Source organism: Enterobacter sp. MALB-1, from assembly GCF_041021625.1.
Classification (GTDB): Bacteria; Pseudomonadota; Gammaproteobacteria; order Enterobacterales; family Enterobacteriaceae; genus Enterobacter; species Enterobacter oligotrophicus.
In genome coordinates, this window is sequence record NZ_JBDPJL010000001.1 from 2236170 (window position 1) to 2293840 (window position 57671).

At 54.6% G+C, this 57671-nt stretch carries 57 protein-coding genes and 1 pseudogene (2 of these 58 cut by a window edge); 20 read left to right on the forward strand and 38 right to left on the reverse strand.

The window, feature by feature from the left end:
- Positions 1-1123, reverse strand: the 5' portion of a protein-coding gene (locus ABGB15_RS10655) for a glycoside hydrolase family 28 protein (RefSeq protein WP_215722068.1). It extends 170 nt beyond the left edge of the window; only the first 1123 of its 1293 coding nucleotides appear in the window; its start codon is at positions 1121-1123; its stop codon lies beyond the left edge, outside the window.
- A gap of 177 nt (positions 1124-1300) precedes the next feature.
- On the opposite strand from ABGB15_RS10655, the gene tam reads away from it, so the two are divergent.
- Complete coding sequence (gene tam, locus ABGB15_RS10660; protein WP_369064176.1) at positions 1301-2059, forward strand: trans-aconitate 2-methyltransferase; 759 nt, start codon at positions 1301-1303, stop codon at positions 2057-2059.
- Positions 2060-2067: 8 nt separating this feature from the next.
- Here tam and ABGB15_RS10665 read toward each other — a convergent pair whose 3' ends face one another.
- The 5 genes from ABGB15_RS10665 to ABGB15_RS10685 form a co-directional block, all read right to left on the reverse strand.
- Positions 2068-3258, reverse strand: coding sequence for a cytochrome c biogenesis protein/redoxin (locus ABGB15_RS10665; RefSeq protein WP_215722066.1), 1191 nt, complete (start codon positions 3256-3258; stop codon positions 2068-2070).
- Positions 3259-3394: 136 nt separating this feature from the next.
- Positions 3395-4693 (reverse strand): ATP-binding protein, encoded by a 1299-nt coding sequence (locus ABGB15_RS10670; RefSeq protein ID WP_215722065.1) that lies wholly within the window; start codon positions 4691-4693, stop codon positions 3395-3397.
- The gene (locus ABGB15_RS10675; protein WP_215722064.1) at positions 4690-5430 is read right to left on the reverse strand and encodes a response regulator; all 741 of its coding nucleotides are present in this window, start codon (positions 5428-5430) and stop codon (positions 4690-4692) included. The genes ABGB15_RS10670 and ABGB15_RS10675 overlap by 4 nt, the downstream gene beginning before the upstream one ends.
- Positions 5431-5474: 44 nt before the next feature.
- Positions 5475-6470, reverse strand: coding sequence for an alpha/beta fold hydrolase (locus tag ABGB15_RS10680; RefSeq protein WP_215722063.1), 996 nt, complete (start codon positions 6468-6470; stop codon positions 5475-5477).
- Between the two features lie 145 nt (positions 6471-6615).
- Positions 6616-7056 carry a GNAT family N-acetyltransferase gene (locus ABGB15_RS10685; RefSeq protein WP_215722062.1) on the reverse strand — a complete coding sequence of 147 codons (441 nt, stop codon included), beginning with the start codon at positions 7054-7056 and terminating at the stop codon, positions 6616-6618.
- A 116-nt stretch (positions 7057-7172) separates the two neighbouring features.
- Between ABGB15_RS10685 and ABGB15_RS10690 the strand changes: the two genes are divergently transcribed.
- Positions 7173-7721, forward strand: a complete 549-nt coding sequence (locus ABGB15_RS10690) for a GNAT family N-acetyltransferase (RefSeq protein ID WP_215722061.1) — start codon at positions 7173-7175, stop codon at positions 7719-7721.
- Here the strand turns inward: ABGB15_RS10690 and ABGB15_RS10695 are convergent.
- From ABGB15_RS10695 to sad, 10 genes and pseudogenes are all read right to left on the reverse strand, one after another.
- Entirely contained in the window at positions 7709-8623 is a 915-nt protein-coding gene (locus tag ABGB15_RS10695; RefSeq protein WP_152081106.1) for a bestrophin family protein, read from the reverse strand. The two genes, ABGB15_RS10690 and ABGB15_RS10695, sit on opposite strands and share 13 nt — an antisense overlap.
- A 200-nt stretch (positions 8624-8823) precedes the next feature.
- A complete protein-coding gene (locus ABGB15_RS10700) occupies positions 8824-10275 on the reverse strand; it encodes a tagaturonate reductase (protein ID WP_215722060.1) in 1452 nt (483 codons plus the stop codon).
- A 117-nt stretch (positions 10276-10392) separates the two neighbouring features.
- A pseudogene (locus tag ABGB15_RS10705) lies at positions 10393-10921 on the reverse strand (GNAT family N-acetyltransferase).
- 81 nt (positions 10922-11002) lie between these two features.
- Complete coding sequence (locus ABGB15_RS10710) at positions 11003-11968, reverse strand: sensor domain-containing diguanylate cyclase (RefSeq protein WP_215722059.1); 966 nt, start codon at positions 11966-11968, stop codon at positions 11003-11005.
- Positions 11969-12020: 52 nt separating this feature from the next.
- Positions 12021-13013 carry a sensor domain-containing diguanylate cyclase gene (locus tag ABGB15_RS10715; protein ID WP_152084377.1) on the reverse strand — a complete coding sequence of 331 codons (993 nt, stop codon included), beginning with the start codon at positions 13011-13013 and terminating at the stop codon, positions 12021-12023.
- 190 nt (positions 13014-13203) lie between these two features.
- A complete protein-coding gene (locus ABGB15_RS10720; protein ID WP_215722058.1) occupies positions 13204-14643 on the reverse strand; it encodes a GGDEF domain-containing protein in 1440 nt (479 codons plus the stop codon).
- A gap of 114 nt (positions 14644-14757) precedes the next feature.
- On the reverse strand, positions 14758-15114 hold the full coding sequence (locus ABGB15_RS10725) for a DUF4186 domain-containing protein (protein ID WP_152081101.1): 357 nt from the start codon (positions 15112-15114) through the stop codon (positions 14758-14760).
- Positions 15114-16040 (reverse strand): glutaminase B, encoded by a 927-nt coding sequence (gene glsB, locus ABGB15_RS10730; RefSeq protein ID WP_152081100.1) that lies wholly within the window; start codon positions 16038-16040, stop codon positions 15114-15116. The genes ABGB15_RS10725 and glsB overlap by 1 nt, the downstream gene beginning before the upstream one ends.
- 62 nt (positions 16041-16102) lie before the next feature.
- Positions 16103-17692 carry a methyl-accepting chemotaxis protein gene (locus ABGB15_RS10735; RefSeq protein ID WP_215722057.1) on the reverse strand — a complete coding sequence of 530 codons (1590 nt, stop codon included), beginning with the start codon at positions 17690-17692 and terminating at the stop codon, positions 16103-16105.
- A 108-nt stretch (positions 17693-17800) separates the two neighbouring features.
- Positions 17801-19180, reverse strand: a complete 1380-nt coding sequence (sad, locus tag ABGB15_RS10740; RefSeq protein WP_152081098.1) for a succinate-semialdehyde dehydrogenase — start codon at positions 19178-19180, stop codon at positions 17801-17803.
- 99 nt (positions 19181-19279) lie between these two features.
- Here sad and ABGB15_RS10745 point away from each other — a divergent pair, with 99 nt between their 5' ends.
- A complete protein-coding gene (locus tag ABGB15_RS10745) occupies positions 19280-20158 on the forward strand; it encodes a LysR family transcriptional regulator (protein WP_215722056.1) in 879 nt (292 codons plus the stop codon).
- Positions 20159-20167: 9 nt separating this feature from the next.
- Here ABGB15_RS10745 and ABGB15_RS10750 read toward each other — a convergent pair whose 3' ends face one another.
- The 3 genes from ABGB15_RS10750 to ABGB15_RS10760 are packed head-to-tail and all read right to left on the reverse strand — an operon-like array spanning position 20168 to position 23127.
- Positions 20168-20929 carry a DeoR/GlpR family DNA-binding transcription regulator gene (locus ABGB15_RS10750; protein ID WP_215722055.1) on the reverse strand — a complete coding sequence of 254 codons (762 nt, stop codon included), beginning with the start codon at positions 20927-20929 and terminating at the stop codon, positions 20168-20170.
- Position 20930: 1 nt separating this feature from the next.
- Positions 20931-21917 carry a D-threonate 4-phosphate dehydrogenase gene (locus ABGB15_RS10755; protein ID WP_215722054.1) on the reverse strand — a complete coding sequence of 329 codons (987 nt, stop codon included), beginning with the start codon at positions 21915-21917 and terminating at the stop codon, positions 20931-20933.
- Positions 21910-23127: a four-carbon acid sugar kinase family protein gene (locus ABGB15_RS10760; protein WP_215722053.1), complete on the reverse strand. Its 1218-nt coding sequence runs from the start codon at positions 23125-23127 to the stop codon at positions 21910-21912. Before ABGB15_RS10760 ends, ABGB15_RS10755 begins: the two co-directional genes overlap by 8 nt.
- A gap of 173 nt (positions 23128-23300) precedes the next feature.
- Between ABGB15_RS10760 and ABGB15_RS10765 the strand changes: the two genes are divergently transcribed.
- From ABGB15_RS10765 to ABGB15_RS10790, 6 genes are all read left to right on the forward strand, one after another.
- Positions 23301-24446: an iron-containing alcohol dehydrogenase gene (locus ABGB15_RS10765; RefSeq protein ID WP_215722052.1), complete on the forward strand. Its 1146-nt coding sequence runs from the start codon at positions 23301-23303 to the stop codon at positions 24444-24446.
- Positions 24447-24463: 17 nt separating this feature from the next.
- A complete protein-coding gene (locus tag ABGB15_RS10770) occupies positions 24464-25357 on the forward strand; it encodes a dihydrodipicolinate synthase family protein (RefSeq protein ID WP_215722051.1) in 894 nt (297 codons plus the stop codon).
- A 67-nt stretch (positions 25358-25424) separates the two neighbouring features.
- Positions 25425-26837: a sodium:solute symporter family protein gene (locus tag ABGB15_RS10775; RefSeq protein WP_215722050.1), complete on the forward strand. Its 1413-nt coding sequence runs from the start codon at positions 25425-25427 to the stop codon at positions 26835-26837.
- Position 26838: 1 nt separating this feature from the next.
- Complete coding sequence (locus tag ABGB15_RS10780) at positions 26839-28005, forward strand: exo-alpha-sialidase (protein WP_215722049.1); 1167 nt, start codon at positions 26839-26841, stop codon at positions 28003-28005.
- Entirely contained in the window at positions 28002-28472 is a 471-nt protein-coding gene (locus tag ABGB15_RS10785; RefSeq protein WP_276855101.1) for a YhcH/YjgK/YiaL family protein, read from the forward strand. The genes ABGB15_RS10780 and ABGB15_RS10785 overlap by 4 nt, the downstream gene beginning before the upstream one ends.
- 1 nt (position 28473) lies before the next feature.
- Positions 28474-29151, forward strand: a complete 678-nt coding sequence (locus ABGB15_RS10790) for an SDR family NAD(P)-dependent oxidoreductase (protein ID WP_215722047.1) — start codon at positions 28474-28476, stop codon at positions 29149-29151.
- Here the strand turns inward: ABGB15_RS10790 and ABGB15_RS10795 are convergent.
- Positions 29148-29939, reverse strand: coding sequence for a PhzF family phenazine biosynthesis protein (locus ABGB15_RS10795; protein WP_215722046.1), 792 nt, complete (start codon positions 29937-29939; stop codon positions 29148-29150). The genes ABGB15_RS10790 and ABGB15_RS10795 overlap by 4 nt on opposite strands.
- Positions 29940-30115: 176 nt before the next feature.
- Between ABGB15_RS10795 and ABGB15_RS10800 the strand changes: the two genes are divergently transcribed.
- A complete protein-coding gene (locus ABGB15_RS10800) occupies positions 30116-31312 on the forward strand; it encodes a sugar transporter (protein WP_215722045.1) in 1197 nt (398 codons plus the stop codon).
- Between the two features lie 40 nt (positions 31313-31352).
- On the opposite strand, the gene ABGB15_RS10805 is transcribed toward ABGB15_RS10800, so the two are convergent.
- Positions 31353-32018: a MarC family NAAT transporter gene (locus tag ABGB15_RS10805; protein WP_152081094.1), complete on the reverse strand. Its 666-nt coding sequence runs from the start codon at positions 32016-32018 to the stop codon at positions 31353-31355.
- Positions 32019-32274: 256 nt separating this feature from the next.
- Between ABGB15_RS10805 and marR the strand changes: the two genes are divergently transcribed.
- Genes marR through marB form a run of 3 tightly spaced genes read left to right on the forward strand, consistent with a single transcriptional unit; the run spans position 32275 to position 33361 of the window.
- Positions 32275-32709, forward strand: coding sequence for a multiple antibiotic resistance transcriptional regulator MarR (gene marR, locus ABGB15_RS10810; RefSeq protein WP_020884159.1), 435 nt, complete (start codon positions 32275-32277; stop codon positions 32707-32709).
- Between the two features lie 20 nt (positions 32710-32729).
- On the forward strand, positions 32730-33110 hold the full coding sequence (marA, locus tag ABGB15_RS10815) for an MDR efflux pump AcrAB transcriptional activator MarA (protein WP_001303241.1): 381 nt from the start codon (positions 32730-32732) through the stop codon (positions 33108-33110).
- Between the two features lie 32 nt (positions 33111-33142).
- A complete protein-coding gene (gene marB / locus ABGB15_RS10820; RefSeq protein WP_215722044.1) occupies positions 33143-33361 on the forward strand; it encodes a multiple antibiotic resistance protein MarB in 219 nt (72 codons plus the stop codon).
- Between the two features lie 38 nt (positions 33362-33399).
- On the opposite strand, the gene eamA is transcribed toward marB, so the two are convergent.
- Entirely contained in the window at positions 33400-34299 is a 900-nt protein-coding gene (gene eamA / locus ABGB15_RS10825) for an O-acetylserine/cysteine exporter (RefSeq protein WP_215722043.1), read from the reverse strand.
- A gap of 189 nt (positions 34300-34488) precedes the next feature.
- Here eamA and ydeE point away from each other — a divergent pair, with 189 nt between their 5' ends.
- Entirely contained in the window at positions 34489-35682 is a 1194-nt protein-coding gene (ydeE, locus tag ABGB15_RS10830) for an efflux MFS transporter YdeE (protein WP_215722042.1), read from the forward strand.
- 85 nt (positions 35683-35767) lie between these two features.
- Here ydeE and zinT read toward each other — a convergent pair whose 3' ends face one another.
- The 8 genes from zinT to ABGB15_RS10870 form a co-directional block, all read right to left on the reverse strand.
- Positions 35768-36409: a metal-binding protein ZinT gene (gene zinT, locus ABGB15_RS10835; protein ID WP_215722041.1), complete on the reverse strand. Its 642-nt coding sequence runs from the start codon at positions 36407-36409 to the stop codon at positions 35768-35770.
- A gap of 52 nt (positions 36410-36461) precedes the next feature.
- Complete coding sequence (gene urtE, locus ABGB15_RS10840; RefSeq protein WP_152081089.1) at positions 36462-37160, reverse strand: urea ABC transporter ATP-binding subunit UrtE; 699 nt, start codon at positions 37158-37160, stop codon at positions 36462-36464.
- 9 nt (positions 37161-37169) lie between these two features.
- Positions 37170-37967 carry an urea ABC transporter ATP-binding protein UrtD gene (gene urtD / locus ABGB15_RS10845; protein WP_152081088.1) on the reverse strand — a complete coding sequence of 266 codons (798 nt, stop codon included), beginning with the start codon at positions 37965-37967 and terminating at the stop codon, positions 37170-37172.
- Positions 37967-39040, reverse strand: coding sequence for an urea ABC transporter permease subunit UrtC (urtC, locus tag ABGB15_RS10850; RefSeq protein WP_215722040.1), 1074 nt, complete (start codon positions 39038-39040; stop codon positions 37967-37969). The genes urtD and urtC overlap by 1 nt, the downstream gene beginning before the upstream one ends.
- The gene (gene urtB, locus ABGB15_RS10855) at positions 39040-40614 is read right to left on the reverse strand and encodes an urea ABC transporter permease subunit UrtB (RefSeq protein WP_152081086.1); all 1575 of its coding nucleotides are present in this window, start codon (positions 40612-40614) and stop codon (positions 39040-39042) included. Before urtB ends, urtC begins: the two co-directional genes overlap by 1 nt.
- 24 nt (positions 40615-40638) lie before the next feature.
- The gene (urtA, locus tag ABGB15_RS10860) at positions 40639-41910 is read right to left on the reverse strand and encodes an urea ABC transporter substrate-binding protein (RefSeq protein WP_152081085.1); all 1272 of its coding nucleotides are present in this window, start codon (positions 41908-41910) and stop codon (positions 40639-40641) included.
- A gap of 203 nt (positions 41911-42113) precedes the next feature.
- Positions 42114-43217: a cobalamin-independent methionine synthase II family protein gene (locus ABGB15_RS10865; protein ID WP_215722039.1), complete on the reverse strand. Its 1104-nt coding sequence runs from the start codon at positions 43215-43217 to the stop codon at positions 42114-42116.
- 156 nt (positions 43218-43373) lie between these two features.
- Entirely contained in the window at positions 43374-43787 is a 414-nt protein-coding gene (locus ABGB15_RS10870) for a rhodanese-like domain-containing protein (RefSeq protein WP_215722038.1), read from the reverse strand.
- A 73-nt stretch (positions 43788-43860) separates the two neighbouring features.
- Between ABGB15_RS10870 and ftrA the strand changes: the two genes are divergently transcribed.
- Entirely contained in the window at positions 43861-44862 is a 1002-nt protein-coding gene (gene ftrA, locus ABGB15_RS10875) for a transcriptional regulator FtrA (RefSeq protein WP_152081082.1), read from the forward strand.
- A gap of 149 nt (positions 44863-45011) precedes the next feature.
- Here ftrA and ABGB15_RS10880 read toward each other — a convergent pair whose 3' ends face one another.
- Entirely contained in the window at positions 45012-45374 is a 363-nt protein-coding gene (locus ABGB15_RS10880; protein WP_152081081.1) for a hypothetical protein, read from the reverse strand.
- Positions 45375-45620: 246 nt separating this feature from the next.
- Here ABGB15_RS10880 and ABGB15_RS10885 point away from each other — a divergent pair, with 246 nt between their 5' ends.
- Positions 45621-45851: a DUF2554 family protein gene (locus ABGB15_RS10885; protein ID WP_152081080.1), complete on the forward strand. Its 231-nt coding sequence runs from the start codon at positions 45621-45623 to the stop codon at positions 45849-45851.
- On the opposite strand, the gene ABGB15_RS10890 is transcribed toward ABGB15_RS10885, so the two are convergent.
- Positions 45852-47816, reverse strand: coding sequence for a U32 family peptidase (locus tag ABGB15_RS10890; RefSeq protein ID WP_215722037.1), 1965 nt, complete (start codon positions 47814-47816; stop codon positions 45852-45854).
- 80 nt (positions 47817-47896) lie between these two features.
- Complete coding sequence (locus ABGB15_RS10895) at positions 47897-48424, reverse strand: helix-turn-helix domain-containing protein (protein ID WP_215722036.1); 528 nt, start codon at positions 48422-48424, stop codon at positions 47897-47899.
- Here ABGB15_RS10895 and ABGB15_RS10900 point away from each other — a divergent pair.
- On the forward strand, positions 48423-49682 hold the full coding sequence (locus tag ABGB15_RS10900) for a benzoate/H(+) symporter BenE family transporter (protein WP_369064274.1): 1260 nt from the start codon (positions 48423-48425) through the stop codon (positions 49680-49682). The genes ABGB15_RS10895 and ABGB15_RS10900 overlap by 2 nt on opposite strands.
- Here ABGB15_RS10900 and ABGB15_RS10905 read toward each other — a convergent pair.
- Entirely contained in the window at positions 49662-50534 is an 873-nt protein-coding gene (locus ABGB15_RS10905; RefSeq protein WP_215722035.1) for a helix-turn-helix domain-containing protein, read from the reverse strand. The genes ABGB15_RS10900 and ABGB15_RS10905 overlap by 21 nt on opposite strands.
- Before the next feature lie 173 nt (positions 50535-50707).
- Between ABGB15_RS10905 and ABGB15_RS10910 the strand changes: the two genes are divergently transcribed.
- Positions 50708-51604 (forward strand): DMT family transporter, encoded by an 897-nt coding sequence (locus ABGB15_RS10910; protein WP_152081075.1) that lies wholly within the window; start codon positions 50708-50710, stop codon positions 51602-51604.
- Positions 51605-51637: 33 nt separating this feature from the next.
- On the opposite strand, the gene ABGB15_RS10915 is transcribed toward ABGB15_RS10910, so the two are convergent.
- On the reverse strand, positions 51638-52312 hold the full coding sequence (locus ABGB15_RS10915) for a DUF3313 domain-containing protein (protein ID WP_152081074.1): 675 nt from the start codon (positions 52310-52312) through the stop codon (positions 51638-51640).
- Positions 52313-52450: 138 nt separating this feature from the next.
- Positions 52451-54043 carry an ABC transporter substrate-binding protein gene (locus tag ABGB15_RS10920; protein ID WP_152081073.1) on the reverse strand — a complete coding sequence of 531 codons (1593 nt, stop codon included), beginning with the start codon at positions 54041-54043 and terminating at the stop codon, positions 52451-52453.
- 111 nt (positions 54044-54154) lie between these two features.
- On the opposite strand from ABGB15_RS10920, the gene pepT reads away from it, so the two are divergent.
- Complete coding sequence (gene pepT, locus ABGB15_RS10925; RefSeq protein ID WP_215722034.1) at positions 54155-55384, forward strand: peptidase T; 1230 nt, start codon at positions 54155-54157, stop codon at positions 55382-55384.
- Here the strand turns inward: pepT and tehB are convergent.
- Positions 55381-55974: a tellurite resistance methyltransferase TehB gene (gene tehB, locus ABGB15_RS10930; protein WP_215722033.1), complete on the reverse strand. Its 594-nt coding sequence runs from the start codon at positions 55972-55974 to the stop codon at positions 55381-55383. The two genes, pepT and tehB, sit on opposite strands and share 4 nt — an antisense overlap.
- The gene (gene tehA / locus ABGB15_RS10935; RefSeq protein ID WP_215722032.1) at positions 55974-56975 is read right to left on the reverse strand and encodes a dicarboxylate transporter/tellurite-resistance protein TehA; all 1002 of its coding nucleotides are present in this window, start codon (positions 56973-56975) and stop codon (positions 55974-55976) included. The genes tehB and tehA overlap by 1 nt, the downstream gene beginning before the upstream one ends.
- 122 nt (positions 56976-57097) lie before the next feature.
- On the opposite strand from tehA, the gene ydcK reads away from it, so the two are divergent.
- On the forward strand, positions 57098-57671 hold the 5' portion of the coding sequence (gene ydcK / locus ABGB15_RS10940; protein ID WP_215722031.1) for a YdcK family protein. The gene runs 407 nt beyond the window's last position; the window shows 574 of its 981 coding nt (coding positions 1-574); the start codon lies at positions 57098-57100; its stop codon lies off the right edge, out of view.

Consider the following 57671-nt stretch of genomic DNA (forward strand, 5'->3'; position numbering starts at 1 on the left):
AAAACGCGCGGGAAAATGGTTTTTCAGTCGAACGACGCGCAGTAATGTTTTCTATTGTCAGACGACTGACATGCGTCAGACCCGCGCTGCCTTCCACACCTTCGGCGAGCTTGCGCCAGTGCTCAGGTTTATCCGCCAGGTTGCTTTTATCGCCATAGCTGTACTGCGGGAACCAGTTTAGCTGAATCAGTACGGGAAAACGTACGTCCAGGAGCTGTAAATCTCTGACCGTAATATCACGAATAAACCCTCCCCGATTACGGGCCGATTTGATACGGAACCCTACACCCGTGCCGTTAAAACGGTTATGTTCAATCAGCACATTTTCAATCCCCCCGGACGTTTCGCTGCCCAGCGTAATACCGGAACCTTTGTTCAGCGTGCAGCCGCGAATAACAATATTTCTGGCAGTACGCGCTTTTTGTGCCGCCTCAAGCCCACGGCCTGCTTTAATGCAAATATTGTCGTCATTGCAGGAAACCACACAACGTTCAACCTGTACCTGCTCGCAGGAGTCGATATCAATTCCGTCCGTGCTTGGTCCCGCTGAGTTACTGATCTTAACGCCTTCAACCGTAACATTATGCGAATAACAGAGATGCAGATTCCAGAAACCAGACTCACGGCTGGTGAAATCCTGTAGCATAATATTCTGGCTTTCATAAACAAGAATATTGCGTGGTCGCTGGCAGTCATAGTCTACGACCCAGCGCAGTCCTCTGGCGCTGTAATCGCCTGCCATGCCGCTCTGTTCATCCTCACCCCAGAACCGCTGCCACCAGAATTTCCCCTGCCCGTCTAGCGCTCCCGTTCCGGTGATGCTGACATCGTCACAGTTAATGATGTTTATTATCCCTGCGGGCCAGCGCATATCGATGCCCGCGACACGGGTATCAATGAGCGGATAATCATCCAGGTTTTGACTGCCAATAAGCTCTGCACCGGCTTCAAGGTGCAATGTGATGCCGCTTTTCAGGAAAAATGCGCCAGTAAGGAAACGCCCGGCGGGTATCACAACCGTATCATTGTGCTGCGCTTCAGCGATAGCCTGCTGAATAGCAACGGTTGAAACGCGTTTACCGGTTGGATCTGCGCCTGCCGCAAGGATTGAAATGCTTTTCATGAGTTGTCCTTATCCTGATGAAAAATATCAGTATAAGAATCTGCAACAAAGATAACCTTTGTCTCAAAGCCAACCACACCGTTACGCTGGCAAAATTACGGTCATTCCACTGACGGCTCCAGTACCGATGTCTGCCTGTGCTATCCTTGCTGAATAATGCAAAACGGAGATGCAAATATGGCCGACTGGAATCCCTCGCTTTATCTGCAATACAGCGCAGAGCGTACACGCCCTGCCGCAGAGTTACTTGCTCGGGTCACACTTGATGACGTCACGTCCATCGTTGATCTGGGTTGTGGACCAGGAAACAGCACCGCGTTGCTGAAACATCGCTGGCCATCAGCACAGATTACCGGCGTGGATAATTCGCCGGCCATGCTGGAAGAAGCGCGCAGAGCCTTGCCAGATTGCCAGTTTGTGGAAGCGGATATCCGTCATTACAAGCCAAATCAACCGCTCAGCCTGATCTACGCAAACGCCTCGCTGCAGTGGATACCGGACCATTACGATCTCCTGCCGCATCTTGTTTCGTTGCTGCAGTTGAACGGCGTGCTGGCAATTCAAATGCCTGATAACTGGCTTGAACCGACGCATGTATCAATGCGTGAAGTGGCATACGAACAAGGTTACCCGGATCGTAGCCGTGAACCGCTGCCTGGCGTTCATGCCTGCTACGATATTCTGACGGAGGCAGGTTGCGATGTTGATATCTGGCGGACAACCTACTACCACAAGATGAGTTCGCATCAGGCGATAATCGACTGGGTTAGCGCGACCGGCTTGCGCCCATGGTTACAGGAGTTAAATGAGAGTGAGCAAAAATGTTTTCTGGAACGGTATCGCGAACTGCTGGAAGAGCAGTATCCGCTCCAGGAGAACGGGCAGATACTGCTGGCATTTCCTCGACTGTTTATCGTCGCAAAACGTGAGCCGTGAGACGCTGATCAGGAACGCGCGTCTTTAAGTAATTGCCGGATAACCTGCTCCTGTTTGTCGTAGTTTCCTTCGCCTGCCGAGATGTATCGCAGCTCTCCACTGGCATCAAAAATGTAATGTGCAGGCCAGTACTGGTTTCCAAATCTGTTCCAGATTTGATAGTTGTTATCCGTGACGACTCGGTACGGGAGTTGCCATTTGTTTACTGCATTTTTTACAGACGTTATTGGTTTTTCCCACGGGTATTCTGGCGTGTGAACGCCTATTACCACCAGGCCCTGCCCCTGGTATTTATTCGCCCAGTCGCGAACATACGGGAGCGTATGCTGGCAATTGATGCAGTCCCACGTCCAGAAATCAACAAGAACGACGTTACCCCTTAAGGACTCAGGCGTGACAGGGTCACCATTGATCCACCCTGTTCCACCGCTGAACGAAGGGAGTTTGTTACTTGAAACGGGTTCAATGACCGGTTGTCGTTTCATCGGTGTGGTGGCGGGTTTCGCCAGCGTCAGCAGTATCGTTTCCAGGCGGTCAGTCACGCCGTTAGCCCCTTTTAATCGTGGGTTCACCCCCACGGCATTGAATACAACCGCCGTCAACATCACCACTCCTGCTCCTGTGCGTACTCTTTCCATCAGCGCCGATCGTGCGCGTAGCGGTGCCAGCAATTTGCGCCCTCCTGCAACCAGAATACCCAGCATGAAAGCACAACCACCGCCGTACGCAGCCAGCAGTGCACCGGTTGTAATGGCTGAATGTCCGGTAATATTGATGCTGAAGATAGCGCCGAGAATAGGCCCGGCGCACGGTGACCAGAGCAATCCAACCGCCAGCCCGGCCAGAAAAGCGGACAGCATGCCCCGCGTCTGGCGGCTTCGGTCATTAAGGATGTTACCGGCACCGACCGCAGGCCCGGCAAGGCGTTGTGCAAACTGAGGAAAAATCAGGGCCAGAGCCGCGACCGCAAGTATGGAAAGCGCAATCCAGCGGCCTGTAAGGGTCGCGTTTACGATCCATTCGCTGGAAGCAGTGACAACCAGAGCCACAAAGGTAAACATGACAATCATGCCAGCCAGGAGTGCCAGAATATGACGCCGTTGTCCGTGGAAACCTGCAAAAAGCAGTGGGATAACGGGGAGTGTGCATGGGCTAAGCAGGCTAATCATCCCCCCTAAAAAAGCAATTATCAGAAACATAATGACCTCACATGACAGATTTTCTGCGAAGCTGCAGTGAGGTTATTTCAGCGTGCGGATATGTTCAGGATATGTGCAAACAGGCTGGTTTTGTCTGCTTAGGTATCCTCGCGGCGCAGGATACAAAACCGTACAATTACTGGCGTGGCAGCGTGATGCTAACATCCAGGCCGCCTGTCGTGCGGTTCGTCAGGCGCAGCGTGCCGTTGAGCTGCGCCGTCAGCTGTGCGGCAATCGCCAGGCCTAATCCGGTTCCTCCGGTCTCCCGGTTACGTGAGGTTTCTATCCGGTAAAATGGCTGTAATACCGCGTCACGTTCCGCGTCAGGGATACCGGGCCCACCATCCATAATATGAATGACAATCTCTCCGGCATGGGTATCATCAATCTCAACAAGGGCGTACTCACCAAACTTAAGGGCATTATCCAGCAGATTTGTCATTACCCGGCGCAACGCCTGCGGCCGCGTGACAATCGGCAAGCGCGTATCCGCCGCATGAAATTGCACGTTTTTACCGATGTCCTGGTAATCACTGACCATACTGTTGATCCAGGCGTTCAGCTCCATTTTTAGTGCGGTCTCTTCCAGCGATTCTGCCGATCGGGCATACGCAATTCCCTCGCGGACCAGACGCGACATGTTATCCAGATCGTTTAGCAATTTGTCACGCAGTTCAGGCTGCTCCGCCATTTCAACGCGAAGTTTCATGCGCGTGATCGGGGTCTGGAGATCGTGAGAAATCGATGCGAGTATCCGGGCGCGTTCCCGCAAATAGGACTGAATACGCGACTGCATCGCATTGAATGCGTGCGCGGCTCTGCGCACTTCTACGGGACCTTGCTCGGCCATCGGTGTGTTTGCCGCCGGGTCGAGAGCATCCACCGCACGGGTAAACTGCGAGAACGGCCGCACCACCTGGCGCACGGCGATCCATGAACAGAGTGCGACCAGTAATAATTGCAATACCAGCACGACAGGCAGCCAGCGGGCAACTGGCGGCATACGCGGGATCAGATCGATGGTGAGTGGTGCACCGTCGCTCAGCGTAAGATGCGCCTGAATGTGGGACGTCGGCCCAGGAATGGCCGTAAAACTGAGCGGATATTTCGCTGAGAGCGTCTCCTTTAAGGTACGGATAGCATCTTGCGAGCGCCTGTCCTGGGGCGCGCCACCCGATGCTCCAGGACCAAGAATATAACGATAATTGCCCCGATCAAGCCGCCAGATCCACCCTGCCCGCTCGCTGGCCGGAAGCCTGTCGAGAATAGCGACGCTTGTGGCAACATCATATTCCAGATTGCCCAGCATGACGGTGCGCGCGCTGCGCATTCGCTCATACATTACCAGCGTCAGGCTGAGTGAATTGGCCAGCAAAAGCCCGAGAAGTACGATGATCAGCAGCCGGGCCAGAAGCGATCGCGGCCAAAGCGTCATTCATTCGCCTCTTTGATGGTCACCGGCATGGTAAAGACATAACCTTCGCTGCGCACGGTTTTGATATAAACAGGCGTCCGGGCATCTTCATTCAGGCGCTGGCGCACCCGGCTTACCAGCAGGTCTATCGAACGTTCGAAAAGTTCGGCATCCCGCCCCTGAGTCAGGTTCAGCAACTGGTCGCGCGTCAGAACGCGCTGCGGGTGATTCAGAAACACGCGCAGCAGGCGGTATTCTGCGCCACTCAGGGCCACAATCATGCCTTCGCTGTCAATCAACTGACGCGCAACGGTATCCAGTTGCCATTCCCCAAATTCAACCAGTCGCCCTGCCTCGGTCACCTGCAGATTGGGCGGCATAGTGCGAAACCGGCGCAAAATGGCTTTGATGCGTGCCAGCAACTCGCGAGCCACAAATGGCTTCACGACGTAGTCATCCGCCCCCATCTCCAGCCCCAGAACCCGATCGGTATCGTCGTTACGCGCCGTCAACATCAGGATCGGCAGATCTTTATGTTTGCTACTGCGCAGCTGGCGGCACAGCGTCAGCCCGTCATCACCGGGCATCATTACGTCAAGCACCACCAGGTCGATATGCTGTTTATCAAGCACCACGCGCATCTCTTTGCCGTTAGCCGCACCGGAGGCGTAGTAACCAGATTTCACAAGATAATCAACAATCAGTTCACGAATATCCCTGTCGTCGTCGACGACAAGGATGTGATCAATATGCTCCACCACAGGCTCCTGAATGAAGGGTAACGGATTGAAAATAGCACATTTCAGAGCTTATCCGCGTCGACTACCGCTTTAACAAAGTCCAGGGGATCTTCCTGCGGTGGATTGTGTCCTATCGTTGGCCCGAAGGTACGGTGTTCATATTTTCCTGTAAATTTACTGGCGTAGGACTGCGGTGCCGGATGTGGAGCACCATTGTTACCCCCTTCAATGGTGATGGCTGGAACAGTGATATCGGGTAATGTCGCCAGTTTCTGCTCATAGATATCGTATTTGCGCTCCCCTTTTTCCAGCCCTAAACGCCAGCGGTAATTGCTGAGTGTTACCGCTACATGATCCGGGTTATCAAGGGATTTGGCGCTGGCGTTGAAGGTCGCATCGCTAAATTTCCAGTCAGGTGATGCCTGTGACCAGATTAAGCGGGCGAAGTCATGCGTATTTTGGGCATAACCCTGAGCGCCGCGTTCCGTGGCAAAATAGAACTGATACCACCATTGCAGTTCCGCCTTCGGCGGCAACGGCTGTTTACCAATCGCCTGGCTACCGATCAGATAGCCGCTGACCGATACCAGCGATTTCACACGCTCCGGCCACAGCACCGCGATGATATCAGCTGTGCGAGCCCCCCAGTCATAACCCGCAAACACCGCGCGTTTGATGTTGAGAGCATCCATCAGGTTCACGATGTCTTTCGCCAGGGCTGAAGGCTGGCCATTACGCGGCGTGTTGTCGGAAATAAACCGTGTGGTGCCGTACCCGCGCAGTGAAGGCACAATGACGCGGTAGCCTTTAGCGGCCAGTGCTGGTGCGACCTCGGCGTAACTGTGAATATCGTAAGGCCAGCCATGCAACAGGATTACGGGTTGACCCTCTTTCGGGCCGATATCGACGTAACCGACGTTCAGATCCCCCGCATTAATCTGGTGTACCTGGTTAAACGCAGCAGAATAATCTTTACCCGTTACTTCTGCCTGGCAGGACAAGACGGTGCCAAGAGATGCGGTTAACGCCAGGGTTGAACAAATGAGTTTGCTAAACATGTTGGTATCTCCGGTTGAGTACAATTCACGGGGATATAACAACACCTTTTTGTATAGCGGATATGTGCGAAAGACGGTTATTTGCAAGCCTGTGTATGTATCTCAGGCACGGATACAGTGTGATACAAACACAGGCGATTAAGCATTACAGGGAAATGCGGTAGCGAACGTAATCGTCAGCTTCGCTAAACTGGTCATACAGTTTACGCGCCGGATTATTTTGCCGGGTGACCCAATAAAGTTTTGACCACCCTTCGCGTTTCCCTTCGGTCAAGAGGGCATTAATCAACGCCTTTCCGGCCCCGATGCCACGGACAGAGGCATCCACAAAGAGGTCTTCCAGATAACAGATCGGCGCTGTTGACCAGGTCCCTTCATGCAAAATACAGAGCGCAAAACCAATAACGTGACCGTCCATTTCTGCGACCCGACAAAACATTGGCGAGCCCGGATTGAGCGCCCTTTCCCAGGTAAATGCCGTGACGGATTCATCCAGTTCACAGTCATAAAACTGCGTATAGCCATCCCAGAGGGGTCGCCACCGGGAATAATCGTCTTCGTGTAAGGCTCTAACCGTTACCGCCATTGTGTCCTCGGAAAATTTCAGTAGTAAATGATTTACAGCAAGCCGGAATAGATTGTGATAATCATGAAAATAGCAGAAGGCAAACAAAAGCATAACGCTTAAAAAAGGAGATCCAGATGTCGATGCCCACACTTTTAACGGAACGCTTAGTGTTAAAACCGCTGGTTGCCGAAGATGCTGTCCAGATCCAGCAACGCTTTCCGCGCTGGGAGGTTGTGCGCTATATGGTGGCTTCCGTCCCCTGGCCCTATCCGGATAACGGCGCAGAATATTATGTTAACAAGGTTGCGCTGCCGGATATGGCAAAGGGCATCGCCTGGTTCTGGAGTATTCGCCGCCAGGCGGCACCGGAGGAATTAATGGGGATCATCTGCCTGTATGACATCGAAGATAATAACCGCGGATTTTGGCTGGCTCCGGAGTTTCAGGGGCAAGGTTATATGCGCGAAGCCAGCATGGCGGCAACGGACTACTGGTTTAATACGCTGAACAAAACGGTACTGCGCGCCCCGAAAGCGGCAGCCAACAGCCGCTCTCAACGGATTTCAGAAAGTAGCGGCATGCGGCTTATCAGAACGGAAAAGAAAGAGTATGTCAGTGGACTACTGGATTCCGGGCTGTGGGAGATCACCCGCGATGAGTGGAATGCCCGTTACGTCAGTTGATAATGCTTGTCCGGCATAATGCGTTCGGGTATCGCGTCTTCATCGTTCATCTGCAACAGATCGCGTTCCATCATGTTGCAGATGGCGTCCAGCGGCAGGTCGTTATCTTCCGTACCAAACGGATCTTCCAGCTCTTCTGCCAGCGTATCCAGCGAGATAAAGGTGTATGAAATCAGCGCCGAGACGAACGGAGTCATATAGTGCAGATCCACAACCAGCGCGAACGGCAGCATGATACAGAACAGATATACGGTGCGATGCAAAATCAGCGTATAAGCAAACGGAACCGGTGTATTGGCGATACGCTCACAGCCGGCCAGAACAATGGACATATCGTTCAGGCGGTTATTCAGGCTGTGGAACAGGATATCGGACAACTGCCCTTCCCGACGTCTTACCGCCAGCCATTCTCCCATAATCAGCAAGATACGATTGGCCGGTGAGTTCGCATTCATCACATCGCGCAAATGTGTTGCTGACAGATAACCTGAAAGCTGCTCTGCCTGTGGCTGACGGCGGAGCGTCATTCGCAGGCAATGTGCGAAAGCAATTTGCAAGCGAACAAATTCCCCAAGCTGCGGATCGTCAGGCAAGGTGTTTTTTACCTCGCGAAACAGCGAGCGTGCCGCTATCATCAGTTGCCCCCACAGCTGGCGAGCTTCAACGTAGCGTGAATAGCAGGCGTTGTTTCGAAACCCCAGGAAGATGGCGATGGCTACCCCCAGAATACTGAACGGTGCTACGGTAAACCTGACGCCCAGCGAGGTATACCACGGCAGCATCAGGATGACGGCAATTGAAAGCAGGAAGTTAAGCAGCAATCGGGTATAGATTTTTGGCAGTACAGAGCCGTGCCAGACAAAAATCAGTTGTAGCCAGTGCTGTTGAGGACGAACAATCATAGTCAGCTTCAGGAAAGGAAAGTGCGCGGCTATTAAACGTGATCGTGCTCACGGTTGCAAGCATGTTAAAGGAACATTGCATTTTCTACCCTGAACAGACAAAAACCGCACGGTGCTGCATTTTTTAAAAACAGAGAAAGTAGTATGTTGTAACTAATTAATGTGCCATTAAAACCCGGCTGACGCCGGGCGTTAAACGTTTAGCAAAGGGGTTTGACCGCCGCTCGCATTCCCTGGTGCAGAATTGCATCCAGATCCCGCGTAACATGTTCTACCAATCCGCTAACCTGAGTGAGATCATGCTCCCAATGCTCGCTGACGCTCAGAACCGCGTTAACCAGTTCGCTCGTGCTGATCTGCTTATCATTGTGCTGTGTCCAGAGCTGCTGGTAGCGCTCCAGCCAGTGTGCATCGTCCTGTACCGGGTAGCTTTCACCGTTACGTTCCGCACGGTAGAAGGCGATCAGCGCCGCCAGTGCAAAGGTCAGGCGTGGAGGCAGTTTGCCGGTGGTCTTCTGCCCTGCCAGCAGTTGCGGCAGGATACGCGTGCGGTATTTGGTCATCCCGTTCAGCGCAATCGACAGTAACTGATGCTTGATGTACGGGTTACGGAAACGCCCGGTCACCGCGCGGGCAAAGGATTCCAGTTCATCACGTGGCAGATCCAGCACCGGAATAATTTCCTCATAGATCGCCTTTTCAACGAATGCGCAAACATCCGCATCGTTCATCGCCTCACCTACCGTATCCAGCCCGGCCTGGAATGCCACAGGCACCAGTGCCGTATGCGCACCGTTCAGGATCGCGACTTTACGCTCTTTGTACGGTTTAATGTCATCAACAATCAGCACGTTCAGCGGTAATTTATCCAGGCGCAGTTCACTGGCGAGCGTTTTGGGCCCCTGAATCACAAACAGGTAGAAGTGTTCAGCGGTATCCAGGAAACCATCGTGATAACCGAGTTCCGCTTCCAGCGCGGACACTTCATCGCGCGGATAGCCAGTTACGATACGGTCAACCAGCGTGGAACAGAAGCTGTTGGCATCATCCAGCCACTGAATAAATGCCGCCGGTAACGCCCACTCCTGCGCATAACGCAGCACCAGCTCGCGCAGCGCATCACCGTTATAATCAATCAGTTCACATGGAATGATGATCCAGCCTTTATCCGTAGCGCCATTGAAATGGCTGAATCGCTCAAACAGCAGCCGCGTCAGTTTCGCCGGATAGCTAACCGCAGGCGCATCATCAAACTTATCACCCGCGTGGTAGCTGATCCCCGCTTCTGTCGTGTTTGAAAAGACAAAACGCATATCCGGATTATGAGCCAGCTTCAGAAACTCATCGTACTGGCTGTAGACGCTGATCTCACGGTTAACCGAGCGGATAACACGAGCATCGCTGACGGCCTCGCCCTTCTCATTCAGACCACGAATAATAGTTGTGTACAGCCCGTCCTGAGTGCTCAGTGACGGGGGGAAGTCGCTCTGAATCGGGCGCACAATGACCACGCCAGCGTTGAGATCGGTATGTTCGTTTAACAGGTCGATTTGCCAGTCAACGAACGCACGTAAAAAGTTGCCTTCACCAAACTGAATGATACGTTCAGGGTAGATCGCACCGGGGAAATCACGACGGTTGAGTGTGTTCACGTTGGGGTCCTTTTATGATTAGTCATACAGCCTGATAAGATTGGTGTGATAACTTACCAAAACTTTACGACCGGGAACCCTGTTTTGATCAATTCATGACGCAATTGTGAAAAATAATCACAAGAATTTATAAAAGACCGATGTCCCATTCATCTCGCCGTCTGGCATTAGAGCGTAACGCGGGATCTCTCCCACTTTTTGCCAGCCTGCACGCTGGTAAAAGGTTTCCGCTCCGCTCCCGGTGGAGGTATCCAGTACCAGCACTGTGCGCCCTTTTTCGCGAGCCACGGCTTCAAGTGCCTCCATCAGGGCCATCGCAGCCCCTTTACGACGGGCTTTTTCGTGAACCAGCAGCTTTGCCACATCTGCGCGGTGGGGCTGATTTTCCGGCTGATCCGTTATCAACTGTACCGTACCGATAACCCCCTGCTGATTATCGATACAGGAGCAGTACGGTACGTTCGTTTCGCCCGACGCTTTCAGCAACACCGAGCCAGAATGAGCGGGCTTTTTCATGGCTGAAAGGCAGCATAAAGCTGACGGATGCACCGCCATTCACACAGTTAAAGAGAATGTCGGTCAGAGCAGAAAGATGGGAGAGTATCTCTTCCCGCGAGAGGGTTTTGATGTGCAGTGGGGAGGTCATTATTGCTCCTTCTGATGAATTCCCCACTTTGCTATTAACATTCTCGTAACGCAATAGCGTCGGACATAGGTTTTTGTTATGTCAGCGTCTGGCCTGGCGCTGCTGTTTCATGGCATACATTTTCTCATCAGCCGTTTTCAACCACCGCTGCATATCATTGCTGGTGTGATCGAATTCACTCAGCCCCCACGAAAAGTGTAAAGACCACGGGTGCTGCTTACCGGCGTTATAATTTTCTACCTGCTCGGCAAGATACTGCATTGCTATCCAGGCCCCCTGCTCATCCGTATCGGCAAACAGCACCGCGAACTCATCCCCGCCAAAGCGGGCTAAAAGGTCGGCCTCACGGAAGGAGGTACGCATCAGGGTTGCCATCGCCTTCAGTGCGTTGTCGCCTTCATCATGCCCATAGCGGTCGTTAATCTGTTTAAAGCGATCCAGATCCAGCCAGCCCAGAGTTAATGGCTCTGCCCGTCGTCTGGCCACAGAAAGCACAAACGGAACAAACTGATTAAAACCGCGACGATTGTACAGGCCCGTCAGTTCGTCTGTCGTCGCCGCACTCACTGCCGCGAATTCGCCCTCCACCAGAGCACTCAGATCGCTTAACACGGCGAGATCGGCCGCTGAAAATTCACGGGGAGCGTAATCAATAAGGCAGAGCGAACCAACATTTACCCCGCCACGCAAGCGCAGCGGAAACCCTGCGTAAAAGCGAACGCCGGGCTCACCGGCCACCAGCGGATTATCCGTGAAGCGAACATCCCGAAGCATATCCGGCACCACCAGCGGCGCGTCGTTCAGAATGGTATGACTGCAAAATGAGATATCGCGGGGAATGCTTGCAGGAGCCTCTCCGTCAGCCGATTTGACGATAAGCGAATGTTCATCGATCAGGTTAACCATCGCCAGGGGCACGTTAAAAAAGCGTTTAGCCAGCCGCGTCAGCCGGTCAAACGCCGGAGAGGTGTCGAGTTCCAGCAGGCCGGATTCACGCAAAGCGTTCAGACGATCCGTTTCATTAACAGGGATGGCGGGTATTTTCATAACGTCTCCTGACGCTTTTACGTTATTAAAAGCGTAGCTTACAGCGACATTATCAGTGGGCGAAAATTCTGTTCTTACCCTCACGCTTGGCCTGGTAAAGGGCATTATCGGCTGCCTGCAGCCAGTCGGTCACGCTGTCCATGTCGCGCGTGGCGCAGGCTATACCGATACTGAGCGTACAATGCACGGCCTCCTGAGCGACATCTTTCATCACCGCAGCGGCATCCATAATACGGGTAGCCACAATATGGGCTTCATCAAGGGTGGTATTCGGCAGCAGGATCACGAACTCATCGCCGCCCAGACGCGCTGGCGTATCCGTAGGCCGTGTCGCCAGATGCAGGATCTGCGATACCGTAGCCAGCAACGCATCCCCTACCTTATGGCCAAAACGGTCGTTAACCTCTTTAAAATTGTCGATATCAATAAACATCAACGCGGACTCACGGCAGGACTGGCGAAGTTTATTCAGCTCGTGATCGATACGCTTTTCAAGCAGGCGTCGATTGGCAATATCGAGCAACGGGTCCATCATGGCGATCCGCTCAAGCTCCCGGCTCTTGATCCGAAGACGCCGCGCAATACTGTCCGTGAGCACGCTAAGGGCAATCATGTAGATCGCAATCAGGGGCAACGTGGCAAACAGCGTTCGCGGCGAGACGATCAGGTCTACAGCCATCCCCTGTGTTAGCCAGCTCACCAGAAAAACCGCCAGCATCAGAACCGCCGCCTTCCTCATCAGCGGAAGTCCTCCCGCTGAGAGTCTGTCTGCGAGCAGGATCGTGGCAATCACCACAGATGGCAGCGGATTCACCGCCATCATGGCGATCCAGAATCCCCCGGCTCCGGCATCAAGGAGCAGGTTTTGCTGTTCTGTGACCAGAGGAACCGGTGATTGACGCGCGCGATACCAGGCAACAGTGGGCCAGATAAAAGCATTCATCCCCAGCAATACCATAAGCCAGACTGAACGTTGGTGCTCGGCCAGCACGGACAGGACGGGGAAAAAACAGAGCAGCGTACCGAGAATACGCATCAGATACATACGTTTGACAAACCGACTGCCGGGTACGCGGGGCGTGGAGCTGAGTTTGTCAGTGGCATTCATGCTAAGATTTTTCCGATATATTTCTTGCGGTAATCTTATTGAGCTTAAAAATACGTAGCAAGCAATTTATCCGCTAATCATTCAGACGCATACCGCATTCTGACTGAACGGATGACATTTTCGCCCACTACGCCCCCCGCTCCGGTTCGGCGACGATCAGATCCGCCGACAACCGCGCACTGGTACGATTTCGGCCTGCTTTTTTCGAACGATAGAGATAATCGTCTGCCTCGGCCATGAGCCTGTTAAAGACCTCTGTTAGCTCCCAGGACTCCGATTTTCCGCTTCCCAGCCCGATACTGACCGTTAAGTACAAGGTTTGCTGCCGCCAGGTAAACGGATGATTTGCTATGGAGAGCCTGATACGTTCAGCCAGGGTAAAACCGTGTTGCGCATCGCCGGAGTTCACGACCACCGCAAACTCTTCACCCCCCATACGCGCCACCAGCCCATCCTCACCCACGACCTGCTGCACTTTCTGCGCAAAAGACGCCAACACACGGTCGCCACACTCGTGGCCGTAGTTGTCGTTGATACTCTTGAAATAATCAATATCCAGAAGCATAACCGTCAGAAAGCGTGAGTGCCGGTGCGCCCCTTCATGTTTGAGTGCTTCGTACAGACCGGAGCGCGAATAGACATGCGTCAGAAAGTCGTAATCCGCCCGCAATGAGACCTGCCGGATAAGCGAGTTAATGGCTGCCACGCTCACGGAAACCATTACCGGGCAAATCGCCATCGTCGCAATCCCGAGGCGCGCCGAGAACATCATCGGTGTCGACAGCGGCGCGTCGACCGCAATATCAATAACAGAGTTAGCAACCAGTATGATCTCTGCCGCTCCGGTAACAAATGTCAACAAACAGGTTGCTGGCAGGGAATACCTTACAGCACACCAGATAAGCGCGGGCAACGGAAAGGCCAGGCTCCCTGCTCCGCCAATGATGACCGACGCCGCAACAGAAACGATCAACGCCAGCACCGGCAGGAGCTGCTCAGGATGGAACCGGATAAAGCGTTCCGGTATTTTCACCGTAAGTATGCACGGCACAATCAACACACCTGTCGAGAACTGCTCACTAAACCAGTCGGCAAAGAGCGGCCAGAACGTCAGGCTGTCTATCCCGTCCGAGCCTGTCGCCCCCAGGAGTGCACACAGCAAGGCGGCAACCAGGCAATAATTAAACAGCCGCAGCGCGTTGATCGGTTCCTGCGTAGCCATCATTAACCGCTTATCACGCAGCACCAGCAGCGCCACGGTAACAATAAAGACCATATTCGATGCATTGATCACCAGAGAAGCCATTCCCCAGTTAGTGGTTACCGCATCGTACATCAGCATGGCGACGTAAGAGACCGTGTAATAGCGAAGGCGGTTAAGGTACAGATAACGGGAAAATACGCCTGCCATGACCCCGTTCAGCGGCCAGAAAAGAGATAATGCTTCCACCAGACGCAACTCTGCACCGATAAAATAGAACAATGTGGTGAGGAGAAAGATACCCACCGCATTGCGTAGCGGGCTTTCTGGTCGAAAAAGTGTGAACGAAGCGATAGCAGAACGCATGAAATATCGATCCATATAATCACTTATGGCGCGTATTTGCGGCCATTAGCATGAATGGAAATAATTTAGCATGCATCTATAACACATACACAACACGATCATAACCTGCCAGTTTCAGGCGTTCATCTGTAACACCAGCCAGTGATGGATCACGCTGACAATGTAGTGCTGCTGTTGCGCAGTGAGTGGCTCCCCCTGCGGGATATTGTGCCATTTTGCCAGACAGCCCCGACAACAGGTGGCGGTAGCGTGCTGCGCGATAAATACCGGATGTCCGCGCATCGGCGTTTGCTTTCCATCCCTGGCAGGATGTGCCGGGGCCAGCCGCTTAGAAACAAAATCTGCGGCATGTTGATCGATGGTGTCGGCCCCTTTGTCCCAGCAGTATTGCCGCTCTTTCGGCCCTAAGCGAAAACGGGAACGAAAGGTTGAACGTGACAAACGAATAAATAACGGCTCCAGCGTTGACATCAGTAGACCGACCGCCCCAGGCGTTGTGTCAGTTGCTCCAGCACTGCCACACCGGCAAGTGAATTTCCCGTCTCATCCAGTTCCGGGCTCCAGACGGCTATCGCCATCTCGTGCGGTACAATCGCCACGACGCCCCCGCCAACGCCCGACTTGGCTGGCAAACCAACGCGCCACGCGAACTCACCGGCGTTCTGATACATCCCGCTGGTCGCCATCAGGGCGTTAATCTGGCGAGCCTGCATCGGGGAAACCACATCTTCAGAGAGATGCGGCGCGTGGCCCTGGTGAGCGAGGAACAAAAACGTTTGGGCCAGTTCAACGCAGTTCATCTTCAGCGCACAGTAGTGAAAGTAGTTTTGCAGAACGGTGGCAACATCGTTATGAAAATTGCCAAACGATTTCATCAGCCAGGCAATTGCCGCGTTACGGGCGGAGTGTTCAAACTCAGAGCGTGCCACAACCGGATCATAGGCGATATCCTGCACACCGGAAAGCTGGCGCACAATTTCAAGCATACGTTGACGAGGCGCACTGAGGCGGCTTTGCAGCATATCGCACACCACCAGCGCCCCGGCGTTGATAAAGGGGTTACGCGGTTTACCCTGTTCAATTTCAAGCTGCAGGAGAGAGTTAAACGGCTGGCCGGACGGATCTTTACCCACGCGCTGCCAGATTTCATCTTCATCATACTGACGCATGGCCGCCACCAGGCTCAGCACTTTTGAAATTGACTGAATCGAGAAGCGCTCACGGGCATCACCGGCTTGATAGCGCTGGCCGTCTACCGTACAAATGGCGATGCCCAGCTTATTACCGCTGACCGACGCCAGCGCCGGAATATAGTCGGCAACCTTACCCTGCCCCAGTAACGGACGAACCTGCGCCAGAATCTCGTCCAGCATCTCATTATGGATGACCGCAGCCACACTTTGCTCCTTGCCCTCAGGCTAAAACGGGCTGCGAGTATAACAGACGCTGATATGTCGCGTCAGGCAGGGAGACGAAAACGCGAAACGGCGTGCAGCAAAAGATCGGACTCCTGCTGCAGACGCTCGGAGGCTTGTGACGCATCAGTGACCAGCGCGTCAGTCTGGCGTGACACCTGGTTCAGCGCCTGAAGCTGGCGGGTCATCTGGTGAATGCTCTCCCCCTGGCTCAGCGTGGCGGTCGAGATATCATTCAGCAGGCTGCTTAAATTCGCCACCAGCCCGGTCACCTGCTGGAGGTTATCTTCGAGGCGCGTGACGGCTTTCGAACCATCTTCAATGCCCTGCAAGGAGTGGTTGATCAGCTCCTGAATGGTTTGGGTTGAGTGGCTGCTCTTTCTGGCAAGCAGCCCTACCTCTCTGGCAACCACCGCAAAGCCGCGGCCCTGCTCCCCCGCATGCGCCGCTTCAATGGCTGCGTTGAGAGCCAGGATATTGGTCTGAAACGCCACGCTGTCGATCATCGCGACGATCCCTCGCATCTCAGAAGATCGGTCAACGATCGCCTGCATGGATTCATTGACGGTCGACATCATGTGATCGCCACCGGCTGCAGCCTGCCTCGCCTCATCCGCGCGCGTGCTGGCAAGCCTCGCATAGCCGGTATTGCCTTCGACGTGCGTCTCCAGCACTGCAATATGTGACGTGACATCTTCCAGTTCCTTCGCCTGACGAGCCGACTGCTGATACAGCTTCTGATTGCCCTGTGCCAGCGATCCAATATTTTCAACCATTGAGGTAGTGGCATCACTGACCTGCATCACCAGCTGCTGCAGGCCCGTTTGCAGGGTGACAACACTGTCGCTAAGTTGCCCAATTTCGCGGTTAAAGCGCATTACGCCAGGCGGTGTGCCCGACAAATCCCCCGCAGCCAGCAGGTTGATGTGTGCGATCAACCGACGCAGCGGTGTAATGACCCACTTTGCCATCCCGAACCAGACGACAATCGCTATCGCCAGCAGCACAACCGGCGCAAGCAGGAAAAGCGTTTGCAGCCCTGAAAGCTGTTCCATCAGCGCCTGCCGTCCCTGTACTGCCTGTTTCTCGCTTACCTGCTGATAGCGAGCATAGTTATCGTTAAAATCAGTCTGGAACGCCTGGGAGGGCACCGCGAAAAAGGCATCAATTGAGTTAGTTTTGATAAGCCCTTCGGCCTGCTCTTTAATGGCTCCATAGAATAGCTGGTAACTGTTTATCAACGCTTCGTCCTTCGGCGGATTAAGTGCAAGCCAGGCATTCCATGCCTGCTGAGACGCCTCCAGCGATTTTTGCGCCTCGTCCATCAGGCTGTGCCAGCTTCCTTCTGAGCCGGTCTCTTTATCCTGCATAAACCAGACGCCCGAACGGTTAAGCAGATCGCTTGCCGCCAGCAGAGAGACGCGCGCCAGATCCAGCTTTCCCTGCTGCTGATATGCCAGCTGATTGTGCTGCTCGTTGCGCTGGGCCTCTTTGAGAGAAGCGGTTAACAGAAAGGATGAAGAGAGTTGCAGTGCGGAGAAAAGCCCAATAATACAAAAGATACCGGCCAGCAGACCAAACTGACGTGGGATGATGCGCTGCGCAATACGGCGTAAAATTTGCGTTAGGTTCATAATTTTCTTCTGTAACAATGCGTTAGACGCGATGGAGTCTACGAGAGAAAAATGACAGAACCATTGCAAAAACGTGACAAAGGCCTTCGCAATGAAGGCCCTTTTTCGTTAAACGCGATCTTTCCATACCGTCTGCACATTACAGAATTCGTGCAAACCAAAGTGTGAAAGCTCACGACCAAACCCGCTCTTCTTCACGCCGCCAAAGGCAACACGCGCATCACTGGCGCTGTAACCGTTAATAAACACGCCGCCACACTCCAGCTCGCGTGAGAATAATGCCGCCAGCGCACTGTTGGCGGTAAAGACGGTGGCAGACAAACCGAAATCACTGTCGTTGGCCAGTTGCAGCGCGTGTTCCGCATCTTTTGCAACCGTGATGGCCGCGACAGGGCCAAACAGCTCCTGACGAAACGCCGTCATTTCCGGCGCGACGTTCCCCAGTACCGTTGGCGCGTAGTAATTCCCCTCGCCGGCGATTTTCTCTCCGCCCAGCAGCAATGTCGCACCTTCTGACAGCGTCGCCTGTACCTGCTGGTGCAACTCATCACGCAGGTCAAAACGCGCCATCGGGCCGATATCGCTCTCTTCTTTATCCGGCGCGCCGACCTTCAGCGCAGAGGCGGCATCGATAAAGCGTTGGGTAAAGGCATCGGCAATGCCCGCTTCAACGATAAAACGCTTCGCCGCTGCGCAAACCTGCCCGGTATTCTGGTAACGTCCGGCCACTGCGGCTTTTACAGCCAGATCCAGATCGGCATCATTCAGGACGATAAACGGATCGGAGCCTCCCAGTTCAAGCACGCATTTTTTCAGCGCCGCCCCCGCCTGTGCCCCGATTGCCGCACCGGCACGCACGCTCCCGGTCACGGTGATGGCAGCGATACGACGATCGTTAATCGCCTGGCTCACACCGTCGTTAGTGGCATTGACCCAGCCAAAAACCCCCTGAGGAAAACGGGCGTCGGCAAAAATACGGGCAATAAGTTCGGCTGAGCCCAGCACGTTAGGCGCATGCTTGAGCAGATAGCTGTTCCCCGCCAGCAGGATCGGCACTGCACCACGCAGTACCTGCCAGAGTGGGAAATTCCACGGCATCACCGCCAGAACAGGCCCCAGTGGGCGGTACTCAATTACCGCATTCTGGTTTTCCACCTGCGTCGGTTCGGCACGCAGCATTGCCGGGCCGTGTTCGGCATACCAGTCACACAGACTGGCCGATTTCGTCACCTCCGCGCGCGCCTGCAAAATGGGTTTTCCCATTTCGCGGGACATCATCTGGGCCATCTCTTCCGCCCGGTTACGCAGCGCCACACCGAGATCGCGCAGCTTCTGAGCGCGGTGGGACACGCTCTCACGCCGCCACTGACGGAAACCGGCGTCCGCCTGCGCGATAGCCTGTTCAACCTCTTCGGCGGTCGCCCACGGATAAGACGCCAGCGTTTCGCCGGTCGCCGGGTTTACAGATGTAGCAACTGACTGAGTCATAATATTCTCCACACAATAACAGTTGCTTCAGTGTGGCTCACTCTGCTATTTCTTAAAAATGAATAATAATGACCACCTTATTCACAAAACGAGAATGGCATGGACTTAACTCAGCTTGAAATGTTTAACGCCGTTGCGCAGACCGGCAGCATCACCCAGGCGGCGCAGAAAGTGCATCGCGTTCCGTCAAACCTCACGACCCGCATCCGCCAGTTGGAGGCGGATCTCGGCGTAGAGCTGTTTATTCGTGAAAATCAGCGGTTGCGGCTATCGCCAGCCGGACATAATTTTCTGCGCTACAGTAAGCAGATCCTGGCGCTGGTTGATGAGGCGCGGAGGGTTGTCGCCGGTGATGAACCCCAGGGATTGTTTGCCCTCGGCGCGCTGGAGAGCACCGCCGCTGTGCGCATCCCCGAAAGCCTGGCCTTATTTAACCAGCGCTATCCCCGTATTCAGTTTGCCCTCTCTACCGGCCCCTCAGGAACGATGATCGACGGCGTGCTGGAGGGAACATTAAGTGCCGCATTTGTCGACGGGCCGTTATCGCACCCTGAACTGGACGGCATGCCGGTCTACCGGGAAGAGATGATGCTGGTAGCGCCTGCTGGACACCGTGAAGTCTCCCGCGCAACGCAGGTAAGCGGCAGCGATGTGTATGCCTTTCGCGCTAACTGCTCCTATCGTCGACATCTGGAAAGCTGGTTTCATGCAGACAGAGCAACACCGGGGCGCATTCATGAGATGGAGTCGTATCACGGGATGCTCGCCTGCGTGATCGCAGGGGCAGGCATTGCGCTGATGCCCCGCTCAATGCTGGAAAGTATGCCAGGACATCATCAGGTTGAGGCGTGGCCGCTGGCGGAGAACTGGCGCTGGCTTACCACCTGGCTGGTGTGGCGTCGCGGCGCGATGACCCGCCAGCTCGAAGCCTTTATCGCGCTGCTGAACGAACGTCAGGCACCTGCGCCTTCTGCATAACGATTAGCGTCACGACGCGAGAGTCAGCCGGGCATCCAGCTGGCCGAGTTGCGTCTGAATCTCGGTATCCAGCCGATTGTCGGTCACGATATCCGTCAACGTATTGAGATGAGCGACGTTGAACAGTGACCAGGCACCATACTTGGAGCTGTCCGCCAGCAATACGCGGCGTCTGGCGTTGGCTATCAAATCACGTTTCAGCGCAGCTTTTTCTTCCGTTGGTGAGGTAATCCCGCGGGTAATGTCCCAGCCATTACAGCTTACAAAGGCCACATCAGGCCAGATGTTTTGCAAAAGGCGACGCCCGTGATCGCCAATGCAGGACTGGCTCGAATCATCAATTCGTCCGCCGATAATCGTCACTTCAATCTGCTTAAATTCCGACAGAAACAGCGCAATGTGCAGATCGCTGGTAATCACGCGCAGCGGGAGGTGCGTCAGCTGACGAGCGAGTTCAATCATCGTGGTTCCCGCATCCAGCACGATGGCATCCCCCGCTTTAACAAAACTCGCAGCCGCACTGGCGATAGCGTGTTTTTCCGCCAGGCTGCGCTGCATTTTTTCATGTGTCGTGGGCTGGGAAGGAATAAACCGGTTAAGGGTGACACCGCCGTGGGTACGGCTGATCACCCCCTCCTGATCGAGCTTAATCAGATCGCGGCGAATCGTCGCCGGCGAGGCATCGGTGATCGCTACCAGTTGATCCACCGTCACCAGGTTGTGCCCTTTCAGGTAATCCATTATCTGCTCTAACCGGTTATATCCCTTCATATTATTCCCGTGTGATTTGCATAGCCAACTGGATAGACACCGTCATGCTCTCAGACTTCGCTTTACCGGTCCACGCAATGTCAAACGCGGTGCCGTGGTCTGCAGAAGTGCGAATAAACGGCAATCCGGCGGTGATATTCACCCCGTCGTAAAAACCGAGTAATTTTAACGGAATATGCCCCTGATCGTGATACATCGCAACGACCATGTCATACATTCCTTCGTGGCACTGCATAAATACTGTATCCGGCGGGCAAGGTCCGTAGACGTTTAGCCCCTGTGCTTTCATCGCCTCAACGGCAGGTCCGACAATCTTGATCTCTTCATCACCAAACAGACCGTTTTCGCCCGCATGCGGGTTAACGCCCGCAACCGCGATGCGAGGATGAGTGTATCCCACACGTTTCAGGAACGTATCAGCAATACCGATCACGGTTTTTACCCGATCCTGGTTGAGCGTATCAAGGAATTTACGCAACGCAATGTGGGTGGTGATGTGAATCACCTTGAGTTTATCGGTGTACAGCACCATGGCGTAATCTTTGCTTCCTGTCAGATGTGCCAGCAGTTCCGTATGGCCGGGATAGTGATGCCCGGCCAGATGCAGCGCTTCTTTATTCAGCGGAGCCGTGGCAATAGCCTTTACCTCGCCCGCCATTGCCAGCCCGGTGGCGCGTTTCACGCAACGATAAGCCAAATCGCCGGCCTGAGCCTGAACAACGCCCGGCTTCAGTGCATCAGGATCGGCCAGCGGCTCATCCAGAACGTTAATCACTTTCGGCGCAAATTGCGCATCACTGACCTTATCGATCACCCGAATATCGGCCTGCTCTGTGATCCCTTTTTCCAGCACCCGTTGTAGGGTACGGGCACAACCCACCACCACGACAGGCGAGCCTGACAATTCGCCTTCAGTCAGGGATTTAATAATGATTTCCGGGCCAATGCCAGCCGGGTCACCCATGGTTACAGCAATGATATTAGTCACTCAGTCTCTCCTCGATAAAATGCAAAACCTCAAGCAGCGTCTCTTTCTTGCCGAAGCCCCCTGCTTTGGTCATTACCGGCCGGAGCCAGGCACAACCCAAAAATTTTCCGTATGGCACACACTGTGCAACACGCCCTGTAATTTCAAACCCTTGTGCGCCCAGTGCGCTGGCCACCGCCATCGCCACATCGCCACCGGAGACATACAACGCATCCGGCGCGCGCGCTTCCAGTGCCTGTCGGGTCAGTTCACCCAGGAACGAGCAGATCCTTTCGCCCAGTTGCGCACGGGTAACCTGATGCTTCTGACAAAGTATCCCGACCTGGTGACGGGCCGCCTGGTCCGGGCAGGTATGGACAATGCAGTGGTTGCCAGCCTTAAACGCCTGCGTAATCTGCGTGAGATAGCCCGCCGTCACGCCCGTCAAAACATCATTAACATCAATGAACACTGACGACACGCCAGGCGCTCCGGCGGCCAGAGCAATCTGGCTCTGAGCGATCTCGCTCATAGAGCCAACGACGGCCAGCAGCTGTTTACGCCGCACAGGGGCAAGGTGGCGTGCCAGCGCATCGCACAGTCCGGCAGACCCCACCAGCAGCGGCGTCTCTGCGCAGGTCAGCGCGGCGGCGATAATGGCATCCAGATCGTCATCGCTTGCCGCATCCACTATCAGCAGCTCCGTTCCTTGCGCCAGCGCGTTCTGCAGCGTGTTTACCGTCGCGGTTCTGGCTACATGGCCGGTAAACAGCTCCGCAATGTCCGCGGCTGGTACGGGGGTTTTTGGATCGCTGGCAAATTCGGTTTCATTCACCGGAATGCCGTTCACCAGACATTTGCCGTGCTGTGTGGTCCGCCCGGCGGCTGGATACGCCGGTGCGATAATGATCTGCCGCTTACCGCTTAGTGCCTGAAGCGCGGCGGTTTCAGCCCCCACATTGCCGCGCAGCGTGGAATCTATCTTCTTGATAAGCCAGCGGGCACCCGCGATATCCGCACCAAGCTGCGCGATTTTTTCAGCCGCCTCTGATGCCCGTAACGCCCTGGAATCTGTATTAATTACCAGCGCATCGGCTGATTCGCTAAAAGGCGTATGAAACGCCACGCAAACCTTTTTGCCGCGCAGCGCCAGGCTGACGCCCGCATCGTTAGCACCGGTAAAGTCATCGGCGACCACGACCACATCTCTGTACAGGTTGTTCTCTTTCATCCCCACTCCGGGTTCGTGCATTCTGTTAATGATTATATTCAATCATGATTGATTATATGTGAGCAAGATCAAGTTATTCAGTTTGCGAATAAATTATAAATTTAGCCACACGATGACCATGACTGATCTGATTTGAGCGAAATCAATCATGGACACAGAGACAGGAGAAAAATGTGGTAACTATCAACAGCACAATTATCAGCGGCGCAGGTGCCATTCCCGCCATCAGGCCGCTGCTCAGTGGAAAAGAACAGCTCTTACTGGTCACAGACGGCAATATTTCGCGTCTGGACGCGGCGAAACAGATCCGGGCGATCCTCGAAGAGGAAAATCGCAGCGTCACTATTATTGATAATGTGCCACCGGAACCCTCCCACCATGATGTCAGCCAGTTGCTGAACGGCATGACGTCCGGTGTTTACGATTTGGTTGTGGGGATCGGCGGTGGCAGCGTGCTGGACGTGGCAAAGCTGCTCTCTGTGCTGTGTCATCCCCGGTCACCGGGCCTGGATACCTTGCTGGCGGGAACGAAACCCGTCGCGCGTATTCCTTCTTTACTGATCCCGGCCACTGCCGGTACGGGATCGGAAGCCACGCCGAACGCCATTCTGGCGATACCGGAGCAGAACACGAAAGTGGGCATAATCTCTCCCGTGCTGCTGCCCGATTACGTTGCCCTCCTGCCGGAGCTGACCACCAGCATGCCGGCACACATTGCCTCGTCGACGGGTATTGACGCCCTGTGCCACCTGATCGAGTGTTTCACCTCGACGGTCGCAAATCCGGTGAGTGACAACGCCGCGCTGACCGGGCTGTACAAGCTGCTGAACAATATCGAAACGGCCTGCGCCGAACCGGGCAACCTGGTGGCAAAACTGGAGATGCTGTGGGCCTCTTATTACGGTGGTGTGGCGATTGCCCACGCCGGTACTCACCTGGTTCATGCGCTTTCCTACCCGCTTGGGGGGAAATACCACCTGCCGCATGGCGTGGCCAACGCCATTCTTCTGGCTCCCTGCATGCGCGTGGTACGTCCTCATGCCGTTGCAAAGTTCGCACAGGTCTGGGATCTGGTGCCAGGTGCGGATACCACCCTGCCAGACGAGGAAAAATCCCATGCGCTGGTGGAATACTTTGCGTCGCTGGTGCGCAGGCTCAACCTGCCAGACAACCTTGAAACGCTGGGCGTACCGCGAGAGGACATTGCCTCCCTGAGCGAGGCCGCACTGAACGTCAAGCGTTTGATGAATAACGCCCCTTGTCAGCCAGACCACGACGAGGTGCAGGCCATTTACCGGACACTGTTTCCCCAAAATTGATATCGAAGGAGTGAGTAATGCGTAACAACATTAAGGGTGTGCTGACAGCTATCGTCACCCCCTTTGACGCTGAAGGTGACCTCAATCTTGCCGGCTTAGAACGGCAGATCGCCCGCCAGCTTGATGCCGGCAACGGCATTTTTTGCGGCGGAACAAACGGTGAGTTCTTCGTCCTGAACGAAGAAGAGAAAATCGCCGTTACCCGTACCTGTGTGGAAACCGTCGCGGGACGTGCGCCGGTTGTCGCCCACATCGGCGAAATCTCGACCCGAGACACCCTCCGTCTGGGGAAACACATTGCCTCGCTGGGTGTGGATGCCGTATCCGTCATTACCCCTTATTTCGTGCCGCTGAAACAAAACGAGCTTGTCGCGCACTACACGGCGATTGCCGATGCGTTAAGCGTGCCGGTATTCCTGTACAACATTCCGGCGCGTACCGGCAACACCATTGAACCTGCCACCGCCCGGGCTCTGGCAGAGCACCCGAATATTATCGGCATCAAAGACAGTGCCGGGAGTTACGAGAGCCTGACCGGGTTCCTGAACGCAGTGAAAGATATCGACGGTTTCGACGTACTTAACGGGCCGGACTCACTGATTCATCAGGGATTTGTTGATGGCTGCTCCGCCTGCATTTCCGGGCTGGCGAACGTTGCACCCGCGGCAATTAACGCCATCTGGGCACGCTTTAACGCGGGTGATATTGACGGCTCCCGCCGGGCGCAGGAGAGCGTCACGCAGCTTCGCACGGATTTGTATAGCGTGGCGTTTTCCCCTGCCGCGGTCAAAAAAGCGCTGCAGCTCATGGGAGAAGACGTCGGAGAGAGCCGTTACGCCGTGGCGTTTGACGCGCAGCAACAACAACAGATACGCCAGACAGTAACAACATTACTTAACTCAATGGCGTAAGTTTCGTCAATAAGAATACCGGGTACTGCTGGTGCTCAGGATTCACTCGCCCTGAAGAGAGGCAAAGATGAATAATTTTACCGCTGAACATACCCTTATCATTGTCGGCATTGTGATTGCCTACATCCTGTTCACCACCTGGCTGACCTTCCGGATACGGAGTAAAAACTCCGGTGATTTTATGGAAGGCTCCCGCGCGATGCCGGCGTTTATTGTCGGGATTTTGCTGATGTCTGAGTATATTGGTGCCAAATCCACCATCGGCACGGCACAGGCCGCATTTGAAGATGGCTTTGCCGCCTCCTGGTCCGTCCTCGGCGCGGCGATAGGCTTCCCGCTCTTTGGCCTGCTGCTGGTGAAACGCATTTACAACACCGGCAAAATCACCATTTCGGGTGCCATTGCCGAAAAATACGGTAACAGCACCAAAAATATTATCTCCATCATTATGATCTACGCCCTGTTGCTGGTTAACGTGGGTAACTACGTCAGCGGCGCGGCGGCTATCTCCACGGTCCTGAAGGTCAATCTGCCGGTAGCAGCCTTCATTACGGCCATCGTCAGTACCTTCTACTTTGCCTTTGGCGGCATGAAGGGCGTGGCCTGGATAACCGTGCTGCACAGCGCGCTGAAATACTTTGGCATTCTGGTCATCATGGGGTTTGCGTTGTCCAAAACCGGCGGTTTCGCGCCGATGATTGAAAAAATGCCAGACTACTACTGGACCTGGGATGGCAACATCGGTGCTTCCACCATTTTCGCATGGCTTATCGGCACCATTGGCTCCATCTTCTGTACCCAGTTTGTGATCCAGGCGATTTCTTCCACCAAAGACGTAAACTCGGCAAAACGTTCAACCTGGGTGGCGTTCTTCTTCTGCCTGCCCATTGCCCTGGCGATTGCCGTGATCGGCGTGGCGGCAAAATATCTGCACCCGGAAATCAACAGCCTGTATGCGATGCCGATCTTCCTGCAGGATATGAACCCGTGGCTGGCCGGCCTGGTGACAACGTCTCTGGTCGCGTCCATCTTCGTCAGCGTCAGTACCGTTGCGCTGGCTATCGCCTCGCTGGTGGTGAAAGACTTCTACGTGCCGATGCGCAACCCAACGCCTGAGCAGGAGTTTAAGGCCACGCGCTGGATCTCCCTGCTGATTGGCTTCCTGCCACTGATTTTTGTACTGCTGGTGCCTGAAGTCCTGAAACTGTCGTTCTTCACCCGCGCCATTCGCCTGTCAATTTCCGTTGTGGCTGTTATCGCATTCTACGCCCCGTTCTTCCGCAGCACGCGGGGCGCTAATGCCGGCCTGATCGGAGCCTGCGTGGTGACCTCCGTCTGGTATCTGCTGGGCGATCCGTTTGGTATCAACAATATGTATATCGCTCTGCTGACCCCTGCCGTCATCATGGTGATTGACCGTCTCATTCCGGGGAAAGCACAGGCTAAAGCCCCCGCCCCCGCTGAAAATAATGGAGTCTGATATGTCTGTAACCGTAACCCGCGACGGCATTGTTCGCCCACAACCGCAGGACATTCGCATGGAGACAGCCATGCTGCCTTCCTCCTGCCCGCAAAACCACGCGGCGAACCTTCTACCGCTGCCGGATGGCTCACTGATGTGCGTCTGGTTTGGCGGCACACAGGAAGGTATTGCTGACATCTCTGTATGGGGTTCACGTCTGGCTCCTGGCAGCCAGCGGTGGAGCGAGGCGGTAAAACTTTCTGACGATGCGACGCGTTCCGAGCAAAACCCGGTACTGTTCCTGGCCCCCGATAATGTGCTGTGGCTTCTGTGGACCGCGCAGATTTCCGGTAATCAGGACACCGCCATCGTGCGCTATCGCCAGTCTCACGATCTGGGCAACAGCTGGGGCGAAATCAGTACCCTGCTGGATAAACCCGGCACCTTTATCCGTCAGCCGATTGTTGTGCTGGAAAATGGCAACTGGCTGCTCCCGGTGTTTTACTGCCGTACACAACCCGGTGAGAAATGGGTCGGCAACGATGACATCAGCGCGGTAAAAATTTCGGAGGATCGCGGCAAAACCTGGCGTGATGTTGAGGTGCCAGAGAGTCTGGGCTGTGTGCATATGAATATCACTCCGCTCAACAATGGCACTCTCGTGGCCTTATTCCGTAGCCGCTGGGCGGACAATATTTACTACAGTCAGTCAACGGATAATGGCGAGAGCTGGTCTGTGCCAGAGCCCACCACGCTGCCAAATAACAACTCATCTGTTCAGGTGACAACGCTTGCCAGCGGCGAACTGGCGCTGGTGTTTAACCATATGAGTGCAGCCGGTGCACCGGAGAGACGCGCCTCGCTTTACGATGAGATTGACGATGGCGACGGCCGCAAAGAACCCGTCGTCACCCATGGACGCGCGGCCTTCTGGGGGGCTCCGCGTGCGCCGATGACGGTCGCCATTTCACCGGACGGCGGAAAAAGCTGGCCGTGGCAACGTCACCTGGATGAGGGTGACGGCTACTGCATGACCAACAACTCCCTGGAGAAACTGAACCGCGAATTTTCCTACCCGAGCATTAAACAGGGCCCGGACGGTGCGTTGCACATTGCCTATACGTATTTCCGCCAGGCCATAAAATACGTGCGCGTGACCCCGGAATGGGTGAAGGAGTCAGTATGATTATCGGACATCTTAACGCCCTGCCGCAGGCAGGGCTTCCTCAGGCGCTGTACACCATTCTGTCCCGCCCGGACTGCACACTGCAGGCGCTCAGCGCTCGCGATGACGGGCGCTGGCAGCCGGAAAATGCCGCATGGTTTTGCCATATCGGTCCTGCACAAACGCAGCCGCGCGAAGACAGGCACACGGAGTACCACCACCAGTGGGCAGATATTCAGGTTGTTTTAGCGGGTGACGAGTGCATTTATGCAGGCGTGCGTTCCGTTGAGCAGCCAGGCGACGAAGAACGTAAACCCGATCTTTTTATTGCATCGTCTTCTGAACACAACGTTGCGATCCGTCTTGGCGCGGGTGACTTTGCGGTCTTTTATCCCGGAGAGCCGCACCAGGCACTGTGCGCCGTGGATTCGCCAGCGACCGTTCGCAAAGCGGTGTTTAAAATTCCTCGCACTGTGCTGGAGGCCTGAAATGCGTCATGCAGTCGTGACCGGTGCCAGTTCCGGTATTGGTGAGGCGATCGTTAAACGTTTACTGGCGGAAGGCTGGCGAGTGACCGGGCTCAGTCGGCGGCCTGTCGTGCTGGATACGGTTAACTTCACGAGTCTTCGTGTTGATATCAGCGATCCGGTCGCCCTGAATTCCGCGTTACAGACCCTCTCCCCGCCTCAGGCAGTGATCCACGCCGCCGGAATGATGGCAGCCGCACCACTGGGGCATCTGGATAGTGACACCGGCACGATGCTCTGGCGGTTACACGTCCAGGCATGTGAAACCCTGTTTAACCACTTTGCGCCTGGCATGGAGCCAGGCGGTAGATTTGTGGCGATAGGCAGCAGAACGTCCCAGGGCGCAGCAGGACGATCGCAGTATGTTGCCACCAAAGCGGCGATGGTGGGGATGATCAGAAGCTGGGCTGCGGAACTTGCCCCACGTGGGATCACCGCGAATGTGGTCGCCCCAGGGGCAACACAAACGCCGATGTTACGTGCGCCAGGGCGGGAGACGTCTCCGCCGAAATGTCCGCCGATGGGCCGCCTCATCACGCCGGAGGAAGTGGCGGGGCTGGTGAATTTTTTGCTTGGCGAGGAGGCCGCCGCTATCACCGGGCAGGAGATAGTGATTTGCGGCGGTGCGTCGCTTAGCTAGCGCAGGAAAATACGGCCCTTCAGGTACAGCGAGGCCTGGCCGCCAATCAGTACGCGGTCACCGGTTAACTCACAGCGCAAGTCACCCCCTCGCGCCGACACCTGACGGGCTTTCATCTGCGTTTTCCCCAGTTTTTTGCTCCAGTACGGAATCAGCATGCTGTGGGTTGACCCTGTGACCGGGTCCTCCGGCACGCCTTCGCCAGGACAGAAGAAGCGGCTGACAAAATCGTCGTGTTCGCCCGGTGCCGTTACGCAGACCATTTTCCCCAGCGGGATCATGGCGGCAATATCCGGCGTTAAGGCTTCCACCTGCTGCTGGTTCTCCAGCACCACCATATAATCGCGCCCGACGCGCACCTCTGCTGCACCCTCAATGCCCAGTGAACTGAAAAGCAAGGCCGGTGGCGTGTCGACCACTTCCGTCGCCCAGGCCGGGAAGTTTAGCGTCAGCCAGTCGCCGTTGCGTTTCACCGTCAGGTTGCCCACGAATCGCGTCGAAAAGGTAATTTCCGTATGAGGATAATCAAGGTATTCAAAAATGACGTGGGATGCCGCCAGCGTCGCATGGCCGCACAGATTTATCTCATATTGCGTGGTGAACCAGCGCAGCGCAAAGCCCTCGTCGGTGCGGACGAAAAACGCCGTTTCAGACTGATTATGCTGCTGCGCCATCCTGAGTAGTGTCTCATCCGGTAACCACTCTTCCAGCGGGCATACCGCCGCCGCGTTACCGCCGAACGCCTCGTTGCTAAAAGCATCGACCAGATAAAAATCAATCTCCTGCATTCTGTTACCGCCTGTTTTTATTGTGTTGGTCTTTATATTCGATGAAAACAACCGCGTCCGCTACCGTTGTGATAAGGTAAATATTGGGATCTGAGTCACATAATGGTTGAGTTTTCGCCGTTTAAAGCCTTAAGATCGGCCTCTCATCTTTTATCCAACGAATCCCAGACATCCCTATGACAACAAACACTGTTTCCCGCAAGGTCGCGTGGCTACGTGTGGTCACGCTTGCTGTTGCCGCGTTTATTTTTAATACCACAGAATTTGTGCCCGTTGGGCTGTTGTCTGACATCGCAAAGAGTTTCCAGATGGAGACGGCTCAGGTGGGCATTATGCTGACCATCTACGCGTGGGTCGTGGCGCTGATGTCGCTGCCGTTTATGCTACTGACCAGCCAGATGGAGCGGCGAAAACTGTTGATTGGCCTGTTCGTGGTGTTTATCGCCAGCCATGTGTTGTCGTTTATGGCCTGGAACTTTACCGTGCTGGTCATTAGCCGTGTGGGGATCGCATTTGCGCATGCCGTGTTCTGGTCGATCACCGCGTCGCTCGCCATTCGTCTCGCCCCTGCGGGCAAACGCGCTCAGGCACTGAGCCTGATTGCGACCGGAACGGCGCTGGCGATGGTGCTGGGTCTGCCGATTGGCCGCATCGTCGGGCAATACTTCGGCTGGCGCACCACCTTCTTCGCTATCGGTATGGGCGCGCTGATCACACTGGTTTGCCTGATTAAATTGCTGCCAAAACTGCCAAGTGAACATTCCGGTTCGCTGAAAAGCCTGCCGCTGCTGGTTCGCCGTCCGGCGCTGATGAGCATCTATCTGCTGACCGTGATTGTCGTGACCGCGCATTACACGGCGTATAGCTATATTGAGCCGTTTGTACAGGTTGTTGCCGGTTTTAGCGCTAACTTTGCCACCGTCCTGCTGCTGATTTTAGGCGGCGCGGGCATTATTGGCAGCATCCTCTTCGGTAAACTCGGCAATCAGCATGCTTCGGTGCTGGTAAGCGGTGCCATCGGCCTGCTGCTGGTGTGTCTGGTATTACTGATGCCCGCAGCGGGCAGTGAAAGTCATCTGGCGATCCTCAGCATCTTCTGGGGCATAGCGATCATGATTATCGGGCTTGGTATGCAGGTAAAAGTGCTGGCCCTGGCCCCGGATGCCACCGACGTGGCGATGTCGCTATTCTCAGGCATTTTTAATCTGGGTATTGGCGCGGGTGCGCTGGTGGGCAATCAGATCAGCCTTCATGTATCGATGTCGGCGATTGGCTACCTGGGGGCGATTCCGGCACTCGTGGCGCTTATCTGGTCGGTGCTGATTTTCCGTAAATGGCCGGTAGCGATGGAAGAACAGGTGCATCACGGGTGAGTGTTTTGCCGGGTAAGCGCAGGCTACCCGGCAAATAACCTCAGTGGTAGGTTTTAATAATTTCCAGCACGCCGTTAATAATAAACTGCACGCCCATACACACCAGCAGGAAGCCCATCAAACGCGAGATCGCTTCGATACCGCCCTTGCCCACCCAGCGCATAATCGCCCCAGAACTGCGCAATGACCCCCACACAATAATGCCGATCAGAGCAAAAATGATCGGCGGTGCGACAGTCACAACCCAGTCCGGGAAGGTGGAGCCATCACGAACCGTCGAGGCGGAACTGATAATCATCGCGATCGTTCCCGGCCCTGCCGTACTCGGCATCGCTAACGGCACGAAGGCAATATTGGCGCTCGGCTCGGTTTCAAGTTCTTCGGATTTACTTTTAGCTTCCGGCGAATCATGGGCTTTTTGCGCCGGGAACAGCATCCGGAAGCCGATAAAGGCGACGATCAGACCCCCGGCAATACGCAGCCCAGGGATGGAGATCCCAAACGTGTTCATCACCAGTTGCCCGGCGTAGTACGCAACCATCATGATGGCAAACACATACACGGAAGCCATCATCGACTGATGATTACGCTCCGCGCTATTCATGTTCCCGGCCAGCCCCAGAAACAGAGCCACCGTGGTTAACGGGTTCGCCAGGGGCAGCAAAACGACCAACCCAAGACCAATTGCTTTAATCAAATCCACCATAACGCGTCGCTGTCCTTATCCATTTTCAACTCCGCAATTATAGGGGGAAATCTCATGATTCAGCTATCGTCACGACGTAAGGATTGTTTTCACGCCTGAACCATAACACTCCGTTATGTTTATGATTTGAAAGCCGCAAAAAAAGGTTCACGAAACGTTTTAGCAATTCGTGGCATCGGCTGATTCATTCAGTTGACTTATACTTGCCTGAGCAATAATATCTGCCGTGACTAAACTACTTGCCAGGGCAACCATTGTGAAAAGCACCAGTGATCTCTTCAACGACATAATTCCACTGGGTCGTCTTATTCATATGGTTAACCAGAAAAAAGATCGCCTGCTCAATGACTACCTGTCACCGCTGGATATCACCGCAACACAGTTCAAAGTGCTGTGTTCTATTCGCTGCGAAGTGTGTATCACGCCGGTTGAGCTGAAAAAGGTGCTCTCTGTCGATCTGGGTGCGTTAACCCGCATGCTGGATCGTCTCGTCTGCAAGGGATGGATAGAACGAAGCCCTAACCCGAATGACAAACGTGGCGTACTGGTGAAACTGACCAGCGACGGCGCGGCCATGTGTGAGCAATGTCATCAACTAGTAGGACAAACACTGCACCAGGAACTAACAAAAAACTTAACGGCAGATGAAGTGGCAACGCTTGAGCTTTTGCTTAAGAAAATCCTGCCGTAAACAGAAAAAGAGGTATGACGATGTCCAGACGCAATACTGACGCTATCACTATTCATAGCATTTTGGACTGGATCGAAGATAACCTGGAATCGCCGCTCTCCCTTGAGAAAGTGTCAGAGCGTTCAGGTTACTCAAAATGGCACCTGCAACGGATGTTCAAAAAAGAGACCGGCCATTCATTAGGTCAATATATTCGCAGCCGTAAGCTGACGGAAATTGCCCAAAAACTGAAAGAAAGCAATGAGCCGATCCTTTATCTGGCGGAGCGTTACGGTTTTGAATCCCAACAAACCCTGACGCGCACGTTCAAGAACTACTTCGACGTGCCGCCTCATAAGTATCGTATCACCAGCATGCCGGGTGAATCCCGATACCTTTATCCGTTAAAACATTGTAGTTAATCATCGCCTGTAAAGACGTAACCGAGGAAATCATGAACGTTATCGCCTCCGCCGCCCTCGCCTTGCTGGTGCTTGTCTCCAGCCAGGCCTTCGCGGAGCAAACACCCCGTGCAGCACAGCAGAACAATCGTGATGCGATGACCCTGCCGTCCGCACATGACCAGTCCCCCTTTGATTTCAACCACATGGGGGCTGGCAGCGATAAATCCGACGAATTAGGCGTACCGTATTACAACCGGCACGACTTCTGATTCGTTTTTGCCCCGCAGGTGCGGGGCTTTTTTTTGCCTTATCCCTTCACCCGCGCGGTACGACGCACCCGCAAACCAAAGATATTGATATAGAGCCCGGCCATGATCAGCACTGCGCCAAGCAGTTGCAGGGCACTGAGCTTCTCATCCAGCAAAATGGCGGCGCTTGCCAGCCCGACCACCGGCACCAGCAGCGACAGTGGCGCAACACGCCAGGTTTCATAGCGCCCCAGGAGCGAGCCCCAGATCCCATAGCCTACAATGGTTGCCACAAACGCCAGATAGATAAGCGACATAATGGTCGTAATGTCGATCTCAACCAGGCTACTCAGCATGGCGTCTGGCCCGTCAAGAATGAATGAGGCAGCCAAAAACGGCACAATCGGAATTAAGGCGCTCCAGACCACCAGTGACATCACCGCCGGACGCGCATCATGCTGCATAATCAGTTTGTTGAAAATGTTCCCGCACGCCCAGCTTAGCCCTGCCGCCAGCGTCAGCATAAAGCCGAGCAGCGCCACGTGTTGTCCATTAAGGCTGGCTTCGATCAGCACCAGTACGCCAAATACCGCCAGCGTGATCCCTGCAAGCTGTTTGCCCTGCAGACGTTCGCCAAACACAAATGCGCCGAGAATGATGGTAAAGAAGGCCTGGGCCTGTAATACCAGCGAAGCCAGACCAGCAGGCATACCGAACTTAATGGCGCAGAACAGAAAGGCGAATTGACCAAAGCTGATAGTCAGGCCGTAACCCAGCAACAATTTAAACGGTATGTTGGGACGGGCGACAAAAAAGAGTGCCGGGAACGCCACCAGCATAAAACGCAAACCGGCCAGCATCAGCGGGGGCATATTGTGCAAACCCATTTTAATGACCACAAAATTCAGCCCCCATACTACGACCACCAGCATCGCCAGCAGCCCGTCTTTACGTGTCATACCCTGCCCCTGAATTATTAAATTTTTGTAAACACTTCAAGGTAACGAAAAAAACGCGTCACGAGAAGATCATTATTTCTGGCAGTCAGGTGAAGCACTTACGGATAAATCAGGTGCTATACAAGCCCCTTATGTCGTGGTACTCCTGATATAACATAAAAAAAACATAACGATTTTCTGGGCAAGAATATGAAACCATCTCTCAGGCGCTCCACTGCAGCGCTGCTGGCATCGTCATTGCTATTAACCATTGGTCGAGGGGCAACGCTGCCGTTCATGACCATCTATCTCACGCGCGCCTACAGCATGAGCGTCGAGAATATTGGTTATGCCCTGACCATCGCCCTGACCATTGGCGTGGTGTTCAGCTTAGGGTTTGGCATTCTGGCCGATAAGTTTGATAAAAAACGCTACATGCTGATCGCTATCCTGGCGTTTATTGCCGGTTTTGTGGCGATCCCGCTGGTAAATAACGTTACGCTGGTAGTGCTGTTCTTTGCCCTGATCAACTGCGCCTATTCTGTTTTTTCAACGGTGCTGAAAGCCTGGTTTGCCGATGTGCTAACCTCCAGCGAAAAAGCGCGCGTGTTTTCGCTGAACTACAGTTTCCTGAACATTGGCTGGACGGTCGGGCCGCCCATCGGCACGCTGCTGGTGATGTACAGCCTGCAGCTACCCTTCTGGCTCGCAGCCTTCTGTGCCGCGCTCCCGCTCGGGTTTATCCACTTCTTCGTGCAGAAAAGCGTGGCACTGGATACGACACAGCCGACAGCGCCCTGGCAGCCGTCCTTGCTGCTGCGCGACCGCGCCCTGTTCTGGTTCACGCTGTCCGGCCTCCTTGCTTCTTATGTTGGCGGCTCATTCGCCAGCTGCATTTCGCAGTACGTACTGGCGGCAAATGCCGACAGCGATTTTGCCCAGAATGTCGTCGCCGTCGTGCTTCCGGTGAACGCCGCCGTGGTGGTGACGCTGCAGTACGTCGTTGGACGCAAAATTTCAGCCACTAACATTCGTCCACTAATGACTGTCGCCACCCTGTTTTTCATCGCGGGACTCGGCGGGTTTATGCTCTCCGGGGAGAATCTGGTTTACTGGGGCATTGCCGCCGCCGTCTTTACGCTGGGCGAGATTATTTATGCACCGGGGGAATATATGCTGATTGATAACATTGCCCCGCCGGGGATGAAGGCAAGCTACTTCTCTGCGCAGGCGCTGGGCTGGCTGGGCGCGGCGGCCAACCCGATGATCACCGGGATTATCCTGACCCATCTGCCACACTGGTCGTTGTTTGTCATTATGATGGCGGCCATTGTCATTGCCTGGCTGATGATTTTGCGTGGAATGAGCATGAAGGCGTGGTGCGAAACGCCTGACGTAGTGTGAGCCGTTTAACTGCCGGGTGGCGCTGCGCTTACCCGGCCTACGTTCGCGTTCTTGAAGCGCAGCGCCACCCGGCAACAGCAAAAACCTAGTGGTGCAACATCTCCTCCACGACCTGCTCTTTCTCCATCTCGTTCGGGTAATACGTCGGCCAGTTATCCATCTCTTTCAGCAGTGCCTCGTGAGAGGTGTTGCCCATAAAGATATGGAAGTGTGACGAGGCTTTCGGCCCGATGATATGGTCACTGAACTGGACAAATTTCGGTGCCTTGCTGTCAGCATCCTTACACTCGAACAGGTAGCGAACCCCTTTTTTGCCTGAGGCATAGGTCAGGATTTTGTAGCCGTTGTAATCGTACTGGCAGCTGCTCACCGCGTTGCCTTTATGGAATTCCATGACGTTATTTTCAATGCCAATCGAATCCACATCGGTCGCGTAACCGGCACGGTAATAGGTTTTCACCTCGTCAAAGGATTTATGTTTATCCTTCTCCGCTTTCTTTTTAAAGACCGGGTCCAGCGAGCCATCCAGCAAAAACGGATAGACCGACTGCCAGACGCCGTCCCAGTCGGACAGTTTTCTGTCCTTAACGTCTTTATCTTCAAAAACGCCGTTCGCCGCTTTCTGTTCCGCTTCGGTCATCTGGTGACCGTGCGAGTGGGCAAACAGCTGGCCGCTGACCAGCAGCGCCCCCAGAGTCATTGCAAATTTTCCAATACGTATAGCCAAAATAAAACCCTCACTCCGTTTGATGAGAATGAGGATGTTATATTATAACATTTCAGATCGCAACCTGCCCGCGAACCCCTTCCTGCTCCATATTTTCACCCCGCCCCCGCTGGATGATGGTGCCGCGAGACATCAGCAGATAGCTGTCGGCAAGCTCCGCAGCAAAGTCGTAGAACTGTTCAACCAGCAGAATAGCCATATCGCCTCTGTCTGCCAGCTTGCGGATCACCTGTCCAATTTCTTTAATGACCGACGGCTGGATGCCCTCTGTCGGTTCATCCAGAATTAACAACTGCGGCCGACTCGCCAGCGCACGACCAATCGCCAGTTGCTGCTGCTGACCGCCGGAGAGATCGCCCCCGCGGCGGTGCTTCATCTCTTTTAGCACCGGGAAAAGTTGCCAGATTTCGTCCGGCACGCTTTTCGCGTCTCGCGCGCTGAAGCGTGACAGTCCCAGCAGCAGATTTTCTTCGACGGTGAGACGCGGGAAAATCTCGCGTCCCTGAGGCACATACGCCACGCCAGACTGCACACGCTGGTGCGGTTTACTGTGGGTGATCTTTTTGCCCTGCCAGACGATATCACCTGTTCTGGCGGGGATCAGCCCCATCAGACACTTCAGCAGCGTGGTTTTCCCGACACCGTTGCGTCCCAGCAGGCAGGTCACCTCACCGGTAACAGCCTCAAAGCTCACACCGCGCAGAATATGGCTTCCGCCGTAATACTGATTCAGTTCATTAACCTGTAACATCGCGGCTCCTTAGCGTCCCAGATAGACTTCAATCACCTGCTCGTTGGCCTGCACCTCGCGAAGCGATCCTTCCGCCAGTACGCGTCCCTGATGCAGTACCGTAACGTGATCGGCAATGGTTTCCACAAAGCCCATATCGTGCTCAACCACCATCAGGGAATGCTTGCCCGCAAGCGTTCTGAAAAGTTCAGCCGTATATTCAGTCTCCGCGTCGGTCATCCCGGCGGCAGGCTCATCCAGCAGTAACAGATGCGGGTCTTGCACCAGCAGCATGCCAATCTCCAGGAACTGCTTCTGCCCGTGAGAAAGCAGCCCCGCGCGGCGGTCACGTTCCGTGGTCAGGCGCAGCAAAACCAGCATCTCATCGATACGATCGCGTTGCTCACCAGTGAGTTTAGCCCGCAGGCTCGCCCAGACAGACTTGTCGGTTTTCATCGCAATTTCGAGGTTTTCCCACACCGTTAACGCTTCAAACACCGTCGGTTTCTGAAATTTTCGCCCGATCCCCTGTCGGGCAATGGCGGCGGGCTCCAGCGTGGTCAGGTCGGTAGACTGGTCGTAAATGGCTTTCCCGCTTTTTGGCCGGGTTTTACCGGTGATGACATCCATCAACGTGGTTTTCCCTGCACCGTTTGGCCCAATCACGCAGCGCAGCTCGCCGACGCCGATATTCAGTGAAAGGTCCGTCAGCGCCTGAAATCCATCGAAATTCACGTTGATGGCCTCCAGTTGCAGCACCGGATCGGTCTGGTCGCGATAGCGGTCGCCGGGCAACTGGCGGGTAAACAATCCTTCTGCTGGCTGCATTATTTCTCTCCCTTACGCAACAGACCGTAGACGCCGCGCGGTAAAAACAGCGTGACCGCGATAAATATCAGCCCCAGAAACAGCTGCCAGTATTCCGGCATTGTGACGGTAAACACGCTTTTCGCCCCATTCACCAGCGCCGCGCCAATCACTGGCCCTGCCAGCGTGCCACGCCCGCCCAGCGCCACCCAGATCGCCGCTTCTATCGAGTTAGTCGGCGACATTTCGCCGGGGTTAATGATGCCGACCTGCGGAACATACAGTGCCCCCGCCAGGCCACACAGCACGGCAGAAAGCGTCCAGACCAGCAGTTTGAATCCGCGTGGATCGTAGCCGCAAAATGTCAGGCGGTTTTCAGCATCACGAACGGCCGTCAGAATGCGGCCAAACTTGCTCTTCGCCAGCGCAAAACCGATTCCCAGTGCCAGTAGCAACAACAGCACGGTTGCCAGAAACAGCGCTATGCGCGTAGTCGTTGCCGTTACGGAAAAACCGAGCAGCGTGGTAAAGCCGGTAAAGCCGTTATTTCCACCGAAGCCGGTTTCATTGCGAAAGAACAGCAACATGCCCGCGTAGGTCAACGCCTGGGTCATGATGGAGAAATAGACCCCTTTGATCTTCGAGCGAAAGGCAAACCAGCCGAAGACCAGCGCCAGCAGGCCGGGAACCATCACAATCAACACCAGCGCCCAGGCAAAGTGTTGCGTTCCCCACCAGAACCAGGGCAGTTCACTCCATGAAAGAAACGACATAAACGCAGGCAGACCGTCACCCGCCGCCTGGCGCATCAGATACATTCCCATTGCATAGCCGCCCAGCGCGAAGAAAATACCGTGCCCCAGAGACAACATGCCCGCATAACCCCAGACAAGGTCGAGCGCGACGGCCACGATGGCGTAACAGAGGATCTTACCCAGGAGCGTTAGCATCCAGGTCGAGAGCGCCAGCGGGTGGCTGGCGGGCAGCAAGGCGAGAAACGGTAATACCAGCAGGATCGCCACCAGCAGGCTGCCAATAATTTGCGTGGTCCGTGGCGCGCTACGCGCCAGCGTTAAGGTCAGTGGCTGGCTCATTAATCAGTAACCCTCCCTTTGAGTGCAAACAACCCCTGCGGGCGTTTCTGAATAAACAGAATGATCGCCACCAGAATCAGGATTTTGCCTAGAACCGCGCCCATCTGCGGCTCCAGAATTTTGTTGAAAATCCCCAGGCCAAATGCCGCAGCCACGCTTCCTGCCAGCTGGCCTACGCCGCCCAGCACCACCACCAGGAACGAATCGATAATGTAGCCCTGACCCAGTTCCGGCCCGACATTACCTAGCTGGGATAACGCCACTCCGCCTAAACCCGCAATCCCTGAGCCAAGACCAAAGGCCAGCATATCAATACGCCCTGTCGGTACGCCGCAGCAGGCGGCCATGCTGCGGTTTTGCGTAACCGCGCGCACGTTAAGGCCAAGACGGGTTTTATTCAGAATGAGCCAGGTGAAGAACAGCACCAGCAACACAAAACCCAGCACCACGATACGGTTCCACGGCAACGTCAGGTTGGCGAATACCTGTACGCCACCCGAAAGCCAGGCTGGATTGGCAACCTCAAGGTTTTGTGCGCCAAAGGTCATGCGCACCAGTTGGATCAGCATCAGGCTGATCCCCCAGGTGGCCAGCAGCGTTTCCAGTGGTCGACCGTACAGATGGCGGATCACCGTGCGTTCCAGCACCATCCCAATGGATGCGGTCAGAATAAACGCGACCGGCAGCGCCACCACGGGATAGAGCGCCAGCCACTGCGGTGCCAGTTGCGCCATCATCTGTTGCACCATCCAGGTGGCATAGGCTCCCAGCATCAGCATCTCGCCGTGCGCCATGTTGATGACACCCAGCAAGCCGTAGGTGATCGCCAGCCCGAGCGCTGCCAGCAGCAACACCGACCCCAGCGAAAGGCCCATAAACGCCTGCCCCAGCAGATCGCCCCACATCAGACGGTACTTAATATGCTTCAGGCTCTCTTCGGCAGCCGCACGCACGCTGGCATCCGGTTCGTTTTGTGGCTGGGTAAAGGGCATCAGCCTGGACTGAACGTCCGGGTCGTCGGACTGGCCGAGCAGTTCAACGGCCTTGCGGCGCACCTCTGCCTGAGGGTTGTTTACCTGCAGGTTCGCCAGTGCCAGCAGAAGCGACTGCCGCGCAACGTCGTCCGTCTCGCTGTTTGCCCGCTTTTGCAGGAAATCGAGCATTTCTGGCTGGGCATCGCGCTGAAGTTGTTTCGCTGCTGCGCGTCTTTCCGTGACGTTGTCACTGACAAGTTGATGGGTTGCCAATGCGGTGGCAGACAAAACGCGTAGCCGGTTGGTCAGGCGTACCGCTTTGGTTTGCCCTGCTGCCGCTTTTGCGTCGCCCAGCGCAAGCATGTGGCCCTGGCTGCGCGTAAAGGCATGTTTTTGACTGTCGATAAACAGGTTTTCGGTTTGCAGCGCGTGTAGCAATGCCAGCCGCGCCGGTTCCGGCGATGCCGCCCATTGTGTCAGCATCGCTGCCTGCTGGCTGCGATTCGCGGCAACAAAATTATCGGCATCCGATGCCTGCGCCATCCCTGGCAGCAGTCCGGTAAGCCACACAATAGCGATGATCATACGCATGGCGTTCATGACTTTTCTCCCTGCGGTAATGGCTTAGTTGCTGGCGGTTTTCATCGGCTGATCGGGTTTTTTGTCATTCCCGTCAATGAACGGGCTCCACGGCTGGGCGCGAACCGGCTGTTCAGTCTGCCAGACCACGTTGAACTGGCCGTTGCCTTCAATTTCGCCAATCATGACTGGCTTATGCAGGTGGTGGTTGGTGGCGTCCATGGTGAGGGTAAAGCCCGACGGTGCCTTAAAGGATTGCCCGGCCATTGCCGCGCGGACTTTATCCACATCAGTCGTGCCCGCTTTTTCCACCGCCTGCGCCCACATATGAATGCCTACATAGGTCGCTTCCATGGGATCGTTCGTGACAACGGTATCGGCGTTCGGCAGCTTGTGTGCTTTGGCATACGCCTTGTAATCCGCCACAAACGCCTGGTTGGTCGGGTTATCGACGGACTCAAAGTAGTTCCATGCCGCAAGGTTGCCTACCAGCGGTTTGGTGTCGATCCCACGCAGTTCTTCCTCACCCACGGAGAACGCCACTACCGGCACATCGGTCGCTTTCAGCCCCTGATTCGCCAGTTCTTTATAGAACGGCACGTTAGAATCGCCGTTGATCGTTGAGACCACGGCCGTTTTACCGCCAGCGGAGAATTTTTTGATATTGGCAACAATCGTTTGGTAGTCGCTATGGCCGAACGGGGTATAGACCTCTTCAATGTCTTTATCGGCCACCCCTTTCGAATGCAGGAAAGCGCGCAGGATCTTGTTGGTGGTACGCGGATAGACGTAGTCCGTCCCCAGCAGGAAGAAGCGTTTGGCACTGCCGCCGTCTTCGCTCATCAGGTACTCCACCGCCGGGATCGCCTGCTGGTTTGGTGCCGCGCCGGTATAGAAGACGTTAGGCGACATCTCTTCACCTTCGTATTGCACCGGATAGAACAGCAGCCCGTTAAGCTCTTCGAACACAGGCAGAACCGATTTGCGAGATACCGACGTCCAGCAGCCAAATACCACAGCCACGTGATCCTGGCTCAGAAGCTGACGCGCTTTCTCCGCGAACAGCGGCCAGTTTGAGGCCGGATCAACGACCACGGGTTCCAGCTTTTTCCCCAGCACGCCCCCTTTGGCATTGATCTCGTCAATCGTCATCAGAGCCACATCTTTCAGCGGTGTTTCAGAAATGGCCATGGTGCCGGACAGCGAGTGCATGATCCCCACTTTGATGGTATCAGCCGCCTGCACGCCAAAGCTCATCCCCATGGCAACAACCGAGGCTGATAGCGCAAAGGCTTTTAATAAGGTACGACGGTGCATATTTTCACTCCTGAAAAGTAAGCTGTGCGAATACGTCCGTTACGGCGTGGACGCAGAAAATAAACGTGTGTCAGCTTAAGGAGAGCAAAAAGGATGCCAGAATGGGGAGAGCGGATTTTCGGGGGATGGAGACGAGGATCGGGCGGGAACGACTCAGAATGGCACAGCGTTGCACTTAAATAATGCAGCGCTGTGCCCTGGGTTTACCAGACTTCGCTGGCGATTTGCGTCACCAGACGCACTTTATCCCACTGCTGAGCTTCACTCAGGCTGTTGCCCTCTTCAGTTGAGGCAAAACCACACTGCGGGCTTAAACAGATCTGCTCTTTGGCAACATATTTCGCCGCCTCTTCCAGACGCGCTTTCACGCCGTCCGGGTTTTCCAGTTCACCGTTTTTCGTGGTGATAAGACCGAGCACCACCTGCTGCTTGCCGGGGCGGACAAAACGCAGCGGCGCGAAATCCCCGCTACGGTCGTTGTCATACTCCAGGAAGAACGCATCGACGTTAACGGTGCCGAACAACACTTCCGCGACCGGCTCATAGCCACCCTCTGAAATCCAGGTTGAGCGGAAGTTACCGCGACAAACATGCAGGCCGATGGTCAGGTCGTCCGGTTTGCCTTCCAGCGCTTTATTCAGCACGCGGGCATAGATACGCGCCAGTTCGTCTGCGTCATCGCCACGCTCGCGGATTTGACGACGCTGGTCGTCCGAGCAAAGGTACGCCCAGACGGTGTCATCCAGTTGCAGGTAGCGGCAACCAGCATCGTAAAAGGCCCGAATCGCATCACGCCATGTGGTGGCCAGATCGTCAAAATACGCATTCAGATCCGGGTAAACCGTCGCATCAATGTCTTTGCGACCGCCGCGGAAATGCAGCACGCTCGGGCTCGGAATGGTCATCTTCGGTTGAGCGTTACCGCTAATGCTTTTCAGATAACGGAAGTCTTCCAGCATCGGGTGATCGCCAAAGCCCAGTTTACCCGTGACGCGCACGCCGTGAGCTTTGGTCTGAACACCGTTGAACTGAATCCCCTGCTGTGAATCGTAACGCTCGACGCCCTGCAGGCCATCGAAGAAATCGAAATGCCACCAGGCGCGACGAAACTCACCGTCGGTTACCACGTGCAAACCGCAGGCACACTGCTGTTCGACAACATGGCGGATAGCCTCATCTTCCACGGCGCGAAGCTGCCCGGCATCAATCTCGCCGCTGGCAAATTTCAGGCGAGCCTGCTTGATGGCATCCGGGCGTAAGAAACTGCCTACTACATCGGCGCGGTACGGGGCGTGTTGTCGTTGCATCGAAATCTCCTCTGTCTGCTGGCGATAATTGCCAACAGTGATAATTCATTATTTGAACTTTTAGACTTCTGGATGTCTAAATGTCCAAAAAAGATGTCATACCTGGCCGATGACGACAAACGAGAAAAATTCACGTGTGTTGAAAAAAATTCATCTTCACGACATCAGCGATGAAACCTGCCCGGCAAAATCAAAGCGTTCATCTTCCCAGCCGGTAATCCCACCGAGCATAATTTTTACCGGTAACCCCAGGCGCGCCAGCTTCAACGCGGCCCGGTCCGCGCCGTTACAGTGCGGACCGGCGCAGTACACCACAAACAGCGTGTCCGCAGGCCACTGTGCCATCCGCTCCGCTGTGATCTGGCTCCAGGGCAGGTGCAACGCACCGGGAACATGACGACGCGCAAACTGCTCGATATTCCCGACCACATGCAATAAAACAAAATCCTGTTCATTGTTCGTCAGCGCGTGATGCACATCAGCACAGTCCGTCTCGACACTCAGGCGACGCAGAAAATGCGCAACGGCTTCCTGCGGTTCTGCTGCCGGAAATTCAGTAACATAGCTCATGATCCTTCCTCATCTGTTGTGTTTGTGTTAACACTACTCTATCTATAAATTCAGCCAGTGAATGCGCCTGCTTATGCCAGAAAACAGCAAAAAGATGACAACGTTACGACACGGTGCTCCCCCGCGCGTGGTTGTGCTGGCATATGACGGCTTATGTACCTTTGAGTTTGGCGTGGCGGTAGAGATCTTCGGCCTTCCGCGTCCGGAAATGGGCGACGCGTGGTATCGGTTTGCCGTAGCCGGTATCGAGGACGGTGAACTGCGGGCAACGGGAGGCGTTCGCATTTTGACCGATGGCCATCTTAGCCTGCTTGACGCTGCGGATTTGATTGTTGTCCCCGGCTGGCGCGGGCTGGATGAACCCGTACCGGACGCGCTTTGCGAGGCATTACGGCAGGCCAGTGCCCGTGGCTGCCAGCTACTTTCTATCTGCTCTGGCGTTTTTGTGCTGGCCGCCTCCGGCCTGCTTAACGGCCGTAAAGCCACCACTCACTGGCGCTACATTGAGGCACTTAAAACGCGCTTTCCGGCCATCAACGTGGTTGACGATGTTTTGTATCAGGACGAAGGCGATATTCTGACTTCCGCAGGCAGTGCGGCCGGAATCGATTTGTGTCTGCATATCGTGCGCCGGGATTACGGCATGGAGGCGGCGAACTGCGTCGCTCGTCGTCTGGTTATCCCGCCACACCGGGACGGTTCACAAACGCAGCAGCTTAGCCGCCCGGTAGCACAGTTGCGGGAAAGCCAGCGACTGGGCCAGTTGTTTGATTTTCTGCACCAGCATCTGGCTAAAACGCATACCGTTGATTCGCTGGCTCATCGGGTGGGTATGAGTCAGCGAACGTTTTTACGACGCTTTCGGGATGCCACCGGTACAACCCCCGCGCGCTGGCTGCTGAATGAACGTCTGCTGCGGGCCAAAGATTATCTGGAAAACAGCCGGTTAAGTATCGATAGCATTGCCGAACAAACGGGATTTGGCCAGGCAGCAACATTGCGTCACCACTTCCGCCAGCATTTTGCCCTTTCTCCTGCCCGGTATCGTAAACAGTTTGCGGCAACACCCCGATAAACAGGCAAAAAAATACCGCCATTAACTGGCGGTAAATGCTTGCATGGATAGATTTGTATTTTCGTCTCTACGTTCCCGACACGTCATGCCGGGCAGCGGAACCCTGATAACCTAACGCCCATATTATCAACGGCAGTTAAACAAACCCTTTAACCCGCTTTGGTATTAATTTGCAGATATTGCATTAATCCCTGCTTTGCGCTCTGTCTGGCCTCATCATTAATGGCTTCCAGGTAGAACGAACGCGACACAGAATACGGGGCCTGGTCGGCTGAATAGACGGCATACTGGAACGTTTTGCCTTTCGCGCGACTGGTACAACCTAATTCCCAGCGCTGTTCAGTAACTTTTGCGCTATTACACGCCACTTTACCGTAATAACTGGTTAAATATGAACCGACCCGCACTTCAGCAGACTGAATATAGTCCGGTTTATCATTCAAGCTGTAACTCACACAGGCGGTTGCTCCTGCGGCAACAATCAGAAGCGCAGCAGTGAATACTTTCTTCATTGAATTCGACCCATTCCTTTGCCAGAAAACGCCATTATATAGGATTTATCTTTAAATCTAATGACTGAAAATGTACTAAATATGGTTGTTTACAGACCCAACCAATTAAATTAGGAATTATCTTAATAACGGTTAAGCCTGTACCACAGTTTCTGACAATCCCTTTGCGCTAATTTGAAATTTCGAATAATAACTCAAGGAAATTATCTGCATGATAGCGGGGAATTATCATTCACGGGTGAAATCATGTTGAGAAAAGGATTAACGCTTATTCTGCTGATCTGCGCGTTATTTTCCGGGCAGCTGATGGCGGGGCATAAAGGGCATGAATATTTATGGGTACAAAACGTCGACCATCAGCTTCGTCATGAAGCCGACAGTGACGAAATACGTAACGCCGCAGAGGAGTCTGCAGAGGGTTTACGCGAACATCACCACTGGCAGAAGTCGCGCAAACCAGACACTCACATTCGCTGATTAATTGCCTTTGCGTTTTGGCAATGTTTTCAGCAAATCTTCAGGACTGACAGAGGCCACAATGCTGCCTGGCGGCGGCATTTTGAAGATATGATTTTTCATTTTGCCTATCACGTGCATCTCACACGGGCGGCAGTCAAATTTCAGGGTCAACACCTCGTCCCCATTCACCAGCTGCATCGGCGTTGCTTTCCAGCTCTTGATATTCCCTTTGGCCTGCTTTGGGCAAAGGTTGAACGCAAAACGCAGACAGTGCTTGGTGATCATCACCGGCACATCGCCCTTCTCTTCATGGGCTTCATAGGCCGCATCAATCAGCTGAACGCCGTGGCGATGATAGAATTCACGCGCTTTATGATTGTAAACATTCGCCAGGAAGGATAAATGCGTGTCAGGATAAACCGGTGCAGGTACTGCTTCGGCTTTACGGCTGCCGCGCGGATAGTTTGCCAGGCGAGCGTTATCCAGCATCTCTGCCGTTTCACGGCGGAACTGGTTCAGCAGGCTGTTCGGAATAAACAGCGCATCAGGCAGATTCACCTCAATAGTGCGCGGGTAATAGATCGTCTGACCCAGCTTTGCCACGCCGTCTTTCAGGTTGTTAAGCGCTTTTTCAGCATTGTTTGCCACCTCAAACTGACCGTCAAGCATATGCGTTACGCTGATACCATCTTCGCAGGTCAGGGTGAGGATCAACTGCTCTTCCCAGCCGCCAAGTTCGATATCCACCGCGATACGGCGCTCACTGGAGGTTTTCAGCAGCGCCTGCTGCCAGTTGTGGTCAAGGTTGCGGTTCAGCGCGGCGTTCGGGCGCGCCTTAAAGAGATCGGCAGGCATTTCATTTGGCCACACGCGGTAACGATTTTCGCCGGTTTTTTCCACTGTATTGGCACGGAAACCCACCACTTCGCGTTTGATCATCACGTTCAGGCCATCGCCGTTTGCCAGCGGCTCCGTCACTTCCACGTCCAGATAATCTTTCGCCACTTTCAGCACTTCACCGACGGGAAGGCCGATAAACTTCGGCGAATCGAACGCACCAATATCGCCTTTACGGGCATTCACAAAGTAGTCCGTGCTGCCGCGATGGAAGGTTTTGTCTGTTGACGGGATAAAGAAGTGTTCGGTGCGCCCGGCAGATGCGCGCGCCAGGTCGCCACGATCTTCAATGATGGCATCCAGCATCTGGCGATAGTGCGCGGTGATGTTCTTCACATAGCTCATGTCCTTGTAACGCCCTTCAATCTTGAAGGAGCGCACGCCTGCGTCGATAAGCGCACCGAGGTTGGCGGTCTGATCGTTGTCCTTCATGGAAAGCAGGTGTTTTTCGAACGCCACGACGCGGCCCTGATCGTCTTTCAGGGTATACGGCAGACGACAGGCCTGCGAGCAATCGCCGCGGTTGGCACTGCGGCCTGTCTGCGCATGGGAGATGTTGCACTGTCCGGAATAGGCCACACACAGCGCACCGTGGATAAAGAACTCAATGGTCGCGTCGGTCGCCTGGTGTATATCGCGGATCTGGTTCAGGTTCAGCTCACGCGCCAGCACAATCTGAGAAAAACCCACGTCGGAAAGAAACTTCGCCTTTTCCACGGTACGGATATCGCACTGGGTACTGGCATGCAGTTCAATTGGCGGGATATCCAGCTCCAGTACGCCCATGTCCTGTACGATCAGGGCATCAACACCGGTCTGGTAGAGATCGGTGATCAGACGCTGCGCAGGCTCCAGTTCATCATCATGAAGAATGGTGTTCAGGGTGACGAACACTTTCGCCCCAAAGCGGTGGGCGAACGGCACAAGCCCGGCTATGTCGCGCAGGCTGTTACTGGCGTTATGGCGGGCACCGAAGCCTGGGCCACCGATATAGACGGCATCAGCACCGTGAAGGATCGCTTCACGGGCAATGTCGGCGTCGCGGGCCGGACTCAAAAGTTCAAGATGATGGGCGTGCAGGCGCATACTTCGTCGTTATCCGTTATGGTCAAAATGGCGGCTATTGTATTCAGAAGTCTGCGTCAGCGAAACAGTTTTGCGTGCCTTCAGCGGGGATAATGGATAAGGGAGTGAAAATGTACCGTCCGGGTGCCGCTGTTGCGGTATGCGTGCGGTTTATCGCCTGCGAAACGGACCCCGGAATCGGCGTAAAGCGTGCGCCAGCTTCCCTCAATATTCATCTCAAGCTCACCGCTTATCACCACCACATGCTCAATGACCCCTGCCTCATGCGGTGTCGACTCACTGAACGCGCCAGGTGCCAGCGTAATAGAGAAATGGTCGAACTTCAGCGCATCGTCCCAGGGAAACAAGGGTTTCACCACCATTGCCTGCTGCTGGGGATCAAACACCGCCTGCGGATCGGTTTCCGGCGTGATGAACGCGGAAAACGGCACATTCAGCCCGGTGGCGATTTTCCATAGCGTCGAGACCGTCGGGCTGGATTCGTTGCGCTCAATTTGTCCAAGCATCGCTTTTGACACGCCCGTCTCTTCCGCCAGCTTCGACAGACTCCACCCACGCGCCTGGCGCAGTGATTTCAGCGTGGATGCAAGGTGTTGTGTAATGTCCATGGGGCCTCCCGTTGTGGTAAGCATACCACTTGTACGCTATAACGCACAGTGTTACCTTAGCGTGGACGTTATAACGCACAATGGAGTTTTCATGCGCACCTCAACGCATCTCTTTCCCGCCGTGCTTGCCGGGTTTGTTGCCGTCCTGGTGGGATACGCCAGCTCTGCCGCCATTATCTGGCAAGCGGCTGCCGCAGCGGGTGCCTGCGCGCAACAGATCGCCGGGTGGATGACCGCTCTTGGGATCGGAATGGGCCTGAGTACGCTCGCCCTGTCATGGTGGTATAAAGCCCCGGTGCTCACCGCCTGGTCTACGCCAGGGGCAGCGCTGCTTGCCACCAGCCTGCACGGCGTCACGCTTGCTGAAACTATCGGCGTCTTTATTTTTGCCAACGCACTCATTCTGTTTTGTGGTGTAACCGGGTTATTTGCTCGCCTGATGAAGCTGATCCCCCATTCGCTTGCCGCTGCCATGCTGGCAGGCGTGCTCCTGCGGTTTGGTCTGCAGGCGTTTAGCCACCTTGAAGGAAATCTTCTGCTGTGTGGCAGTATGCTGATGGCCTGGCTGGTGGCAAAGGCATTTGCACCCCGTTACGCCATGGTTGCCACCCTGCTGGCTGGCGGTATGGTGGCATGGGCGACAGGTGACGTTGTCACTAAAAATCTCACCCTGACTGTCGTTATGCCAGAATTTATCGCCCCCACGTTCACCCTCACCAGCCTGGTGAGCATTGGTCTGCCCTTCTTCCTGGTCACGATGGCCTCGCAGAATGCGCCCGGCTTTGCCACGATGAAAGCCTCAGGCTTTCCCTTACCCGTTTCGCCGCTGATGATCTTTACCGGCGGGCTGGCGCTGCTGTTATCGCCCTTCGGCGTCTATTCCATCTGTCTCGCCGCTATCACCGCTGCGATTTGCCAGAGCCCGGACGCGCATCCGGATGCCAGCAAGCGCTGGCTGGCTGCCGCTGCAGCGGGCGTGTTTTATCTGCTGGCGGGGCTGTTTGGGGGTTCAATCACTGCGTTGATGTCCGCCCTGCCGCTGAGCGGAGTCCAGACACTGGCAGGGCTGGCGCTTCTTGGCACCATCAGCGGGAGTTTGTATCAGGCATTGCATCACGAAGCGGAACGCGATGCGGCAATCGTCACCTTCCTGATGACCGCCAGCGGCGTCACGCTACTGGGCATCGGTTCGGCATTCTGGGGGCTGGTGCTGGGAGGGTTGTGCTACACCGTGCTTTTACGCGTTCGCCGCACGTAACCGGGAAGGTGTGATACCCATGACGCTGCGAAAGCGGTTGCTGAAGTGGCTGGCAGAATTAAACCCGCAGGCGAGCGCAATATCGGTAAGCGGCATCGACGTATTCTGCACCAGCGATTTGGCTTTCTCCATCCGCCGCTGCATCACATACTGGTGGGGTGCCAGCCCGATCGACTGACGAAACATTCTGGCGAAGTGGTACTCACTGAGCGCAGCCTGATCGGCCAGTTCCGCCAGCGTCAGCGGCTGCGCAAGGTTCTCTTCAATGAAAGCCAGCACGTTGCGCAGTACAAACGGCGACAACCCGCCGGTGACCACTGGCAGCTTCCACTGCACGCTGGAGTAATTCTGCAACAAATGCGTCAGCAGTAGCGTAGAGGCCGTGCTCAGGGTGAGCTGGTTGGCCTTTTGCTGCCAGTCACAGCCAAGCAGAAACTGACGATACAGCGCGGTAATTTTCGCATCACTGCCAAAGATTTTTTCATCCAGGGTCAGCGACAGCGGGCGCTTGTCCCAGATCTTTTCCCCGACATCCCGCAGATGTTCATCAGTACAGTAAAGATGGACAAACGACAGGTCATCACGAATATCCCACGTGGATTCGCTCTCTTTTGGCATCAGACAAAAACGATCGGGCCCGCCACCGTTCTTCCAGCCACCCGGTGTCTTTTGATAGCTCTCATAGCCGTCTGCCACATACAGGCTCAGGGTATGATGGTTGCTTTTAACCGTTATTGTATCGTGCTTGTTGTACCACGCCGCCAGCTGGATGCCTGAGTTAAGCGCGACGGTTTCCCGGAGCACCGCATTCTGTTGGCGTAACGTTTCAAAGGTGTCGTAAGCGCGAGACATAGCCGTTAACAAGTGATTAATCAGACTGTCAGTCTAAGAAGTGTTGCCGCGCGTTGCCAGATCTCCCGGAATAAAAAAGCGCAAGATTTTGCAAGTCCACCGCAAACGGGTGAAAGCCAGGCACCTGTCCTCTCGCCACAATAGGGTTTTCGCCGTGTGAAAAGAGAGAAACAATGAACGCATTACTTTATGGTCTGGTCGTCGTTATCTGGGGAACCACCTGGATCGCCATTTTCCTCCAGCAGGGCCCCGTTGCCGCACCGGTCTCCATTTTCTGGCGCTTCGCCGTCGCCAGCGCCGCGATGATGATAGTCTTAGTTGCTCTCCGCCGCTTGCGCAGGCTGGCGTTCAGGGATCATCTCTTCTGTATGCTTCAGGGCTGCTGCGTGTTCTGTTTTAACTTCTGGTGTTTTTATACTGCCGCCGCACACATCAATACCGGGCTGGAATCGGTCATTTTTTCCATGGCTGTACTCTATAACGCCATCAACAGCTTTATCTTCTTCGGCCAGCGCCCTCCTGCGCGGTTCTGGACGGCGGCAGCGCTGGGTCTCATTGGGATCATCACCCTCTTCTGGGACGATCTGCTGGCAAGCGGCTGGAGTGCCTCGCTACTGACGGGAATTGGCCTTTCTGCCCTCGGCACTTATGGCTTCTCGCTGGGGAATATGATCAGCATGCGCCACCAGCGCAACGGGCTGGAGACGATGACCACCAACGCCTGGGCGATGCTCTACGGGACAGCCGTAATGGGTGCGATCGCGCTCGTCAGAGGCGACAGCTTTATGCCGGAATGGACCGTGAGCTACATTGGCGCGCTGTTGTACCTTGCCTTGTTTGGCTCCGTGATCGCCTTTGGCGCGTACTTTACGCTGGTAGGCCGTATTGGCCCCGGCAAAGCCGCCTACAGCACCCTGCTGTTCCCGTTAGTGGCACTCTCTATCTCAACGGTTTATGAAGGCTATGTGTGGCATATAAACGGGATTATTGGGTTATTGCTGATTCTGGGCGGAAATATGGTGATGTTTACGAAACCAGAAACCTGGTTCAGACGCCTTCGTATGGCGTAAAAAAAGGGCCTGCAATATTGCAGGCCCTTTTTATTATTGTGCCGTTTTATGCAGATCAAACATGGTGGCATCGGTCGCCAGGTCGTCAACAACCTGTTTCAGCGTGGCGAAGCCCATCGGCGTATTTTCGTTCGCCAGCTCTTTACCTTCGCCTTTACGCACCACTTTCATGACGGGCTTGTTGGTTGCGGCGTCAATCAGTTCCCCCTCAAAGAAGAGATGGGTATCCATCGTGCGGTGACCGGTTGCCATCTGCGTCCCCGCAACAACTAACGCGACGGGAACCACTTCATAGAACTGCAGCCCCTCTTTCTGCGAACTCACCCCGGTGATAGCCCCACGGAAAATCAGGCTATGTTTACCCGGCGTCGTCACAATCGGCTTACGCTGGCCAATCGCTGTTTTCATTTTGGTATTGGTGTACGCCAGAAGCTCATCCAGCGTTTTTTGACCAATCTGGGTGGTCGGTTTTGGCACCGGATAGTAGGTAATCGGCGTCCAGATAATACTGTCGTAATTTGCTTCGTTATAGGAAGGATCTACCCAACGCAGGGTCGGTTTACCTGTCGCAGACGTTGTTTGCTGCAAGCCGGAATAATCTTTTAAAAAGCCTGAATACTGTTCGGGAGCCGCGACTTTTGATGAACAACCCGCTAACGCCAACAGACCAGAAAGCACTGCAACTTTAAAAAAAGTGTGGGTACGCATGATGGAATTCCATGTTATCTGCAAGTATGCATTTGAAGTTATAGCAAAAACGGGGAGGACTTGTTGTGGCAAAAAATGACGATGGCAGCACAAATTGCGAAAAGAGTGCCCGGCCATGTGCCGGGCAGTGAAAAACGACTATTTTATATCCACCTGCCAGAACAGATGTTTGCCAAACGGATCGATTTCATAGCCTGTAACCTCTTTGCGCACCGGTTCGAAAATCGTCGAATGGGCAATCATCACCGCGGGCATTTGATCGTGCATCATCTGCTGCGCCTCTTTGTATAGCGCCACGCGTTTATCATGATCGGTTATCGATTTTGCCTCGGCGATAATCTTATCAAACGGCTTATAGCACCATTTCGATGAGTTCGAGCCGCCATTCGCAGAGGTACAGGTAAAGAGTGGGCCGAAGAAGTTATCCGGGTCGCCTGTCGCCGTTGTCCATCCCATCAGGGCTGCCTGGTGTTCACCGCCCTTCACGCGTTTGAGGTATTCACCCCACTCATAAGTGACAATCTTCGCGTGGACGCCGATTTTCGCCCAGTCTGCCTGAATCATTTCGGCCATACGTTTGGCGTTCGGGTTATACGGGCGCTGAACTGGCATTGCCCATAAATCGATACTCACGCCGTCAGCAAATCCGGCCTCTTTTAGCAGGGCTTTTGCTTTTTCAGGATCGTAGTCGTAATCCTTCAGTTCGCTGTCCGCACTCCAGACGCCCGGCGGCAGCAGGTTCTTCGCCGCTGTCCCCGTGCCGTGGAACACCGCGTCAATAATGGCCGGTTTATTGATCGCCATAGCCAGTGCCTGGCGGACGTTGACGTTATCCAGCGGCGGCTTCTGGGTATTGAACGCAAGGAAACCGGTATTCAACCCGTCCTTACTCATCAGGTTGATGTCTTTGTTCGCTTTCATACGCGGCAGATCGGCCGGGTTCGGGAACGGCATAACCTGACACTCATTTTTCTCCACTTTCGCAAAACGCACTGACGCATCGGGCGTAATGGTAAACACCAGGCGATCCAGTTTTGATTTGCCCTGCCAGTAGTCCGGGAAGGCAGTAAACAGGATACGGGAATCCTTCTGGTACTGTGCCAGCTTAAATGGTCCGGTGCCAATCGGCTCCATATCGACCTTTTCCGGCGTTCCGGCTTTCAGCATCGCGTCGGCGTACTCTGCTGAGAGTATCGAGGCAAAATACCAGGCCAGATCCGCCACGAACGGCGCTTCCGGGTGTGCCAGCGTAAAGCGCACCGTGTGGTCATCCACCTTGTCGATGGCGGTAATCAGGCTGCCAAACTCCAGACTTTCGAAGTTGGAATAGCTGCCGTTGGAGACGTTATGGTACGGGTGGTTGACGTCTTTCTGACGCATGAAGGAGAAGATCACATCGTCAGCGTTAAAGTCGCGCGTCGGTTTAAAGGCTTTGTTGCTCTGGAATTTCACGCCCTTGCGCAGATGGAAGGTATAAACCTTGCCATCCTCGCTTACCTCCCAGCGTTCCGCCAGGCTCGGCACCAGCTCCGTGGTTCCCGGTTTAAAATCCACCAGACGGTTATAGACCGGCACCGCGCTGGCATCCACGCTGGTGCCAGAGGTATACAGTTGAGGATTGAAATTTTCCGGTGACCCTTCGGAGCAATACACCAGCGTTTTTGCGGCGACGGTGGAACTGACCGTCAGTGCAGCAAGCGCCAGCGTGAATGTTGTCAGTTTGCTTTTCATCATTTATTCCTGTCTTTTTAATTCGACGGCTAATTAATTCTTTTGCCATTTCATAAATAACATTAAAGTGAGAATGCAAACACCTGATAAAACAAAAAAGAGAGAATCACTATGCGCTCCGCACTTTCCAGACAATTAACGCACCGCTTTTTCCGCTATCTCGCCATCACCAGCCAGAGCGATGCGAAAGTGAAAACCCTTCCCTCAACGCCAGGCCAACACGACATGGCGCGAGAGCTGGCGAAAGAGCTGGCACAGCTGGGTTTAGACGACATTGTGATTGATGAATTTGCCACGGTAACGGCCGTAAAAAAAGGCAATGTTGCGGGCGCGCCGCGTATTGGTTTTATTACCCATATCGATACGGTTGACGTCGGTTTATCACCGGATATTCATCCACAAATATTAACGTTCACCGGTGAAGACCTCTGTCTGAATAAAGAGAAAGCGATCTGGCTGCGGGTGAAAGAGCACCCGGAAATTCTGGCCTATCCCAACGAAGAGATTATTTTCAGCGACGGGACCAGCGTATTAGGCGCAGATAATAAAGCGGCGGTAACCGTGGTAATGACCCTGCTGGAAAACCTGACGCCGGAAGATCGGCATGGCGATATTGTGGTCGCGTTTGTGCCGGATGAAGAGATCGGCCTCTGCGGCGCAAAGGCGCTGGATCTAAAACGCTTCGACGTCGATTTTGCCTGGACAATTGACTGCTGCGAGCGGGGGGAAATTGTTTACGAAAACTTTAACGCGGCAGCCGCCGAAATACGCTTTACCGGCGTGACGGCGCACCCGATGTCCGCCAAAGGCGTGCTGGTGAACCCACTGCTCATGGCAACTGACTTCATCAGCCATTTCGACCGACAGCAAACGCCTGAGTGCACCGAAGGGCGTGAAGGCTATATCTGGTTTAACGGCATCCAGGCGGGGCAAAACGAGGCCGTGCTGAAAGCGAATATTCGTGATTTTGATAAAACGCAATTTGCTGCCCGCAAGCAGCACATTGCCGATGTCGCAGCGGCGATCGCCGCACAGTATCCAACAGCCAAAGTGGAATATCGCATTGAGGATACCTACAGCAATATCAGCAATGCCATTGGCGAAGACCGCCGCGCTATCGACCTGATGTTTGAGGCAATGAAAACGCTCGGGATCACCCCGAAACCAACGCCGATGCGCGGAGGCACAGACGGTGCCGCGCTTTCAGCTAAAGGGCTGCTCACCCCGAACTTCTTCACCGGCGCGCACAACTTCCATTCGAAGTTTGAGTTTTTACCGCTGTCGTCGTTCGAGGCGTCTTACCACACCGCCCTGCAGCTTTGCCTGCTGGCCGCCCGTTAAGCGGGCTTACGCGCCAGCATGGTGGCAAAACGCAGCTTGATGCGGTTACCGTTCTCGTCGGTGCGGTGCAGTTCACCGACCTCTTCGTTGTATTTCAGCAGCGACCAGCCTTCATAGTAGTGGCTCAGTTCCTGAGGCTTGAAGGCGAACGGGAAGCCCACGGTGCACGGGTAATCCGGCGTATCCATCGCGGCAACAATCAGGTTATAGCCGCCCGGTTTGGTGCAACGCTGCATATTGGCGATAAGACCAGGGATGGTCTTTGCTTCCAGGAACATCAGCACCACGGTGGAGAGAATAAAATCATACTCGCCGTCAAAACTCAGGCTGTTGAGATCTTTAATCGCCGTTTGCAGACTGGTAATGCCTTCCACCGCTTTAATGCGCTCGATGTTATCGATGCTCATCGGGTTTTTGTCCCACGCCGTCACATCGTAACCGTTAGCCGCGAGGTAGAGGCTGTTACGGCCATTTCCGCAGCCCAGATCGAGGGTTTTGCCCGGTTTAACGATCTCCGCGCTGTACAGCACCTCTGAATGGGTACGCGTCAGACCATACTTATCGGTGAAGTAGCTTTCATCAACAGTCATTATTTTTCCTCAGATTGCATAAGCAGTGCTTTATCAGTGCGCACCAGGAGTTTGCCCTGCATCAGCAAGATAAATGTACGAACCAACAACATCGCAATGATGATGTTGGTGAAAATAAACAGCGGGATCGCTATCGCATGGAAGAAACCCGACGGGCTGCTCTGTCCCAGATGCAGGCCGGTGGTTGCCAGGGCTGACACACCGAACGAGAAGCTCCAGAACGAAGCATTAAACGGCTGCGACAAATACCACGGCATCAGGCGCAGCATAAACAGCAGTTGCAACAAACCATAGCCGAACAGCATTTTGGCAAAGGTATCGGCCTCACCACCGTTGACGCTAAACCAGGCGCTACAGGCCACCAGCGCGGGGGCCAGTTGAATGCCCAATGAAGTGCGCAGGGCTGGAGGCAGTTCTCCGGCGCTGCGCAGGCGTTGCAAAATCACCGGCTCAAGGCTGAGCCAGGAAAAGACGCCTGCCCCCAGAAATACCAGACCGGCATCCCTGAACCCTAACGCACCGCAGGCCATTGCGCTGATAAAGTTGTTTGCCACGGTCGGCAGATACAAGCCCGGCGTGGTGGCCTCCTCCGGGTGCTTGCCACGCCAGAGTCCGGCGCTTTGCCAGGCGGAATAGCTCAGTTGTATCACCACGCCAGTGCCGAACAGCACCAGAGAAATGGCACGACACCAGGGCACAAAACCGATCGCGACCAGCATTGTCGTGGCCGGAAAAAGACTCACAAAACTGCTCATCACCGGATGACGCATTTCTGCCATGACACTATGCGGAAAACGCATCGCACGGCTGATAAACGCCACCGTCAGCAAAAACCAGACGGCCACCGCCAGCCCAACCAGAACATCCCCCGGCCAGCGCGTGACTGGCCAGAGCGTGCTGGCATAGCGCCAGGCGAAGCCCATCCCGATGATCCCCAACACCATGCCAAAGTAGCCTGCGGGCATGTTAAGGACCTGTTGAGGATTGTTAGATTTATGCATTTATTTTAAAGTTTAAAATGTATTTTAAATGCCATTTTAAGGGGTTTCGACAGCGGATGCCAGCACTTCGAAAAGCCTAATCTTTGCTACGTTTAGTTAAGACGCTTATCAGAGATCACATAATGAAAAAGTACCGACTCAGCGAGGAAACTCGTCTCTGGCACTGGCAAAACGGCGAGACAGTATCAACGGCCACGCTCAGGCAGATTATTGCCACGGCTGATTTTAACGATATCGTCAGCGGGACGAAAGGCGGCTGGATCGAGGATGAGAGCGCCCTCGCACAGGACGGAAACTGTTGGATATACGATGAAAACAGCGTGGTTTTTGCCGGGGCAAAAATCGTCGATAATGCCCGTCTCACCCAGCCCTGCGTGATCAGCCATCATGCTGAGGTTGGCGGCAATAGCTGGCTGGATGCCGCGCAGGTCAGCCACGGCGCAAAAATAAGTGACAACGTCACTATACAGCAATCCGCTATCCGCGGCGAATGCCACATTTATGGCAACGCCCGCATTCTTCATCACAGCCAGGTCATCGCGGCGAAAGGGCTTACGCCCGACCACGAACAGATCCTTAAGATTTACGATAACGCCACGGTGAGCCAGTCCCGTGTTGTACATCAGGCGCAAATCTACGGCGACGCCATGGTGAATTATGCCTTTATTGAGCACCGCGCAGAGGTGTTTGATCGCG

Bases quoted from the DNA above. Each gene is read 5' to 3' on its own strand.
- tam (WP_369064176.1), top strand. From the start codon at position 1,301: ATGGCCGACTGGAATCCCTCGCTTTATCTGCAATACAGCGCAGAGCGT.
- ABGB15_RS10665 (WP_215722066.1), bottom strand. From the start codon at position 3,258: ATGTTTCTGATAATTGCTTTTTTAGGGGGGATGATTAGCCTGCTTAGC.
- ABGB15_RS10670 (WP_215722065.1), bottom strand. From the start codon at position 4,693: ATGACGCTTTGGCCGCGATCGCTTCTGGCCCGGCTGCTGATCATCGTA.
- ABGB15_RS10680 (WP_215722063.1), bottom strand. From the start codon at position 6,470: ATGTTTAGCAAACTCATTTGTTCAACCCTGGCGTTAACCGCATCTCTT.
- ABGB15_RS10685 (WP_215722062.1), bottom strand. From the start codon at position 7,056: ATGGCGGTAACGGTTAGAGCCTTACACGAAGACGATTATTCCCGGTGG.
- ABGB15_RS10690 (WP_215722061.1), top strand. From the start codon at position 7,173: ATGTCGATGCCCACACTTTTAACGGAACGCTTAGTGTTAAAACCGCTG.
- ABGB15_RS10695 (WP_152081106.1), bottom strand. From the start codon at position 8,623: ATGATTGTTCGTCCTCAACAGCACTGGCTACAACTGATTTTTGTCTGG.
- ABGB15_RS10710 (WP_215722059.1), bottom strand. From the start codon at position 11,968: ATGAAAATACCCGCCATCCCTGTTAATGAAACGGATCGTCTGAACGCT.
- ABGB15_RS10715 (WP_152084377.1), bottom strand. From the start codon at position 13,013: ATGTATCTGATGCGTATTCTCGGTACGCTGCTCTGTTTTTTCCCCGTC.
- ABGB15_RS10720 (WP_215722058.1), bottom strand. From the start codon at position 14,643: ATGCGTTCTGCTATCGCTTCGTTCACACTTTTTCGACCAGAAAGCCCG.
- ABGB15_RS10725 (WP_152081101.1), bottom strand. From the start codon at position 15,114: ATGTCAACGCTGGAGCCGTTATTTATTCGTTTGTCACGTTCAACCTTT.
- ABGB15_RS10735 (WP_215722057.1), bottom strand. From the start codon at position 17,692: ATGAACCTAACGCAAATTTTACGCCGTATTGCGCAGCGCATCATCCCA.
- sad (WP_152081098.1), bottom strand. From the start codon at position 19,180: ATGACTCAGTCAGTTGCTACATCTGTAAACCCGGCGACCGGCGAAACG.
- ABGB15_RS10745 (WP_215722056.1), top strand. From the start codon at position 19,280: ATGGACTTAACTCAGCTTGAAATGTTTAACGCCGTTGCGCAGACCGGC.
- ABGB15_RS10750 (WP_215722055.1), bottom strand. From the start codon at position 20,929: ATGAAGGGATATAACCGGTTAGAGCAGATAATGGATTACCTGAAAGGG.
- ABGB15_RS10760 (WP_215722053.1), bottom strand. From the start codon at position 23,127: ATGAAAGAGAACAACCTGTACAGAGATGTGGTCGTGGTCGCCGATGAC.
- ABGB15_RS10770 (WP_215722051.1), top strand. From the start codon at position 24,464: ATGCGTAACAACATTAAGGGTGTGCTGACAGCTATCGTCACCCCCTTT.
- ABGB15_RS10775 (WP_215722050.1), top strand. From the start codon at position 25,425: ATGAATAATTTTACCGCTGAACATACCCTTATCATTGTCGGCATTGTG.
- ABGB15_RS10780 (WP_215722049.1), top strand. From the start codon at position 26,839: ATGTCTGTAACCGTAACCCGCGACGGCATTGTTCGCCCACAACCGCAG.
- ABGB15_RS10785 (WP_276855101.1), top strand. From the start codon at position 28,002: ATGATTATCGGACATCTTAACGCCCTGCCGCAGGCAGGGCTTCCTCAG.
- ABGB15_RS10790 (WP_215722047.1), top strand. From the start codon at position 28,474: ATGCGTCATGCAGTCGTGACCGGTGCCAGTTCCGGTATTGGTGAGGCG.
- ABGB15_RS10795 (WP_215722046.1), bottom strand. From the start codon at position 29,939: ATGCAGGAGATTGATTTTTATCTGGTCGATGCTTTTAGCAACGAGGCG.
- ABGB15_RS10800 (WP_215722045.1), top strand. From the start codon at position 30,116: ATGACAACAAACACTGTTTCCCGCAAGGTCGCGTGGCTACGTGTGGTC.
- ABGB15_RS10805 (WP_152081094.1), bottom strand. From the start codon at position 32,018: ATGGTGGATTTGATTAAAGCAATTGGTCTTGGGTTGGTCGTTTTGCTG.
- marA (WP_001303241.1), top strand. From the start codon at position 32,730: ATGTCCAGACGCAATACTGACGCTATCACTATTCATAGCATTTTGGAC.
- marB (WP_215722044.1), top strand. From the start codon at position 33,143: ATGAACGTTATCGCCTCCGCCGCCCTCGCCTTGCTGGTGCTTGTCTCC.
- eamA (WP_215722043.1), bottom strand. From the start codon at position 34,299: ATGACACGTAAAGACGGGCTGCTGGCGATGCTGGTGGTCGTAGTATGG.
- ydeE (WP_215722042.1), top strand. From the start codon at position 34,489: ATGAAACCATCTCTCAGGCGCTCCACTGCAGCGCTGCTGGCATCGTCA.
- urtE (WP_152081089.1), bottom strand. From the start codon at position 37,160: ATGTTACAGGTTAATGAACTGAATCAGTATTACGGCGGAAGCCATATT.
- urtD (WP_152081088.1), bottom strand. From the start codon at position 37,967: ATGCAGCCAGCAGAAGGATTGTTTACCCGCCAGTTGCCCGGCGACCGC.
- urtC (WP_215722040.1), bottom strand. From the start codon at position 39,040: ATGAGCCAGCCACTGACCTTAACGCTGGCGCGTAGCGCGCCACGGACC.
- urtB (WP_152081086.1), bottom strand. From the start codon at position 40,614: ATGAACGCCATGCGTATGATCATCGCTATTGTGTGGCTTACCGGACTG.
- urtA (WP_152081085.1), bottom strand. From the start codon at position 41,910: ATGCACCGTCGTACCTTATTAAAAGCCTTTGCGCTATCAGCCTCGGTT.
- ABGB15_RS10865 (WP_215722039.1), bottom strand. From the start codon at position 43,217: ATGCAACGACAACACGCCCCGTACCGCGCCGATGTAGTAGGCAGTTTC.
- ABGB15_RS10870 (WP_215722038.1), bottom strand. From the start codon at position 43,787: ATGAGCTATGTTACTGAATTTCCGGCAGCAGAACCGCAGGAAGCCGTT.
- ftrA (WP_152081082.1), top strand. From the start codon at position 43,861: ATGCCAGAAAACAGCAAAAAGATGACAACGTTACGACACGGTGCTCCC.
- ABGB15_RS10880 (WP_152081081.1), bottom strand. From the start codon at position 45,374: ATGAAGAAAGTATTCACTGCTGCGCTTCTGATTGTTGCCGCAGGAGCA.
- ABGB15_RS10885 (WP_152081080.1), top strand. From the start codon at position 45,621: ATGTTGAGAAAAGGATTAACGCTTATTCTGCTGATCTGCGCGTTATTT.
- ABGB15_RS10890 (WP_215722037.1), bottom strand. From the start codon at position 47,816: ATGCGCCTGCACGCCCATCATCTTGAACTTTTGAGTCCGGCCCGCGAC.
- ABGB15_RS10900 (WP_369064274.1), top strand. From the start codon at position 48,423: ATGGGGCCTCCCGTTGTGGTAAGCATACCACTTGTACGCTATAACGCA.
- ABGB15_RS10895 (WP_215722036.1), bottom strand. From the start codon at position 48,424: ATGGACATTACACAACACCTTGCATCCACGCTGAAATCACTGCGCCAG.
- ABGB15_RS10905 (WP_215722035.1), bottom strand. From the start codon at position 50,534: ATGTCTCGCGCTTACGACACCTTTGAAACGTTACGCCAACAGAATGCG.
- ABGB15_RS10910 (WP_152081075.1), top strand. From the start codon at position 50,708: ATGAACGCATTACTTTATGGTCTGGTCGTCGTTATCTGGGGAACCACC.
- ABGB15_RS10915 (WP_152081074.1), bottom strand. From the start codon at position 52,312: ATGCGTACCCACACTTTTTTTAAAGTTGCAGTGCTTTCTGGTCTGTTG.
- ABGB15_RS10920 (WP_152081073.1), bottom strand. From the start codon at position 54,043: ATGAAAAGCAAACTGACAACATTCACGCTGGCGCTTGCTGCACTGACG.
- pepT (WP_215722034.1), top strand. From the start codon at position 54,155: ATGCGCTCCGCACTTTCCAGACAATTAACGCACCGCTTTTTCCGCTAT.
- tehB (WP_215722033.1), bottom strand. From the start codon at position 55,974: ATGACTGTTGATGAAAGCTACTTCACCGATAAGTATGGTCTGACGCGT.
- tehA (WP_215722032.1), bottom strand. From the start codon at position 56,975: ATGCATAAATCTAACAATCCTCAACAGGTCCTTAACATGCCCGCAGGC.